Here is a 56,596-nt window from a genome sequence, read left to right on the forward strand (position 1 = left end):
GATCGAGGCGCTGTCGATGATGGGGCTGGAGATTTCCTCGGTCGGCAACCACGAATTCGACGAGGGCAAGGACGAGCTCTTGCGCATGCAGCATGGCGGCTGCCACCCGGTCGACAAATGCCAGGGGCCGCATCCGTTCACGGGCGCAAAATTTCGTTATCTCGCCGCCAGCACGTTCGAGAAGAGCAGCGGCAAGACCGTGTTTCCCCCTTACGAAATCCGCAGCTTCGACGGCATTCCGGTCGCCTTCATCGGCCTGACCTTGAAGGGCACCCCGGGCCTCGTCTCGCCGGTTGGCATTGCCGACCTCGAATTCCGCGACGAAGCCAGTACGGTCAATGCGCTGATCCCGGAACTGAAGGCGCGCGGCGTCGAGGCCATCGTCGTGCTGATCCATGAAGGTGGATTGCCGACGGGCGACTACAATGAGTGCCCCGGCGTTTCGGGACCGATCGTCGATATCGTCAAAAAATTCGATCACGCTGTCGACGTCGTGGTCTCCGGCCACACCCACCGCGCCTATGTCTGCGAGATCGACGGGCGGCTCGTCACCTCTGGCGACAAATACGGCACGCTCGTCACCGCGATCGATCTCAAGCTTGATCCGACGACGCGCGATGTCGTCAGCGCCAAAGCCGACAACACCATCGTGCGATCGGCGACGCTTTCGAAGAATCTCGACCAGACCGCGCTGATCGAAGCCTATGACAGGGTCGCAGCCCCCATCGCCAACCGTCCGGCGGGTAGGCTAACGGAAACGCTGTCGCGCACGCCAAAAAATACCGGCGAGAGCCCGCTCGGCGATATCATCGCTGACGCGCAGCTCGCCGCCACCCGTGCGGCCGCGAACGGCGGCGCGGTCATCGCCTTCACCAATCCCGGCGGCATCCGCACCGACATTACGCACAAGGAAACCGGCGCGGTGACCTATGGCGATCTGTTCGCCAGCCAGCCGTTCCGCAACCAGTTGGTGACGATCACGCTGACCGGGAAACAGATCAAGGACATGCTGGAACAGCAATGGCGCGATCCGAAGCGGCCGCGGATCCTGCAGGTCTCCAAGGGCTTTTCTTATGCGTGGGATCAATCGAAAGGCGACGGCGAGCGCATCATCGCAGAACGAATGGTGTTGAACGGGCAGACAATCGATCCCGCCGCGAGCTATCGCGTCACCGTCAATAACTTCCTTTTCGTCGGCGGCGACGGTTTCACCGTTCTGACGCAGGGAACAATGCCGCAAACCGGAATCTACGACATCGACGCATTGAATGCCTATTTCGGGGCGAACAGCCCGATCGGACCGACCGCTGCCGATCGCATCATCAGGATAAACTGAGCGGGAAGGCCGTGGGCCTTTCCGAGCGGCCCCTGACCGCCTAGATTACCCGATCCGTTGCCGGCGCGCGCCTTAACGCCAGGATTTTGCATGACGCTCCTTCTGACGCATTCCGCCTGTCTCGACCATGTCACGCCTCCAGGCCATCCGGAACGTCCCGACCGGCTGCGCGCGGTGGCGGAGGTGCTGGGTGAAGAGCGCTTCAAGCCGCTCACGCGCAGCGAGGCGCCGGAAGGCAATCTCGATTCCGTCACGCTGTGTCACGGCGAGCATTATGTCGGCGAGCTCCGGCATATCGCCCCGCAGAGCGGCATGATCTATATCGACGGCGACACCTCGATGTCGCCGGGCACCTGGGAAGCTGTCATGCGCGGCGTCGGCGGCGCGGTGGCGGCGACGGATGCGGTGATGTCCGGCGCCCACCCGAATGCCTTCGTCGCGGTGCGGCCGCCCGGCCATCATGCCGAGGTCTCGAAGCCGATGGGCTTCTGCTTCTTCGACAATGTCGCCATCGCCGCCCGCCACGCCCAGCGCAAATACGGCATCGGCCGCGCGGCAATCGTCGATTTCGACGTCCATCACGGCAACGGCACGCAGGATATCTTCTGGCACGATCCGACCGTGATGTATTGCTCGACGCATCAGATGCCGCTGTTTCCGGGCACCGGCGCCAGCGGCGAGCGCGGCGAGCACGACACCATCGTGAATGCGCCGCTGGCTTCCGAAGACGGCAGCGCCAAGTTCCGCGCCGCGTTCGAAAACCTGATCCTGCCGCAATTGCAGAAGTTCGCGCCGGAACTGATCATCATCTCCGCCGGCTTCGACGCGCATCACCGCGATCCGCTGGCCTCGATCAACCTGAAGGCCGATGATTTCGGCTGGGTCACGCGCAAGCTGATGGACCAGGCCGAAGCAAGCGCAGGTGGCCGCCTTGTCTCGGTGCTGGAGGGCGGCTACGACCTGCAGGGGCTGAAAGAGTCGGTTGCGGCCCATGTCACCGCATTGATGGGGGCGTAAATCCCCGCCACAATAGGCCCCTAAAAATGTGTTTGATTCTGCGCTCTTAGGGGGCGCATTCGGGAACTTGATATGGCCGAAAATACCCAAATGGACGTCAAAAAACTCTCCTTCGAGCGCGCGATCGAGGAGCTCGAATCGATCGTGAAGCGGCTGGAGGACGGCAAGGTGCCGCTCGAGGAATCGGTCGCGATCTATGAGCGTGGCGAGGCGCTGAAGCGCCGCTGCGAAGAATTGCTGCGGCAGGCCGAGGCCCGCGTGGACAAGATCACCACCGATGCCAACGGCCAGGTCACCGGGACCGAGCCGCTCGACGTGCAGTGATCCCGGACGGCCGCAATATCGACCTCATCAGTCTCCGCCTGGCAGCCGATTTAGTAGCCGATTTAGTAGCCGATTTAGTTCCTGGCGCCCTGCCCAGCCTGTTATAGTCGGCCACCACCCGGGGACAGTACGTGCGCGTCCAGCACCGCCATATCATCTATATTCAGGGCTACGATCCGCGCGGGCTGGCGCAATATTACCGCATGTTCCGGACCGAACTGCGCAAGTTCGGCCGGCTTTACCAGCTCCAGGCCACCATCAGCCGGCCCAAGGTCGCAGCCGACGACGAGATCGCGTCTTGGACCATCGATACCAAGGCAGAGGACTGGCAGACCCGCACGGCCTACGATTTCCTCCGGTTCGAGGATTTCATCCAGCAGGATCTGGCGTCGCCGATCTGGCGCACGGTGTTGAGCGCGGTGTGGATCTACTGGCGGCTGGTCTTCGCCGGCACCATCGCCCGCTTCGGCAAGGCGAACTGGCGTTTTGCGACCTTCATCACCTACCCGCATCTGCTGCTGCTGCTCGAAGCTGCGTGTGCCGCCGCCATCGCCTTCGTTTTCGAGAAGGGCCTGAACGCCATCGGCATTCCTGACGCGTTCAGTATCGCCATCGCAACCGCCATCTTCGTGGCGCTGCTCGGGACCGTGCTGAAATACACCGAGAACGCCACTTACGTGCTCTATCTGCTGTGCGACACGATCTGGACCTGGGAGTTCTCGCACCGCGAGCGCCCGGAATGGGACCAGCGCATCGACCGCTTCGCGCAGCATCTGGTCAAGACAGCCAAAAGCACTGACGCCGAAGAAATCGTCATCGTCGGCCATAGCTCCGGATCGTTCCTGTCGACGGAAATGCTGGCGCGCGCGCTGAAGCTCGACCCCGCGCTCGGCCGTCACGGTCCGCGGATCGTGCTGCTGACGCTCGGCGGCAACTTCCCGATCGTCGGCTATCACGCCGTGTCGAAAGAATTCCGCGACCATCTGCGGCAGCTCGCGATCGAGCCCTCGATCGACTGGATCGACTGTCAGGCCCGCAAGGACGTGATGAATTTCTACCAGTTCGATCCGATCACGAGCCACGGCATCGACGTCGGCGCCGCCAGGCGCAACCCGAAGATCGTGCCGGTCCGCTTCCGCGACATCATCCGGCCCGAACACTACGAAAAATTTCGCTGGCAGTTCTTCCGCGTGCATTTCCAGTTCGTGATGGCCAACGAACTGCCCAACGCCTACGACTTCTTCATGATCGTCTGCGGACCGGTTCCGCTCAGCGCGCGCGTGGCCGTCCCCGACGCCGCGCTTGATGTGGCCACCGGCGATTCTGGCGTGCGCAACCGGGCCTGGAAAAGCATCGAAGCGGCCACGACGACGGCCGCAAGTGCCGCCGATTTGAGCAAATTGGAACCATCTGCCCGCCGCAGCGGTTGAAAAACCGAGTTTTTCCGGCCCGCGCCAGGGAACCGAATCGGCGCTCCGGGTTGGCTTTGGCGGCAGCTTTGGTGTAAAGGTTGCGGTTCTATGGGCTGGGGAGAGCGCCTGCCGGGCGACTTTCGACGGCAGCAAGCGCTTGAAATAGCTAAAGAAACTGAACCGGGAAGGGTTTCGAAGCTACTAACGTGATGCATATCACATGGTTTAGGCCGGAGTGCATCTAGGCTTTCAAATCAGGTACCGGCCTGCCGAGATGGCACCGGGGTCTGGAATTTCACGGCGCGGTTAACGCGCTTCCCGTCTCGCGTCGGGCCGTTTCGCCCTGACATGCAAAATTGGAATATCGCTGTGACCACATTTAGTAAAACGCCGCTTCTCGATACCATCCGCACGCCCGACGATCTTCGCAAGCTCAAGATCGAGCAGGTGCGTCAGGTCGCGGACGAACTCCGCCAGGAAACCATCGACGCCGTTTCGGTGACCGGTGGCCACTTCGGCGCCGGCCTCGGCGTCGTGGAACTCACCACCGCGATCCATTACATTTTCGACACACCGCGCGACCGCCTGATCTGGGACGTCGGCCACCAGGCCTACCCGCACAAGATCCTGACCGGCCGCCGCGACCGCATCCGCACGCTGCGCACCGGCGGCGGCCTGTCCGGCTTCACCAAGCGCACCGAGAGCGATTACGATCCGTTCGGCGCCGCGCACTCCTCGACCTCGATCTCCGCCGGCCTCGGCATGGCGGTCGCCCGCGACCTCTCCGGCGGCAAGAACAACGTTATCGCCGTGATTGGCGACGGCTCGATGTCGGCGGGCATGGCCTATGAAGCCATGAACAATGCGGGCGCGATGAACTCGCGCCTGATCGTCATCCTCAACGACAATGACATGTCGATTGCGCCTCCGGTCGGCGCGATGAGCGCCTATCTGTCCCGCCTCTACTCCGGCAAGACCTATCGCTCGCTGCGCGAGGCGGCCAAACAGATCAACAAGCGTCTGCCCAAGATCCTCGCCAACCGCGCCAACCGCGTCGAGGAATATTCCCGCGGCTTCATGATGGACGGCGGCACGCTGTTCGAGGAACTCGGCTTCTATTACGTCGGCCCGATCGACGGCCACAATCTCGACCATCTGCTGCCCGTTCTGAAGAACGTCCGCGACATGGAAACCGGCCCGATCCTGGTCCATGTCGTCACGCAAAAGGGCAAGGGCTATGGTCCGGCGGAAGCTTCCGCCGACAAGTATCACGCCGTGGTCAAGTTCGACGTCGCCACCGGCGCCCAGGCCAAAGCAAAACCGAATGCGCCGGCCTACCAGAACGTGTTCGGCCAGAGCCTCGTCAAGGAAGCCGAGAAGGACGACAAGATCGTCGCCATCACCGCGGCGATGCCGTCCGGCACCGGCGTCGACATCTTCAACAAGGCCTTCCCCGACCGGACCTTCGACGTCGGCATTGCCGAGCAGCATGCGGTGACGTTTGCCGCCGGCCTCGCCACCGAAGGCTACAAGCCGTTCTGCGCGATCTACTCGACCTTCCTGCAGCGCGGCTACGACCAGGTGGTCCACGACGTCGCGATCCAGAGCCTGCCGGTTCGTTTTGCGATCGACCGCGCCGGTCTCGTCGGCGCCGACGGCGCGACGCATGCAGGCTCCTTCGACTGCGCCTATCTCGGCTGCCTGCCGAATTTCGTCATCATGGCCGCATCCGATGAGGCGGAACTGGTGCACATGGTCGCGACGCAGGTTGCGATCAACGACCGCCCGAGCGCGGTGCGCTATCCGCGCGGCGAAGGCCGCGGCGTCGAAATGCCCGAGGTCGGCATCCCCCTCGAAATCGGCAAGGGCCGCATCGTCCGCCAGGGTAACAAGATCGCCCTCCTCTCGTTCGGCACCCGCATGGCCGAATGCGAAAAGGCCGCCGACGAACTCGCCGCCCACGGCCTCTCCACCACTATCGCCGACGCGCGCTTCATGAAGCCGCTCGACGTCGATCTGGTGCTGAAGCTGGCGCGCGACCACGAGGTGCTGCTTACCATCGAGGAAGGCTCGATCGGCGGCTTCGGTTCGCACGTGATGCAGACGCTGTCCGACAACGGCATGCTCGATGGGGGTTTGCGGATGCGCGCGATGATCCTGCCCGACGAATTCATCGACCACGACTCGCCGAACGCGATGTATGCCCATGCCGGACTCGACGCCAAGGGCATCGTCGCCAAGGTGTTCGATGCGCTCGGCAAGGACTACAAGACCGAGACGGTCAAGCTCGCCTGAGGCGGTAGCCCCTTCGGTTCTGACCTGGTCAGAACCGAAGGCCTTGCAGTATCGAAGGCCTCGCAGAACCGAACATCTGGCTCTTTCGCCGGTAATCCCATGAAGATCTATCTGGCAGGCCCCGATGTGTTCCTGCCGGACGCGATCGAGATCGGGCGCCGCAAGGCCGCGATCTGCGCCCGCCATGGCGTGCGCGGGCTCTATCCGCTCGACAATGCAGTCGATCTTTCGGCCGCTGATGCTTCGCTGGCGATATTTGAGGGTAACGAGGCCATGATGGACGCGGCGGACGCGATCATTGCCAACCTTACGCCGTTTCGCGGCCCCGGTGCCGACGCCGGCACCGTCTATGAACTCGGCTACATGGCCGGCCGCGGCAAGCTCTGTTTCGCCTACAGCAACGATCCCGCCGTCTATGCCGAGCGGGTTGCGCGATCCTTTGCGGTCACGAAAGCCGGTGGCGGCCATCTGATCGACGATGACGGACTGACGGTGGAAGATTTTGGGCTGCCCGACAATCTCATGATGATCCACACGCTCGATCTGCATGGTGCTAGACTGGTGACACCGCGGCAGCGGCCTCTGGATATCTGGCACGATCTCACCTCGTTCGAGATCTGCGTCGCGCTCGCGGCGGATCGCGCCACCCGCAAATCGGACTGAGGCAAATCGGACTGACCTTGGCGAAGACGAGCAATAGTGAAACCTCCCCCCGCAAGCGCGTGGACGTGCTCCTGGTCGAGCGCGGCCTGTTCGAAAGCCGCGCGCGCGCCCGCGCCGCGATCGACGCCGGCGGCGTGACGGCCGACGGGCGGCCGGTGCTGAAAGCGTCGGAGATGATCGCCGCCAATGCCGAATTGTCCGCGCAGCCCGCGCACCCCTGGGTCTCGCGCGGCGGCGTCAAGCTCGCAGGCGCCCTGGAGCTGTATCCGATCGAGATCGAGGGCCATGTCTGCCTCGACGTCGGCGCCTCCACCGGCGGTTTCACCGAGGTGCTGCTGGCGAACGGCGCGAGCCTCGTCTTCGCCATCGATGTCGGGCGCGGCCAGTTGCATCCCTCGCTGCGCGATCACTCCAGGATCGTATCGATGGAAGAAACCGATATCCGCCAATTCGAGGGCAAGCGGCTGCCCGCGCGGCCCGATGTCGTCGTCATCGACGTCAGCTTCATTTCCCTGAAGGCGGTGCTGCCGGTGGCGCTGTCGCTCGCCGCCGCGCCGATGCATCTCCTGGCGCTGATCAAGCCGCAATTCGAGGCGGAGCGGAAACACTCCAAGCACGGCATCATCCGCAACGCGATGGTGCATCAGGAAATCTGCGACGACATCACGGAATTTGCCACTTTGCTCGGCTGCACCGATATCCAGGTGTTTCCCTCGCCGATCACCGGCGGCGACGGCAATATCGAATTCTTCATGGGCGCGCGCCGTGGCTGACAGCGAGCGCCTCGTGATCGACCATGTCGGCCATCACGGCGACGGCGTCGCGATCGCGGGCGGCGGCAACATCTATGTGCCGTACACGCTGGGCGGCGAAACGATCGAGGTCGGTGCGGTTCCCGGCCACCATCCCGACCGCCGGCGATTGCTCAATGTCGAGGCCGCAAGCGTGGAGCGGATCGCGGCGTTCTGTCCGCATTTCGGCGTCTGCGGCGGCTGCGCGATCCAGCATTGGGACGCCGAGCCCTATCGCGCCTGGAAGCGCGAACTCGTGGTGACGACGCTGGCGCAGGCGGGAATCGATTGCGACGTGGCACCTTTGGTCGATGCCCATGGCGCGGGCCGCCGGCGCATCACGTTGCACGGGCGGATGGGAACCCACGACGTGCTCAAGGTCGGCTATGCGGCGGCCGGTTCGCACGACGTCATCCCGATCGACCGCTGCCCGATCCTCGACCCGCATCTGAACGGCGCGATCGAAGCGGCCTGGGCCATCGCCGAGTCGCTGATCTCGATGGGGAAGCCGCTCGACATCCAGATCACCGCGACCAATAGCGGGTTGGATGTCGATGTGCGCGGCTCCGGCCCGGTATCGTCAGCCATGATCGCGCGGCTGTCGCGCATCGCGGAACAGCATCGGCTGGCGCGGCTGACGCGCCACGGCGAACTGGTGCTGATGCGAACGCCGCCCGTGATGTCGATCGGCGCCGCGCAGGTGGCGCTGCCGCCCGGTTCGTTCCTGCAGGCTACGGTGGCGGGCGAGGAAACGCTGGCGGCGCTCGCCTCCGAGCATTGCAAGCGCGCCAAACATGTTGCCGACCTGTTCTGCGGCGTGGGCCCCTTCGCGCTGCGGCTCGCGGCGAAGTCGCGTATCGCCGCTTTCGACAGCGACGCCGGCGCGGTCGCAGCCTTGCAGAAGGCCGCGACGTCTACCTCGGGGCTGAAGCCGGTCAAGGCCGAGGCGCGTGATCTATTCCGCCGCCCGCTGATGCCGCAGGAATTGCGCGACTATGATGCGGTCGTGTTCGACCCGCCGCGGCAGGGCGCGCAGGCGCAGGCGACACAGCTCGCGGCCAGCAAGATTCCGACGGTGGTCGCGGTATCCTGCAACGCAACGACGTTCGCACGCGACGCGAAGATTTTGATCGACGGCGGCTACAAGATCGACGGCGTTACCCCGGTCGACCAGTTCCGCCATACGCCGCATGTGGAATTGGTAGCAAGGTTCAGGCGATAACAGACGCTCGTTGTTACCCTCCCCTGGAGGGGGAGGGTCGACGCTCATGAAATGAGCGGCGGGGTGGGGTGACGGTCTCTCCACATCCAACAGTACCCGAGTGGAGAGATCACCCCACCCCGTCTCGCATTTCGCTACGCTCAACGCGAGCCGACCCTCCCCCTCCAGGGGAGGATAAGACGGCTACCTTCCCCACCTGTCCTGCCAGATCTTCTCGCCGATCATGCAGTTGACGCGCGGCTCCTTGCCGGCGGCCGGCACGACCGGGTGTTCGGGGGTGCGGCCCGCGATCTCGAGCAGCAGCTTGGTGCGGATCGCTTCCTTGAACTTGTCGCGGTCCTTGATCGTGACCACGAACGCGCCGGGGCCGCCGATGACGCAGTCCTCATAATAGAGATCGAGATTGTCGATATCCATCGTGGAATAAGACGGCTCCTTCACCATGATCGGCAGGCCGTTGATGACGATGCCCTTTTCCAGAGCGGCATCGCGGGCGATGGTGACGGGTGCGCCGTTGTTGTTCGGGCCATCGCCGGAAATATCGATCACCCGCCGCAGGCCGCGGTGCGGATTTTCGTCGAACAGCGGCATGGCGAAGTGGATCGCACCCGAGATCGAGGTGCGCGACGCCCGGCGGATCGGGGTCTTGATGATTTCATTGGCGACGGCGTCCGCCGTCTCGGGCCCGTCGATCAGGCGCCACGGGATGATGATCTTCTGGTCGGTGGATGCCGCCCATTCGAAATAGGTGACCGAGATCCTGCCGTTCGGGCCGCTCTTCAACGCCTGCAGGAACTCCTTGGAGACGATCGCCTGCGCGTAGCCCTCCCGCTGCAGCGCCAGTTCGTCCATGTCCATCGAATAGGACACGTCGACGGCAAGGACGAGTTCGACGTCGACGGTCGGATTGGCTTCCTTGTCGGCCAGTTGACGGCTGGCGGCGTTCGGCTGCTGGCCCGGCCGGTTCGTCTGATACGGCGCGGCAAAACCAGCCACATCGCCGCCGGCGAGCACGCCTGCGACAAGCACGACCCCGATCGAGACATACCAGCGCATTTGCGGCCCTCCCGTCGAACGACAGTGATGGTGACATGCAAAACGGCCGACGCAAAGCGCTGAAATCATTTGTCCTTCACATTCGCTTTAGGAGCAGGCTTCGTCCACAGCCCGCTTACTCGGCCGGTTCCGCGCAGCGATGCGCCTGTCCGGTATCCGGCTCCGAATGAACGATTAGCGCGTCCGGCGCGACAGATGCGATGCGGCCGGCCAAGAAGGGCCGCATTGGCACGATCATGGTTACGCCCACAAAACTTCCCACGAATGACAGCCCGTCGCCGTTGATGTGCACAGCCATTGTGTCGACCGGCCTGCTCGCCTTTGGCCTCGTGGTTGCGTTGTCGCTTCCAGCGCCTCGGTCCGGCACCACGCAGCCTGAAGCGGCCAGCCCTGATCGAGCTGAAACTCTCGGCCCCCCGTTTCAGGACCGGCCCGGAGCCTGTAAACTGATCGAGACGGCCGTCAGCCGCGGCGATCCGACCATGGCGCAGCGCCTGGCGAACTGCCGCGCCAACTGAGCGCGGCGGCCCGTTGGAATTTCGCTCGCTTGCCGGACTTGACTGGAAATGCCCGATACCACCGCCACGCCAAAAACCAAGGTCAAAACCAAGACCGAGCGGCCGCGCCTGCACAAGGTCATCCTGGTCAATGACGATTACACGCCGCGCGAATTCGTCGTCACGGTGCTGAAGGCCGAATTCCGCATGACCGAGGACCAGGCCCACAAGGTGATGATCACCGCGCACCGCCGCGGCGTCTGCGTGGTAGCCGTGTTCACCAAGGACGTCGCCGAAACCAAGGCGACCCGCGCCACCGATGCCGGCCGCGCCAAAGGCTACCCGCTGCTGTTCACGACCGAGCCGGAGGAATGATTCTTCCGTAGCCCGGATGGAGCGCAGCGCAATCCGGGCTACAGGCTCATGCGCTAGAGATAGGCGGCCAGCCCGGCACCGGAACCGAGACTGTTCTGTATCGATGTCGCCGTACGGTAGTTCGCAACGATCCTGTTGGCGTAGTCTTCGGTGAAGCCGAGAACGCTTCGCTCCTCGGAGCTCATTTTTTGATATTGCTGGAGCAGCGCCAGACTGTTGGCCTTTATGCCGTCGCCGCGGAATGCGTTCAGCACGCTGCTTCGTGAGCGCTGATTGAGCTCTGCCTTCGCAGCACCGGCTTCCTGCGCCGAGAATGACGCATCAGCGTTCAACGCCATGATGGCCAGGGTTCGATTGTCGAAGTCCGTGAAATCTACCTGCTGCCCGGTCTGCCTGCTGCCGGTGAATACCAGGTCCTTACCGTTGTCCCTGGCGCTGCCCGCTTGCGCGTCGAGCATCGCCCGCGCGTTGGTTACCAGCGTATCCGGGCTTGAATCCGTGGTGGTGGAGGTTTGTGTTGGCGCCTTGTCGAGCAACGCTCTCACCGGGTCCGCATCGTTGCCGGTGACCGGCGCCTTGCCGAAGCTTGCTCTGGCGGCGACGAAGCCCTCCAGCACGGCCTGCTTCTGATCTTTCCAGGCCGCCGTTGCCTTCTCGTCGCTGCCAGCCTGATCGAGATAATCCGACGCCGCGGCGTAAAGGCTTGCATAATCTCCGGTGTGCCGGGCAATCACGACATGGGGAGACACGGCGTCGTTGAATCGTGACTGCAATGTCCTGGTCGCCGCCGTCACCTCGTCCGTTGAGAACTGGCTCTGCGCATTGTCAGCGATCACCGACAGGGTTGTGCGCGTCTGGCCGGAAAAATCGACGGCGACCTGCCCATCGAGCATCGCCGATGACGTTCCGAGCGCAGCGTATTGCTGGTCGAACCAGGCGCGCGCCCTCGTGGTGAGGGTCGCGACCGAAGGCTGTTCGCTGTCCGCCGCGGTTTGCGCCAGATAGGCCTTGGCCTCGTCAGACAAAGTGACCGAGGTCGAGGATGACGATGAGGACGTGTCGGTTGCGGTCGAGGTGGGACTGGCCTTCGACGCCGTGTTGCCTGCTCCGTAAGCATTTCCGGCATAGTTGAGGTAGGACGCTGCGTTTGATCCAACCGAGATCGACACGAGAGCACTCTCCGCGCGCGAGAAATGGTTAGCAACACATGAATAAATATGGTTAACGCATCGTTAACCGCCCGCGCCTCGGGCAAACGTCCTGTTTGCTGCACCACATGCCCGCGTCATCAAGCCGTAGAACGCGTAGCCCGGATGGAGCCACCGGGTCGCGCGATGCGCGCCCGATGACAGGCTCCGCGTAATCCGGGGACAGCTCAGGCCGCGGCGCGAATCCCGGATTGCGCTGCGCTCCATCCGGGCTACGGGATTCCCTCAGGCCGCCGAGGTTTCGTCGGCCAATCCGTAAACGCGCGCGGCTTTTGCGAAGCCGGCGACCGGAAACTCGCCGAGATCGCTCCAGCCTCCGCGGCAGATGCCGGCAAACCCTTCCGACGCCACGATGGTGCGCCTGGTTTGGCTGGCGATCTTTTCCAGCCGCGCCGCCAGATTCACCGCAGGTCCAATGCAGGTGAAGTCGAGCCGGTTGCCGCCGCCGATATTGCCGTAGAGAATTCGTCCCACATGCAGCGCTAGTCCGAAGCGAAAACGTTCGACGGCGTCGCCGACCGGATAGTTCAGGTTGGCAACGCTGGCGCGGGATTCGTGGGCGGCCTCCAGCACATGCGAGCACACCTGCTGCTCGTCGCCGACGTATTCGTCGATCGGAAACACGGCGAGCAGCCCGTCCCCCATATATTTCAACACGTCGCCGCCATGCTTCTTGATCGCGGCGACCTGACAATCAAAATATTGGTTCAGAATGTCGACAACGGTCTCGGCCGGCAGCCGATCCGACAACGCCGTGAAGCCACGCAGGTCGGACAGCCAGATCGCGGCGTTCATCGTCTCAGTGTGGCCGCGCCTGATCTGGCCGCCCATGATCCGCTCGCCGGCGCTGTTGCCGACATAGGTGTCGAGCAAGCTCGCCGCCATGCGGTTCAAACTAAGGATCTCGACCACCCGTGCCAGCGGTTTCGCGAGGCTCCGCAGCGCCGCCAATTGTTCATCCGTGAACCCGCCCGGCTGTTTCGTGGTCCAGCTTGATGCGTTCACCGTGCCGCCGATGAAAGGCAGCGGCAGCGCGACATAATCGGTGACGCCTTCAGCGCGCAGGTCGTCGATGATCGGAAAGCGCTTGCTGGCGGGATCGTCGACACGGGCGCGAACTTCCAGTCCTTGCTGGAACACGATTTTGAGGGGGCTGTTGTGGAAATCCGGTGACTGCAGGATATTGTAGTCGACCGAGCCGAATTCGACCTCGGCGCCCGGCTTCCAGATGAAACTGCGCCCGTAGATTTCGGGATGCAGCGTGCGGACGAAGACGCCGACGCGCCACAGCGGCAGCCCTGCCGCGACCATCCGTTCGCAGCACTCGGCCATGAAGCTCTTGGGGCTGGCCGCGGATCGCCCCCCGTCGATCAGCCAGTCGGTCAGCTTCTGCAGTTCTGCGACATTCATGACGCCGGTATTTGCCGCGCAACTGCAGCGCGCGTCAAGCGCGCTCGCAACGACAGCCGGCGTGACCCGACGACGGAGCTGCGCTAGCTTTACGGTGTAAAAAAACAAGAGGAAACGTCAAAGTGTACGACATCATCATCGTCGGCGGCGGATCAGCGGGCTCGGTCATGGCCCACCGGCTCTCCGCCAGAAGCGCCAACAAAGTCCTGCTCTGCGAAGCAGGCCAGGACACGCCGCCCGGCAACGAGCCGCCCGAGATCCGCGACAGCTATTCGGGGCTGGCGTATTTCGATCCGCGCTTCCACTGGACCGAACTCAAGGTCACGACCCAAATCGTCAGCCACAACAATCCCGATGAGAGCCGCCCGCCGTTGCGCAAGTACGAGCAGGCGCGCGTGCTGGGTGGCGGCTCCTCCATCAACGGCCAGATGGCCAATCGCGGCGCGCCGACCGATTACGCGGAGTGGGAGGCCCGCGGCGCCACGGGCTGGAACTGGAAGGACGTGCTGCCATATTTCAAGAAAGTCGAGCGCGACCTCGATTTCGACGGGCCGTTCCACGGCAAGGACGGCCGCATCCCCGTCCGCCGCATTCCGCAGCAGCATTGGACACGGCATTCGCAAGCGATGGGCGAGGCCTGCAAGCTCGCCGGCTACGCATTCCTTCCTGATCAGAACGGCGAGTTCACAGACGGCTACTTCCCGGTGACGCACTCCAATCAGGACGAGCAGCGTGTCTCGGCCGCGATGGGCTATCTCGATCGCGAAACCCGCAAGCGCGCCAACCTGACGATCTCGACCAACACAGAGGTCAAGGAGCTGCTGTTCGAGGGCACGCAATGCGTCGGCGTGAAGGCGCTGGTCGATGGCCGCCAGCAAGAGTTCCGCGGCCGCGAGGTCATCCTCTCCTGCGGTGCGATCCATTCGCCGGCGCATCTGTTACGCGCCGGCATCGGGCCGGTCGGACACCTGAAGGAGATGGGTATTCCGGTCGTGATGGGCCTCGCGGGCGTCGGCCAGGGCCTGATGGATCATCCCTCGATCGCACTGTCGTCCTTTGTCCGCCGTGGCGCACGCATGAACGAGCACACCAGGCGCCACATCCAGATGGGGCTGCGCTACTCCTCGGGGCTTCCGGGCGTACCTGCCGGCGACATGTTCGTCGCCGTCCTCACCAAGTCGGCCTGGCATTCGGTCGGCGAGCAGATCGCCTCGCTGCTCACCTTCGTCAACAAGACCTACTCGGAGACCGGCCAGGTAAAGCTCGCCTCGCGCGACCCGCGCGCAGAACCTATTGTCGAGTTCAACCTGCTGTCCGACAGGCGCGATCTCGATCGCCTGATGAGCGGCTTTCGCAAGATGGCGGCGCTGCAGATGAGTGCGCCGCTCAAGGCCGTCACCGACAAGCCATTCCCGGCCTCGTATTCCGACCGCGTGCGCAAGATCGGCGTGGTCAACACCAAGAACAAGATCCTCACCGCCATTGCCGCAACATTGATGGACGGGCCGGCGGCGCTGCGCCACTACATGATCGACAATTTCATCGTCGAAGGCTTTACGTTCGAGCAGGTCATGCGCGACGACGAGGCACTCGAAGCCTTCGTGCGCAAGGCGGCGATCGGCGTGTGGCACGCCTCCTGCTCATGCCGGATGGGCCGGCCGGACGATCCGATGGCGGTCGTCGACACCCAAGGCCGGGTCAAGGGCGTGCAGGGATTGCGGGTGGTCGACGCCTCGATATTCCCGGTGGTGCCGTGCGCCAACACCAATTTCCCGGTCCTGATGGCGGCGGAAAAGATCGCAGACGCCATGCAGTGAGAGAGGCCGGGATTCTACCCGCCGACCTGGCCGCGATGGCGCAGAAAATGATCGGCCAGCACGCAGGCCATCATGGCCTCGCCCACCGGCACAGCGCGGATGCCGACGCAGGGATCGTGGCGGCCCTTGGTCATGATGTCGGTGTCGGCGCCCGCGCGATCCACCGTCTTGCGCGGCGAGAGGATCGACGAGGTCGGCTTCACCGCAAAGCGCACCACCACCGGCTGGCCGGTCGAGATGCCGCCGAGCACGCCGCCGGCATTGTTGGACAGGAACCGCGTGCCGTTGTTGCCGGTGCGCATCTCGTCGGCGTTTTCCTCGCCTGACAATTCGGCAGCACCAAAACCTGCGCCGATCTCGACGCCCTTCACCGCGTTGATGCTCATCATCGCGGCTGCCAGCTCGCCGTCGAGCTTGGCGTAGATCGGCGCGCCCCAGCCTGCCGGCACGCCTTCGGCCACCACTTCGATGACGGCGCCGATCGAGGAACCGCTCTTGCGGATGCCGTCGAGATATGTCTCGAAGAACGCCGCGCTGTTCTTGTCGGGACAGAAGAACGGGTTGCGCGCGATCTCGTCCCAGTCCCACTTGTCGCGATCGATCTTGTGCGGGCCCATCTGCACCAACGCGCCGCGCACCTTCACGTCGGGAAGAATTTTGCGCGCGATAGCGCCGGCCGCGACGCGCGTCGCCGTCTCGCGCGCCGACGATCGTCCACCGCCACGATAATCGCGCAGGCCGTATTTGGCCTCATAGGTGAAGTCGGCGTGGCCGGGACGAAACTTGTCCTTGATCTCGGAATAGTCCTTGGAGCGCTGATCGGTATTCTCGATCAGAAGCGCGATCGGCGTCCCCGTCGTCACCTGCGCGCCGGTTTCGGGATGGGCCATCACGCCGGACAGGATTTTGACCGCGTCCGGCTCCTGGCGCTGGGTGGTGAAGCGCGATTGTCCCGGGCGGCGGCGGTCGAGATCGTGCTGGATATCTGCATTGGTCAGCGGGATCAGCGGCGGGCAGCCGTCGACCACGCAGCCGATCGCGATCCCGTGGCTCTCGCCGAAGGTCGTGACCCGGAACATGTGGCCGAAGGTGTTGTGGGACATGCTGTGTCGTAACGCGGGGCCGCACGGCGGTCAAACCCGCAGACGGTCATTCCGGGATGGTCCGAAGGACCAGACCCGGAATCTCGAGATTCCGGGTTCGATGCTTCGCATCGTCCCGGAATAACGGCGCGTATAAGGCACCGCCCTTAACTATACTTCCGCAAGCCGCCGTCACGGAACACGTAGACGGCGCCCTGCTCGATCAGGAGGTCCGCGGCGCTCTGCGGCGTTTCGATGCCGAGCGCCACCATCAGCGCCCGCGCCGTGCCGCCATGGGCCACGGCGACGGTGTCGCCCTCCACGGCATCGTACCAATCGCGCATCCGGTCCTGCACTTCGGCGTAGGTCTCGCCGCCTTCCGGGGCCATCGTCCATTTCGCCGTCAGCCGCTTTGCGTAGAGCACGGGATCGGCGGCCTGCATCTCGGCCAGCGTCGAGCCCTCCCAGACACCGTAGCCGATCTCGCGCAGGCGGTCGTCGAGCGCATATTTTTCCGGCGGCAGCTTCAAGGCGCCGCGCACCAATTCCATCGTGGCTCGCGCCCGGCCAAGCGGACTTGCGACGAAGGGCAGCGTGGCCTTGTCGCGGCCATCGCGCGCCAACAACTCGGCGAGGACATTGCCGGCATGGGCCGCCTGCCTGCGGCCGAGATCGTTGAGCGGAATGTCCTGCGCACCCTGCAGCCTGCCTTCCGCATTCCACGACGTCTCGCCATGGCGGATGTAGTAGATCACGGGCGCGGGCATCGGGCTATCAGGCTATTCCTTGCTCAGCGGAGCGAGATGTCGGGCGTGTCTGGGCGATTCATGCCGACGACGTGCTTCGAGGTACATCAGCACTCCGGCGCGGTCGAGCCCAAATCCGCCTGGGGTTAACGCTGTTTCCGGTGCGGCTCAATGGCTGGAATAGACACGTCAATTGGGTGTTATGCTGGGTAAGGCGTTCGCGCCTCATAACTCTTGCAATCTGGTACCGATGAGCGCGTTTCGTCAAAGTGTCGAAGCCATGATTCCGGCGCTCCGTCGCTATGCACGTGCGCTCGCGCGCGATGCCGACATCGCCGATGATCTGGTGCAGGACACGCTGGTGCGTGCGTTGCGTTCGGAACGGTTGTTTCTCGGCGGCGACGTCAGGAGCTGGCTCTATACGATCCTGACCAATTTGAACAAGAACCGGCGGCGGTCGCTGGCGCGGCGGCCGCAATTCATGCCGCTGCTCGACAACAACCCCGACGCCAGCGGCACCGAGGCGGAGGGCCGCGATATCGCCCGCGCGCTGGCAACGCTGGTGGAAGAACAGCGCTCGGTGCTGCTCCTGGTGATGCTGGAAGGGCTGAGCTACCGCGAGGTCGCCGAGATCCAGGGCGTGCCGATCGGCACCGTAATGTCCCGGCTTGCACGCGCACGCGCGCATGTCAAAGCTTCGCTCGAGGGCGAGCGTGCGGCGCTGCGGCGGGTGAAATGATGAAAACGTAACGTACAGGCGGATCAGAGAATAGACGCAGGATCAGGAAGAGACAGAGACGACGACAATGACCGATCGCAACATTCCCGTCACCGAAGACGAGCTGCATGCTTACGTCGACAACGAGCTGCCGGCGGAACGGAGCAGTGACGTCGAGGCGTGGCTCGCCTCGCATCCCGACGATGCCGCGCGGGTGCAGTCGTGGCGCGCGATGGCGGACGCGCTGCACGCCAGGTACGATTCGGTTGTCGACGAAGCCGTGCCGAAGCGGCTCGAGATCGAGCGGCTGGTGCAACAGCCGCGCAAATGGGTCTACGGCGCGATCGCGGCCACGCTGGCGGCGTTCATCGTCGGCGGCAGCGTCGGCTGGCTCGCGCGCGGCGCGACGGCGGCGCCCTCCGCTTTCCAAAATCTGACGGTGCACGCGATCGAAGCGCACCGGCTTTACGTGGTGGAGGTGCGGCATCCCGTCGAGGTGCCGGGCAGCGAACGCAGTCATCTGCAGCAATGGCTGACCAAGCGCTGCGGCTGGGTCGTCCGCGCGCCAGAACTGACGAATGCCGGATTGAAGCTGGTCGGCGGGCGGCTGCTGCCGGGCTCCGGGGGTCCGGCATCCTTCATGATGTATGAAAGCGCTTCGGGCGAACGTTTTACGATCTACACCGCGAAATCGAACGCCGAGGCGACGCAGATGCGATACGCGGCGGAAGGCAAGGAAAGCACGCTGTTCTGGGCCGATGACGGCGTCGTCTATGCCGTGGTGTCCACCGGCGTCGACCGGGGGCGGCTGACCCAGGTCGCCCAGGCCATCTACGACCAGATGGAGAAGAAGGGCTAACCCGCGTAGCGCGGGTGAAGCGGAAGCTAAACCCGGGATCAGTGCGAGCGGATGGCGTGTTCCCGGATTGCGCGGAGCCTGTCATCACTGTGCGAGCGCAATTGCGCTCGTCGCCGGGCGCGCATTCGCGCGACCCGTTGGCTCCATCTGGGCTACCGGCAAGAAAAGCGGCGGATAAGCAACACCGCACCGCTTGTCCAAATTCTGACATCGAAAATCTGGAATCAAACCACCAGCGCGTCTCATTAATGCACCGGGTGATCACGCGAAAATGAGCAGCGTTCGATCCGCCGATCGGCGCAAGCGGCCTCGATCGGGGTTTGGTACCGCGCTGGTCCCCCTTTCGAGGCCGCCCCTTTTTCCAAGAAACCATTTGTTTTCAAGGAAATAGGCTGATTCGTCGGGAAAAATTCCTGCCAGGCCCCGTACTGTTCCTGCCAGGCCCCGTACTGTTCGACACGTATTTTTATGCCGCGAATCGCGGCCGAATCACTCGACTCAGCCGAAATCGCTGCGCGGATTATAAGGGTGGCCGTCCCGCCACTTTTCCATCAATGCCTCAAGCTCGGCATCGTTCCCGTCGGACAGAATAATTCGGGTGGTGACGAACAGGTCCCCGGTTCCCCCCGCCTTGGGCAAACCCTTGCCCTTGAGGCGGAAAATGCGACCGCTGGAGGTGTTTTTCGGAATCGACAGTTCCACCGCGCTGCCGAGCGTCGGCACCCGGACCTTGCCGCCCAGCACCGCCTCATAGAGCGTAATGGGCAGAGCCAGCCGCAAATCGCTGCCCTCGACCTTGAAAAAGGGATGCGGTGCGATGCTGACCGTAATCAGCAGATCGCCCGGCGGGTGGCCCGGCGCGGTTTCGCCCTGCCCCTTCAGCCGGATCTGCTGGCCGGCGATGACGCCTGCCGGAATCCTGACGTTGAGCTCCTTGCCGGTCGGCAGGCGAACGCGCTTTTCCCCGCCCTTGACCGACTCTTCCAGCGACACCGTCATGGCGACGTTCAGATCGAGGTCGAGGCCGATCCCGCCGGTGTCGAATTCAAAGGTCCGGCCGCCGCCCGGACGTCCACCCCTGGCCGCGCCGCCGAACATGCTGTTGAGGATATCCTCAAAGCCCGCCCCGCCCGCGCCGCCGGGACCGCCACCGGTGCGGAAGCTGTAGGACTCGAAGCCACCAGCTCCACCGGCGCGGCCGCGCGGGTCGCCGCCGGGAAAACCGCTGCCAGAAAAGCCTTGGAAACGTGGCTTGCCCTCGGCGTCGATCTCACCGCGGTCGAACTGCTTGCGCTTGTCCTCGTCGCCGATGATCTCGTTGGCGGAATTGATCTCGGAAAAGCGCGCAGCCGCCTTCGGATCGTTCTTGTTGTTATCCGGGTGATGCTTCTTGGCGAGCTTGCGATAGGCACTCTTGATCGCCGCAGCGCTGGCGCCCCGCGGCACCCCCAAGACCTCATAGGGGTCGCGCATCCGTCAGGTCTCCTTCACGGGAATTCGGTTTGTTGAAGCTTAGGACAATTCGCCCGCTTTGGCTTCATCTGGGGATCCAGTTGCATTTTTGCAACTAGCGTGACGGCTTTGCTTGAAAAAGGCTTGGCTTCAGGCCTTATCCCCTCGTCCAGGGCTTGATGGTGTGGATCTCCCATCGGCCACGGCCGGCTTTGCAGGCAGCGCCCTGCAGCCAGCTTTCCGCACGGCCGTTGACGTAGCTCGCCAGGAAATCCCGGCAGGTGCGCCCGTCTTCGGCGGAATAGGCCTGCGAGAGCGGCGTCACCGAGCCGCGCGCGCCGGTTTCCGGATTTTCCCAAGGCTGGCTGGAATCCTTGTCGCCCTTGGTCAGCACGTCGGAGGCGGCGGTGCGTGCAAAGGCAAGGTCGCTCTCGGTCGGCGCCGGCGCCGTGCCCGGTTGCTTGCTCAGCGAACCCGTGACGTCGGCGGCGTTCATCCTGGCATAGGCGTCCGGGCGCGACAGGCTGCAGCCGCCCGAGCCGAGACCGATCAAAATCAAGGTCATCACTGCGCCGCTCGGCCCGATCGCCGATAGGCCAACGCGTCCCCATGCCCTATATAGAGCGAGCCCGTATCGGGGCTGCAACGCGCTCTGGGACGCGAATGGACGCAACTGGGACTCCTGCCATGACGGACACGACCTCCATCAAACACCCGGCACCGTTAACATCGGGTGATTTTACCGCGGCCGAGGAACCGTTTGCGCTGTTCGCCGAATGGTTTGCGGAAGCCGTGAAGTCCGAACCGAACGATCCCAACGCGATGGCGCTGGCGACCGTCGACAGCGACGGGCTGCCGGACGTCCGGATGGTGCTGATGAAGGGCTATGATGCGGATGGTTTCGTGTTCTACAGCCACATCGCCAGCCAGAAGGGCCGCGAACTCGCCGCAAATCCTAAGGCGGCTTTACTATTTCACTGGAAGTCGCTGCGCCGTCAGGTCCGCATCCGCGGCAACGTGTCGCCGGTGACATCAGAGGAAGCCGACGCCTATTTCGCCACGCGCCCGAAGCAGGCGCAGATCGGCGCCTGGGCCAGCAAGCAGTCGCAGCCGCTGGAGAGCCGCTTTGCCTTCGAGCAGGCGATCGCCAAGGTCGCCGCCAAATACGTCATCAGCGAAGTCCCGCGCCCGCAGGGGTGGAGCGGCTGGCGTATTCACCCCACACGTATCGAATTCTGGCATGACCGCCCGTTCCGCCTGCACGACCGCATCGAATTCCGCCGCGATGCGCCGGCACAAGCCTGGAGCAAGGTGCGGCTCTATCCCTGATGCCACGAGCCTAGACGCTGTTCAAAGCTGAAAGACCTACATGCCCTCTTCATCCAACGCGCCGCGGCGCACGCTACTCTTGACCGGTGCCAGCCGCGGCATCGGCCATGCCACCGCGATCCGGTTCTCCTCGGCCGGCTGGCGCGTCATCACCTGCTCGCGGCACGCCTTTCCGGAAATCTGCCCGTGGGGCGCAGGCCCGGAGGACCACATCGAGGTCGACCTCGCCGATCACGACGACACCACGCGCGCGATCTCCGAGATCCGCCGGCGGCTGGAGAACGACGAACTGCATGCGCTGGTCAACAACGCCGCGATCTCGCCGAAGGGCCCGGGCGGCGGCCGGCTCGGCACCATGGACACCGACATCGACACCTGGAGTCATGTTTTTCGCGTCAACTTCTTCGCGCCGATCATGATGGCGCGCGGCCTGATCGAGGAGTTGAAGCACGCCAAGGGCGCGGTGGTGAACGTCACCTCGATCGCGGGCTCGCGCGTGCACCCGTTCGCCGGCGTCGCCTATGCGACCTCGAAGGCGGCACTCGCTTCACTGACACGGGAAATGGCGTCCGATTTCGGCCGCGTCGGCGTCCGCGTCAACTCGATCGCGCCGGGCGAGATCGACACCTCGATCCTGTCGCCGGGCACCGAGAAGATCGTCGAGCAGCAGATTCCGATGCACCGGCTCGGCACGCCGGACGAAGTCGCGAAGATCATCTATGTGCTGTGCACGGAAACCAGTTCGTATGTGAACGGCGCCGAGATCCACATCAACGGCGGCCAGCACGTCTAGCGCAGGATGTGATCGCAGGTCGCGTAGGGTGGGCAAAGCGAAGCGTGCCCACCATTTCTTTCAGCGCAGGATGCTGGTGGGCACGGCGCAAGTGCGCCTTGCCCACGCTACGCGACTTCGAGACGCGCAACGGCGCGTGCCTCGGGATGAGGTCAGTGATTGCGGAAGCAACATCACTCCGCGTAAAACTTTCGTTGCGCCGTGCGCAGTGTGGTCGCAGCAACGTTAAGCGTGCTCGAACACTCGTCCTCGTTCTCGCCGTCCGCCAGCACAGCACCGCAGTGCCGGCAAAGCCGCGTCGAGAACGCCTGCGCCTTGCCAACGACGCGGGCCTGCTGATAGCGCGCAAGATCGATGACGTTGCGTGGCGACATTATGAGTTTCTCAACCATGGGATCCTCGCGGCCTGAGAAATACGTTATCGCAGACAAGTTTCGATCATTCGTTCAGCGCACTGCTCAAATTTTAGCGGTGGAATTGAGTCGATCTTCGCAGATGTGGAACGGCAGGGAACCGCTGATCTACAGCCACTTCTTCCACTTGAAGAGAAAATACGGCAGCACCGCTGCCATGAGCATCATGACGAGCGCCATTGGATAGCCGTGTGCCCATTCGAGTTCCGGCATCGCCTTGAAGTTCATGCCGTAGATCGAGGCGATCAGCGTCGGCGGCATCAGGACGACGGCCATCACCGAGAACAGCTTGATGATGTTGTTCTGCTCGAGATTGACGACGCCGAGCATGGCATCGAGCGTGAAGGTGATCTTGTTGGAGAGATAGGACGAATGGTCGGTCAACGACGCGACGTCGCGCTGCATGGTCTTGAGCTGCTCGCGCATGTCCTTGGACCATTTGACGCCTTCCACCACCGCCGACAGGAAGGTGACGACGCGGCCGATCGAGACCAGGCTCTCCCGGATCTTCGAGACCAGATCCCCCTTCCGCCCGATCGCGATCAGGATCTGGGAATATCGCTTGGCCTGGCCGTGGCGCGCGCTTTCAGGCTCGAAGATGTCGTGGGAAACCTGATCGACCTCGGCGCCGGCGCGCTCCAGAATGTCGGCGCAGCGGTCGATCACCGCGTCCAGCAGTTCCATCAGCACCATTTCGCCCGAGATCCCCGGCATGCATGAGCGCGCCAGCTTGTGCTCGACGAGGGCAAACGGCTTCGGCTCGTCGTAGCGCACCGTGACCAGGCGGTGACCGGCCAGGATGAAGGTGACGGCCGTCGTTTTCGGCATATCGGTGTCGGATTGGCACATCAGCGTTGCGGTCATGTAACGGGCGCCGTTCTCGATATAGAGCCGGCTGGAAATCTCGATCTCCTGCATGTCTTCCCGGGTCGGCACCGCGATTCCGGCCAGCCGCTCGACCGCGCGGTCCTCCTCCATCGTGGGGTTCAACAGGTCGATCCAGACCGCATTGTCCGGCAACAGTGCCGGCTCGACGGCCAGCAGCTTCTTCAGGGCGGATTCGGAGGGAACAAACACCGAAAACATGGGCAACTCCGGAAACAGGGCGGCAAATCTCTCGTCTCGACGCGAACCGGTACCCATTTCGCTTGAAAACGCCAGAGCACCCAGCGGCACTAAACCCGATTCTGGCAAGCGCTTGATGACCGGCGCATTAACCGCCGATCCACATTTGTGGCGGTGAGGCGGCGCCCACGCGGCCGAGATTCGGCCCCGGCGTACCCCCTGTCCGGAACTCAACCGCAGGTCGCAAAATTTGCGGCATAAAAGCCACAGCCGCGCTTCTGCAGCGCGAAACGGGCGTGCAAACGCTGGCATAAATGCCAGCTTTTGCGGATAATGGGATTAATGGAATCGTCGCGTTTTTGGCGCAACATCTGTTGCCGCGAACGCCAGACTTTCGATTGGAAGTGTACCATGTCGTCGCTGAAAGTAATCTTGGGGCTGCTCGCCGCCGGCCTTGCGTTGTCCGGCTGCATGCCGGCAACCACCTATCAGGCCGCCCCTGAAGCCACCCTCAAGCCGAACGACAAGGCCCAGCTCGCCAAGGCGCGCTACGCCGCGGTTCCGCCGGCAGAGCCGTTCCGCCGCGCCATCGTCGACTATCACCGCAAGGAACTGCCCGGCACCATCGTCGTCGATTCCGATAACCACTATCTCTATCTGGTTCAGGACGGCGGCAAGGCGATCCGTTACGGCGTTACCGTCGGCGAGGAAGCCCTCGCCTTCTCCGGCATCGCCCGCGTCGGTAACATGGCCGAATGGCCGAAGTGGACACCCACCGCGGACATTCACAAGCGCATCGAAGGCCTCCCGGCCTCGGTACCCGGCGGCGTCGACAATCCGCTCGGCGCCCGCGCGCTCTATCTCTATCAGGGCAACAAGGACACCCTGTTCCGCATCCACGGCACCAACCAGCCGGAATATATCGGCGCCTCGATTTCGTCGGGCTGCATCCGCATGACCAACGAGGACGTCATCGACCTCTACAGCCGGGTGAAGCAGGGTACGGTCGTCGTCGTGCTCGAACCCAAGCAGGGCGACTCGCCGTTCAATTCCAAGATGGCACTGCAGGGCGGTGGCCACAACGGCCCGACGCCGCAGTAGCCGACTCCGGTTCGACCGCAGCCGAAGATCAAGAGCGCCGGTTTTGCCGGCGCTTTTTCTTTGCAGGCTTCTCCTCGCGCGGCGGTTCGGCCTCTTCAGTTTTTTCGGCATTCGATTTTTCAGCGTCCGGCTCGGCATCGGACTTCGCGTCAGACTTCGCACCAGACTTCGCATCAGACTTGGCGTCGTCCGGTTTGGCGACGACCTCGCGCGGCGGCGCTTCGTCGGGCCGCTCGGCCGGCAATAGCGGCGCTTTCTGCGGCAGCGGGTCCCACACGTCCCACTGGCAGATCCGGTAATTGCCACGCCGCTCCATCAGGTCGAGATGGATATGGTCCTCATGGTACCAGTCCGAGCCTGGACCCAGCACCGTCGAGAACCGCTTGCAGGCGGAATGCAGCACGCTCTCGCGCAATCCCCGCGGCACGGTGCGGTCGGTCAGCGAGATCAAGCTGCCGTCGGCGAACTTGAAGGCGCGAACGTCAAGCGCGTTGGCGCGGCCGTGCTCGGAGAGCCTGGCGCCGACGATGCGGTTGCGGCCGCGGCACTCGAACGAGTCGAAATTGTCGAGATCGGAGATGGAGCTGCCGAGGCGCTCCGCCAGCGGCGCGATATCGCTGCGGATCCATTCGGCCAGCGCGGACGCCATGGTACAGCGCAGGATCGCCGCCGGCTTCACCGAAACCCGCCGCTTGTCTGGCAGCACGATCGCCTCCAGCCGCACCAGATCCTCGCCGCCGCAGCCGTCGGCGCCCTTGATGTCGGGGATGCTGGGCGCAATGGCGACTTGGTCCGTCAGCGCCAGCCGGCAGGCCGACGGCTGTGGCGTAGGCGGCGGCGCCGGCACGGCCTGCTGGTCGGGCTTGCCGTTCGGGGGAGAGGCCAGCTGCTCCTTGTCCGGCTTGTCGCGCTCGGCCGAAGGGGCCTCGGACGGGCGAGGCTTCGGCAGCGGCACCGGCAGCACCGGCGCCGCCGCACGCCGCGCCGTCGGTCGCGGCCCTCCCCGTTCCCTTGGCGGTGGTAAATGCCTGAACAGGTCGTCCCACGGCGCAGCGCGCGACCGTTTCGCCGCCCAGGCCGGCTCGACTGGCATGCCAATCAGGATTGCCGCGACGGCAACGGTAACCATTGCCGCTCCAATGCGGTGAAAGGTGCCATTAGCCCATTTTCGGCTTGCCTTCTGCGCGATAGAGTTCATGTCAATTCCATGAACCAAACCCGCGATCCGCCCGTAGAGTCGGCGGATCGTGCGGCAACGAACAAAACCATCGGAGGAAAGTGCGTATGCTCGGATTGATGCAAGACTGGCCTTTGCTGTGCCATCGGATTATTGAACACGCGGCGAAGTACCACGGCACGCAAGAGGTCGTCACGCGGTCGGTCGAAGGCCCCATTCATCGCACCAATTACGCCGAAATTCATGCACGCGCACTGAAAGTATCGCAACGGCTGGACCGCGACGGCATCAAGCTCGGTGACCGCGTCGCCACCATCGCCTGGAATACCTGGCGCCATCTCGAAGCCTGGTACGGCATCATGGGGATCGGCGCGATCTGCCACACCGTCAATCCGCGGCTGTTCCCCGACCAGATCGCCTGGATCATCAACCACGCGCAGGACCGCGTGGTGATGGTCGACATCACCTTCGTGCCGATCCTGGAAAAGATCGCAGCCCAGCTGCCGAGCGTCGAACGCTACATCGTGCTGACCGACAAGGCCCACATGCCGCAGACCACGCTGAAGAACGCGGTCGCCTATGAGGACTGGATCGCGGAAGCCGACGGCAAGTTCAACTGGAAAGGCTTTGACGAAAACACCGCGGCCGCGATGTGCTACACCTCGGGCACCACGGGCGATCCGAAAGGCGTGTTGTATTCGCACCGCTCCAACGTGCTGCACGGATTGATGGCCAACAATGTCGACGCGCTCGGCACCAGCGCCGCCGAGACAATGCTGCCGGTGGTGCCGTTGTTCCATGCCAACAGCTGGGGCATCGCATTCTCCGCGCCTTCGATGGGCACCAAGCTCGTGATGCCGGGCGCCAAGCTCGACGGTGCTTCGGTCTATGAACTGCTCGACACCGAGAAGGTCACGCACACTGCCGGCGTGCCGACGGTGTGGCTGATGCTGCTCAACCACATGTCGGCCGGCAATCTGAAGCTGCCCCACCTGAAGAGCGTGGTGTGCGGCGGCTCGGCGATGCCGCGCACGATGATCAAGTCGTTCGTCGACATGGGCGTTCGCGTGCGCCACGCCTGGGGCATGACCGAAATGAGCCCGATCGGCACTGTCGCCGCGCTGAAGCCGCCGTTTGCCGAACTCACCGGCGAGGAACGGCTCGACATCCTGCAGACCCAGGGCTATCCGCCGTTCGGCGTCGAGATGAAGATCACCGACGATGCCGGCAAGGAACTGCCGTGGGACGGCAAGACTTTTGGCCGCCTCAAGGTGAGCGGCCCTGCGGTCGCCAAAGCCTATTTCAAGATCGATACAGATATTCTCGATGACGAGGGCTTCTTCGACACCGGCGACGTCGCGACCATCGACCAGCATGGCTATATGCGGATCACCGACCGCTCCAAGGACGTCATCAAGTCCGGCGGCGAATGGATTTCGTCGATCGATCTGGAAAATCTCGCGGTCGCCCACCCCGCGGTCGCAGAAGCGGCCGTGATCGGCGTCTATCATCCCAAATGGGACGAGCGTCCGCTTCTGATCGTCCAGCTCAAGCAAGGCCAGCAAGCGACGCGCGAGGACATCCTGAAATTCATGGACGGCAAGATCGCCAAATGGTGGATGCCCGACGACGTCGCCTTCGTCGACGGCATTCCCCACACCGCAACCGGCAAGATCCTGAAAACGGCGTTGCGCGAACAGTTCAAGAGCTATCGCTTCCCGAACGCGGCGGCGTGAGGCGAAGGCTGCCTGGAAACAGGAAGGCTGCCTTCCCGCAAAAAGCTAATCTCCGCATACTATGCGGAGATTAGGATCTATTCCCCGCAAACGAGGAAATCGGAACGGCGCGGTGCGTCGGGCACGAGGCGGCACGCCCTTTTGACGTGCATCGCCCTATCGGCAGCAACCAGCGCTACCGCCTGGCTCCCGGCTGGCTTTCCTTCCACTTCAGGAATTGCTGGTAGAGCGCCGTGTCGTCCTCCGCCGTTCGCGTGGCCTGCCCGCCGGTGTCACGGGCCTGCGCGGCCATGAACGCATCGAACTTCTGGCGCGTGTCGGAAGCAACGGTGGAATTCTTGTCGAGCCATTCCTGGGCCGCCGGAAAGCGCGTCCATCCCTTCAAGGGCGCACTCAACACCACTTCCTTCCACTTCGGATGGAACGGCGGCTGCTGCAGCGATTTCAGGCGGTCGAAGAATATTTTCACGAAATGCTCGACCTTGCCGTATCGCTCGGTCTTCGGCGACCAGTTGTAGGCGGCCAGGATCGCCGGCACCGCGACGGTGTCGACGCGGCCGCCGGGCGGGATCAGCGACGGATAGTCCTCGGCCTTCAGCACGGATGGCAGATAATCGCTCTGCAGCGGCCCGCTATAGGGGATCGGGACGAAATGCAGGTTGTCACCCTTGACCTGGCTGACGGCCCTGGACGGGCTTCCCTGCACGGCTACGACGGCATCGAGTTCGCCGTTCTTCAGCTTTTCGTAGGCGACGCGCTGCTCGATGAAGGCGTAGAGCGGCTTGATGCCCAGCCGTTCGAAGATGGTGATCGCGGTGACGAACGTGCCTCCGTTCGGCAGGTCGACGGCGACGCGCCGGCCGTTCAGATCGGCGAGGCTGCGGATCGACGTCCCGGCGACGACGTGCATCTCTTCATTGTAGAGCTTGGTGATATGCCTGAGGAATAGCTGAATATTGTCTTCAGTCCGTCGCTCACTGCGGCCGGATCGATCTCGCCCTTGTTGCCTTGAGGGTTACCTTGGGCGAAGGCCGATGTCGCGCATACCAGCGCGACCGCGCAGCGAGACGCCACGCTGGTAGCGTATCGCATCGTCATGGAAAAACTCCGGTACTTAAAAAACTCCGGTACTCAAAAAAACTTTGACGGGCGCGTGCGAACGCGCCGCGTCGAAATCAGCGCGAGAGCGCCAGCGCTTCCAGCTTTCGCTGCGCGTCGGGTTCGCCCCATTCCTTGGCCCGCTGATACCACGTGCGGGCCTGCGCGGCGTCCGCCAGCGGACCGTCGGCGCCGATCTGCCTGAGCAGCGCCGGATCATAGGTGGTGCCGACGAGCAAGGCCGCCCGCGCATTCCGCGCCTCGGCGCCGCGCATCAGCAACAGCCGCGCCGACTGGACGTCGCCGCTGGCGAGCAGATCCTGTCCGCGTTTGATCAGAGCAGCGACTTCCCTCGGATCGAGGCTGCGCACGACCTCCGCCTGCGGCGGGGCCGGCATCGCCGATGGCGCGGCCGCGGCCACGGCGACCGGCGGCGGCAGAACGACCGGCGGCGGCACGGCAACCGGCGGCGCCGCGGCGGCCCTTGTTGGTGCTACCGCTGCAAGGCTTGGTACTGGAAGGCTTGGTGCTGCAACGCTTGGCGCTGCCGCCCAGCTCAGCCGCGTGGAGGTGGCGGTGAGCGCCACGCCGTCACCGTCCCGCAGTTCGGCCGTGACCAGCATCTGGCCGGTGAATCCGTCAGGCGGAATGACTGAAACGCCGGAAATCTCGGTCGCCGACACGCGCCACTCGGAACCAACACGCTTTCCGGACGTCAGCCGCGCGCCGGCCGTCAGTCCGTTGATGGATACGAACGCGCCGGGCGGCGGAGCGCCTACATGAATGCCGAGCGGCACAGGATCGTTGGCGAAGCCGCTGCCGTCCTGCACCGCCAGGGTCGCCGTACGCTTCTGTGGCGCCGGCGGCTGCGGCGCCGGGGTCACCGATGATTTTACCGACTGCCAGGCGGCCGAAAGCGACGCGTTGTCCTGGCCGGCGGGGCGTTGCGAAGACGGAATGGCCATCACGAGAAGCGTCGCGATGCTCGCCGCAATCGCCACCGCGATCGAGAAGCGGATGACCTGCTGGAACAGCGCGCGCCGCCCCGACAGATCGCGGAGCACGGACGGCGCTTCGACCGGCGCCACATCCCTCGCCTCCTGCATGGCCTGGGCGACGGCTTTGGTGAACATTTCGGAATCCTGGCGGCGTGGAGGCTTGCCAAATGGTTGCAAGGACGGTCCTTCCGTCGGCATTCGCGGACGCCACCCATCGTTGTTCTGCATGAGCGTCGGGCTCGGCTGCTCGCTGGTCGCCCGCTCCCTCAGCTCGCGCGGCGCATAATATTCCGGATCGTTCGGGCCGACATATCCTTCGTGCTTTGCATCACTCATACTGAACACCCGCCCTGATAGGGCCTTCCACCGGCCCTGCGGACGTACACCGATTGCGCCCTAAGCGATCCCTAGAAACTCCGGATGGGCGCAACCGCATCCCTGCGGCTCCGCCCGGCAACAAGGACCGGGAGTTGAGATCATCCTGCAGCGCCTCCGGCGAACATTCCGCCGTTTCCCCATTCTGGTTGGCAGTTCCGCCGGTGTCCAGTGCAGGACAGTCCCATGTGGCGGCAAATACGACAACCCGGCGGCGATAGGTAGACGAAAGTTGGACCGACTTCAATCTACAACTAATAATCAATTTACAGGGATAGTTAACCGGCAAGGTTGCTACAACCCGATTAGTATCGCGCAAACCTTGAAATTCGCGGCCCGCCGTGGTCTCAAGCTGCGAGTTTGCCCGGCCCGCCCGCCGGCCAAGACTCCAACACGGCAGATTCAACCGATGGCCCGAAGGTTTTCCGCTCCCTACCAGTCGGAGCCCGTGTCCAGCCTCGCCACCTGGTCGCGCAACCTCGCCATTTTCGCCGTGGTCGCGGTGGTGGTCTCGATCCTCATCGTCCGCTTCGGCTTCCTGGAGATGAAGCCGGCGCTGGCGACCTTCTTCGGCGCGCTCGGTTGCGCCGTGCTGTCGATCCTGGTCGGCCTCGCCGCCTTTGCCGCGATCTGGCAGAACGGGTCGCGCGGCATGGGCCGGATCCTGCTGGCATTCCTGATCAGTACCGTCCTGCTCGCCTACCCGGCCTACCTCGCTTTGCAATACCGCAAGCTGCCGCCGATCCACGACATCACCACCGATCCGATCGATCCCCCGCGCTTCGAGGCGCTGGCGCGCTTACGCAGCGGCGAAGGCGCCAACTCCGCTGTTTATGCCGGGCTCTATTCGGCCGAACAGCAGCGGACCGCCTATCCCGATATCGAGACCGTGGAGCTCGAAGTGCCGCCGCAGCGGGCCTATGAGGTGACATTGGCGCTGGTCACCAAGCGCAAATGGCTCGTAATCGACGAACGGCCGCCGCAGCCGCCGCGCCGTATCGGCCGCATCGAGGCGGTAGCACGGACGCCGATCATGGGTTTCCGCGAGGACATCTCGATCCGCATCACACCCGACGGCGAGGAATCGCGCGTCGATATCCGCTCCTCCTCGCGCTATTTCGAAAGCGACCTCGGCAGCAATGCCGCCCGCGTGACAAAGCTGATCGAGGACATCAATTCCGCCGTCGACAATGCCAAACCGGCGCAGAAGAAGCCGCAGGCGCCGGCCAAAGCGCAGGCGAAGACGGTGAAGAAGTAAAGGGCGAATGGCGGGTGGCGAGTGGCGAATAGCGAATGGAAAGCACGCCAGCGCTCGCCGATCCTTCCCTATTCGCTACTCCCTATTCGCCATTCGCCAAGCGGTAGCTTCCACCGATCACCGGATCACCGTCCGTCGCCACGATGCCGCGCGCGACCAGGTCTTCCAGATGCGCCAGCACGGAATATCCGGCGGCGTTGGTCAGCCGCGGGTCGATGCCGATGTAGATCGCGCGCACCATGGTCGGGATGTCGGCCTCGCCCTTGGCGAGGCGATGCAGGATCGAGGCTTCGCGGGCCTGGCGGTGCCGGGTCAGGAAGCGGACGTAGCGCGGCCCTTCCGGAATTTCCGGGCCGTGGCCTGAGAAATACAGATCCTCCTCGCGGGCTTCCAGCCGCGCCAGCGAGGCCATGTAGTCGATCATCGATCCGTCGGGTGGAGCGACGATCGAGGTCGACCAGCCCATCACGTGATCGCCGACGAAATTGATCTTCCGCTCAGGCCACGCGAACGCCAGATGGTTGGCGGTGTGCCCGGGCGTTGCGACCGCCTCCAGCGCCCAGCCCTGCCCCTCGATGACGTCGCCGTCCTTGACCGCGATGTCAGGCCTGAAATCGCGGTCGGCGCCGGACTCCGGATTGTGTTTCTCGCTCTCGAAGCGCGGCCGCGAGGCGCGATGCGGGCCCTCGGCATAGACAGGCGCGCCGGTGGCGGCCTTGATCCGGGCGGTATTCGGCGAGTGGTCGCGATGGGTATGGGTGACGAGAATATGCGTCACGGTTTCGCCGCGCACGGCATCCAGCAGCGCCTTGGCATGCGCTTCGTCATCAGGGCCGGGATCGATGATCGCGACCTTGCCCTGGCCGACGATGTAGCTGACCGTGCCGGTGAAGGTGAACGGGCTCGGATTGTTGCAGAGAACGCGCCGCACGCCGGGGCGGACTTCATCGACGACACCCGGCTTGAGCGGGAAGTCGCGGTTGAACGGGATGTCGTCGTTGTCGGCCATGGGTTTTTTCTTGGCGTCATTCCGGGGCATCGCGCAGCGATGAACCCGGAATCCCGAGGTGGGAAAAAAGAATACGGCGCGAGAGATTCCGGGTTCGCGCCTTCGGCGCGCCCCGGAATGACGAGCTAGCGGCTTACGAAAACGCCTGAATACCCGTGATCGCCCGGCCCAGGATCAGGGCGTGGACGTCGTGCGTGCCTTCATAGGTGTTCACGGTTTCCAAATTCGCGGTATGGCGCATCACGTGGTACTCGATCTGGATGCCATTGCCGCCGTGCATGTCGCGGGACACGCGGGCGATGTCGAGCGCCTTGCCACAATTGTTGCGCTTGACGATCGAGATCATTTCCGGGGCCATTTTGCCCTCGTCCATCAAGCGGCCGACGCGCAATGAGGCCTGCAGGCCCAGCGCGATTTCGGTCTCCATGTCGGCGAGTTTCTTCTGCACCAGCTGGGTTGCCGCCAGCGGCCGGCCGAACTGCTTGCGGTCGAGCGTGTATTGGCGGGCGCGGTGCATGCAGTCCTCGGCGGCGCCCAGCGCGCCCCAGGAAATGCCGTAGCGGGCGCGGTTGAGGCAGCCGAACGGCCCCTTCAGGCCCGATACGTTGGGCAGCAGCGCGCTCTCCGGCACCACCACGCCGTCCATCACGATCTCGCCGGTGATCGAGGCGCGCAAGGAAAGCTTGCCGCCGATCTTCGGCGCCGACAGGCCCTTCATGCCCTTTTCGAGAATGAAGCCGCGGATCTGGTTGTCATGTGCAGCAGACTTGGCCCACACCACAAATACGTCGGCGATCGGCGCGTTGGAAATCCACATCTTGCTTCCCGTCAGCCGGTAGCCGTCGGACACCTTTTCGGCGCGGGTCTTCATGCCGTTGGGATCGGAACCGGCATCCGGCTCGGTCAGGCCGAAGCAGCCGACCCACTCGCCGGTGGCGAGCTTGGGCAAGTATTTCTTGCGCTGGTTCTCGTCGCCATAGGCATAGATCGGGTACATCACCAGCGACGACTGCACCGAGTTCATCGAGCGATAGCCGCTATCGACGCGCTCGATCTCGCGCGCCACCAGGCCATAGGCGACGTAGCTCGCGTTCGCGCAGCCATATTCCTCCGGCAGCGTGATACCGATCAAACCGAGTTCACCCATCTCGTTGAAGATCTCGCGGTCGGTCTTCTCTTCGAGATAGGCCTTGACGATGCGCGGCAACAGCTTGTCCTGCGCATAGGCGCGCGCGGTGTCGCGGATCATGCGCTCGTCTTCGGTGAGCTGGTCATCGAGCAGGAACGGGTCGTCCCACTGGAAAGAAGCCGCCGCCGGCTTGTCCTTGGCTTGAGGGCGCACGCTCATGAAAATCCCTTTCGCATCACTGTCCTCATGGAAATTGTCGACAAAATAATGCGCTATCGGCCGAAGCGCAAATCTTTCCCGGTGTCATTCCGGGGCGTGCGAAGCACGAACCCGGAATCTCGAGATTCCCCGGTGCGCAATTGCGCACCTGAGGTTCGCATCTTCGATGCCCCCGGAAAGACGGCGCGTGTCTATCCCTCCAACTTTTCGTTGGCGACGATCTCGATGCCGAAACCGGATAGTCCCTTGTAGTCGTGCACGGAGGACGTGAGGTTGACGATCGAAGTGATGCCGAGATCGCGCAGGATCTGGGCGCCGACGCCGACTTCACGCCATTGCCGGTTGCGATCGGCCTCCGCCGATTTCTGTTCGCCGACCGGCTCGACGGGAACTCCGGCCGCGCCGTCGCGCAGATAGACCAGCACGCCGCGGCCGGCCTTCTGGAAATGGTTCAGCACGACCTGCATGCGCGCCTGGCCGGTGAAGAGATCCTTCACTATGTTCGGCTTGTGCAGCCGCGTCAGCACGTTCTTGCCGTCGCCGACGCCGTTATAGACGAAGGCGGCATGCGCAATCTCGTCGAACGGCGAGCGATAGGCATAGCCCTGCAGCGGCCCGATCGGGCTGTCGGTGGTGAAGGTCGCGACCCGTTCGATCAGCTTCTCGCGCGCCTGGCGGTAGGCGATCATGTCAGCGATCGTGACGTGCTTGAGCTTGTGGGTGGCGGCGAAGCGCGCGACCTGCTCGCCCTTCATTACGGTGCCGTCGTCGTTCATCAATTCAGAGATGACGCCGACCGGCGGCAGGCCGGAAAGCTTGCAGAGATCGACGGCCGCCTCGGTATGGCCCGAGCGCAGCAGCACGCCGCCGTCGCGGGCGATCAGCGGGAAGATGTGGCCGGGCCGGGCAAAGTCGTTGGCGCCGGCATTGGGATTGGCGAGCGCGCGGCAGCAGGAGGCGCGCTCATCCGCCGAAATGCCGGTGCCGCCATCGGGCTTGTAGTCGATCGAGACCGTGAAGGCGGTGGTGTGGTTGGACTCGTTGTGCGCCACCATCGGATCGAGCCGCAGCCTGCGGGCGTCGTCGGTGGTGATCGGCGCGCAGACGATGCCGGAGGTGTGGCGGATGATGAACGCCATCTTCTCCGCGGTGCAGAGCGAGGCGGCGACGATCAGATCGCCCTCGCCCTCCCGATCGTCATCGTCGGTGACGACGACGAGTTCACCCTTGGCAAAGGCTTGCAGAACTTCCTGGATGGTATCGGCCATTTTCTCAAAATCTCGCTATCTTCAGCCAGTGCATTAGCCGGACTTAATGGTCTGCGCCAGCATCAATACGCAGGGCAACGTCGCCCGCAGGCATACCAGGATGCCGGCCCGTAGCCCGGATGGAGCGAAGCGCAATCCGGGGAAGTCGAGCCGTTTGCCAGAGTCCCGGATTGCGCGGAGCCTGTCATCGGGCGCGCGTTCGCGCGACCCGTTGGCTCCATCCGGGCTTCTGTAACGGGCCTTGGTTAGTCAATCCCTTTTTGCGTTATCCACTTGCCGGGCACTTGCTTCTGTACGGGATCGGCGCGGTGGCCGTCGCCTAATGGGGTGCATGAGAGGAGCCGGCCGGCCAATCTACGGAAGCGTGGTTGTGAGCCGACTTCCCGGATGGCGGCCTGACCGGATCCATCGTCCCGGCGAGGGACTTCGCTCGGGGAAGGCCTGGTGTCGTGGCCCGCCCGGATTCGGTTGATGCTCCTTAGCTTAGGTTGCGGCGGCTTTGGCCATCGGGTTGAAGGGTTTTGCATCGGCCAGCATGCGGTGCAGGATGACGGCGAGCTTGCGCGCCAACGCCACCTTGGCCTTGCGCATGCCTGCGCGATTTTTGATCCGCATCGCCCAGCTCTTCAGCGCCGAGCAATTCTTCACGGGCTTGGTCAGCATGACGTGAGCGGCCTGGTAGAGCGCCTCCCGCACGGAAGCATCGCCGATCTTGCTGATGCGGCCGGTATAATCGGTTTGCCCCGACTGGTACTTCTTCGGAGTGAGGCCAAAATGCGCCCCTGTCGCCTTCGATGACCGGAACCGCGCCGGATCGTCGATTGCCGAGGCATAGGTCAGCGCCACGATCGGACCGACGGCCGGTGTCGTCATCAGAAGCTTGGCCTGTGGATGCAATCTGGCCAGCTTCTGCGTCCGCTTGTCCAGGCCGCCGAACTCGCGCTGCAGCACCGCATGCGCTTCGAGCAGGGCCTGTGCAACGATCTCAAGCCCGGGATGGCCGGCGACCAGCTCCTTGATCCGTCCCGCAAAGGTACGCTCGGTGGTCTCGCCGACCTTCAGCCCAAAGCCCCGCAGCACGCCACGCAGGCTGTTCTCGATATCGCGCAGCTTCGACTGCAGCAGCTTGCGCGCCGTCAACACCGCCCGCGTCTCCTGCGCTTCGATCGACTTGCAGTGCACCGGCCGGAACCAGCCAAGCCGCATCAGTTGGGCAATCCCGCGGGCATCATTGCGATCCGACTTCACCGGCATCGACTTGAAGGCGTCGCGGACGTGCCGCGTCTCCAAAAGCTCGACCGCAAACTTCGCCTCGCGCAGCGCCGCGTAGAGCCATTGCGACAACGGACCGGCCTCCAGCCCGATCCGATCAAGGGCCAGCCCCAACGAACGGAACCAGGCGATCAGGGCCTCCGGCTCGCTTGCAACCTTCGCCTCCCGCAAAATCTTGCCCGCGCCATCGACAACGCAAATCGTCGAGCTTTCCAAAGACACGTCAATTCCTGCATAATGGTTCACGGTCGTCTCCTCTATGATGCTTGGAGCGGGCCTGCCCGACTCCGGTTTTTGACACCATCAGTGTGAGGGACGACCGCCTTCAGCGGAAGCCGCTCGCGAGCGCGCTTTCAAATCGCGCCGTAGCGAGCGAGCGGCTGCTTCGGCCGGCCCGTTACCCCATCTACGCGCGCTACACAGCTCCCATTGCTAGGGCAGCACTTCGCGGCGCTCGCTGAGCAGCACGTCGGTCTCGGCGCGCTTGTCTTCCAGCAGCCCGGCCTGGGCCGCCTCGATGACTTTATAGAGCTCGTCAGCGTCGCTGAGCCTGGTCACGGTCACGTAATCGGCGCCCGCTTCGTAGAGATCGTTGACGTTGGCCAGGATCTCCGCGGTCGCGACGATCTTGGCGGTCGGGTTCAGCGAGCGGACATGCCGGACCAGCTTTTCATTGTCGGCGCCCTTCAACAGCGAGTCCGGGATGCTGAGGATGATCAGCTCCGACTTGCCGACGCCCGCATGCACCAGCGTATCCACATTGCTGATGTCGCCATAGACCACGTGCATGCCGCGGTCCGTCAGGGTCCGGAACACCAGCGGATTGAAATCGATCACGGTGATCTGCTCGAGCACCGCCGGACTGCGGCGCTCGATCTCGCTCAACAGCGCGCTGGCGGCGCGAAAGAAGCCAAGGATGACGATCCGGCGCGCCTCCTCGTGCCCGCCCTCATGGCCGGCGTCGGCCTCATGCTTGTGATCGAGATCGCGCAAACCGATCCGCTTCAGGGGGCCAATGAGGCCGCGCGTGACCTGGTCGCTGCGGCCCATGACGAAGGTGCTCAACACGGCCAGCACCACGAAGGCGAACGACGCTGCGCTCGACGTCTCGGTGCTGATATGGTGCGCCGCAACGCCGGTCTGGATCACGACCAGCGAGAATTCAGAGATTTGCGCCAGGTTGATCGCCGGCAACAGGCTCGCCCGCAGCCCCTGTTTCATCAGATAGAGCGGCGCGAACGTTGTCACCACGCGGCTGACGACCGTGAAAGCGGCAATCATCAGCGCCAGCCCGATCACCGATGCTCCGGGGATCGGGATCGTCATGCCGAGCGAGACGAAGAACAGCGTGATGAAGAAGTCGCGCAGCGTGGTCACCTTGGCGGTGACGTCGAGCGCATAGGGGAACGTCGACAGCGAGACGCCCGCCACCAGCGAGCCCATCTCGCGCGACAGATGCAGTTTTTCGGCGATCTCGCCGATCAGAAAGCACCAGGCCAGCGCGCCGAGCAGGACCAGTTCCGGCCGGCGCGCGATCTGGTGAAACAGCCGCGGCAGCACGTAGCGGCTGAGCACCAAAGCGGTCGCTACCAGCACGCCGACGCGGGCGATCGACAACAGGATCACGCTGACCTGCAGATTGCCGAGGCTCGGCTGCACGGCGAGAAACAGGATCGCAAAAATGTCCTGCAGCACCAGCACGCCGAGCGTGATCCGCCCCGGCAGCGTGTCGAGTTCGCGCTTCTCGTACAGCACCTTGACGATGATGACCGTGCTCGACAGCGCGCAGGCGATGCAGAGATAGAGCGCGTCGAAATGGCCATTGCCCATCGACAGCCCGATCCCGACAAAGAACAATATCCCGAGCAGGACGCCGCCGATCAGTTGCCCGCCGGCGGCGAACAGAATGACCTTGCCGGCGCGCACAATCTTCTTCAGGTCGATTTCCAGCCCGATCATGAACAGCATGAAGATCAGGCCGAGCTCGGAGATGACGGTGATCGATTCCTGGGACTTGACCCAGCCCATGCCGAATGGACCAATGAGGAACCCGGCGATAAGGTAGGCCAGGATCAGCGGCTGCCGGGAAAAATGCGCCAACAGGCCGAGCACCCAGGCGAACAGGATACATAAGGTGATATCGCGAATAAGTTCGTGCATAGGTCCGATCTTGCCCCTACCCCAACCTAGAGGTCCCGGCGCGGGGGTCAAACAAGCAATGTGTCACAGCCATGGAATGGGGGCTTTTCTCGCGATTCTGGCCGCGCTGTCGATACTCTATTCCCCCGTCGCGGGCGCGCAGACCGGCGCGATCGAACAGAACTTCGCCGCCTCGCTCACCGCGGTGCCTGCGGAAGGCCTCGCCGTCACAGGCGCATTCTACGTGCCGGTCTATTCCAGCGTCTCGATGAGCCAGGGCAAGGTGCGGGCGGATTTTTCGGTCACGCTCAGCGTCCACAACGCTTCCGAAACCCGCCCGCTGGTGCTGAAGCGGATCGCCTATTTCGACACATCAGGCAAGATCGTGGAGAGCTACCTCAAGTCGCCGGTTGCGCTAAAACCGTTCGCAACTGTCGAAGTCTTCATCGCCGCGAATGACGTGCGCGGCGGAACGGGAGCCAATTTCGTGGTCGACTGGGCGGCCACGGGAGAAATCGCCGAGCCCACGGTCGAGGCGCTGATGGTCGGCGGCGTCGGCGCCGGGCATTATGCCTTCATCAGCCAGGGGCGGCCGATCAAGGTGATCAAGAATTAGCCCTGTCAAGAAACAAGCCTGCAAGAACTAGCCTGCAAGAAGGCTCCACAGCCTTCTCAACGAAAAACAAAACGGGAGTGAACATCCATGTCTGCCGCAACCCCCTTCGATTTCGCGCCATTGCTGCCCGCCGGATTGCCGGCCCCGGCCGCGCGGTGGACAGGCCTTGCCAAATACAGTTTCGTCGGCGGCAACAACGATCCCGACCAGGTTCCGGTCGACGGCCTGATCGAGGCGGTCAGTACCGTGCTGAGGCGCGAGGGCAAGACGCTCGCGACCTACGGCCTCGCCAGCGGCCCGCAGGGATATCGTCCCCTGCGCGAATTCCTCACGACGAAACTCAAGCGCGACGCCGGCATCGCCTGCGCCGCCGACGACATCATGATCGTCTCGGGTTCGCTGCAGGCGCTCGATCTCGTCAACCAGACCCTGCTGGCGCGCGGCGACACTGTGCTGGTCGAGCAGGAGACCTATCAGGGCGCACTGACCCGGCTGACGCGGCTCGGCGTCAAGGCGGTCGGCATTCCCCTCGATGACCAGGGCATGCGGGTGGACGCGCTGGCGGCCGCGCTCGCCGACCACAAGAGCCGCGGCATCACGCCGAAATACATCTACACCATCCCGACCGTGCAGAATCCGACCGGATCGATCATGCCGGAATCCCGGCGCGTGGAGATGCTAAAGCTGTCGCAAGAATACGGCGTGCCGATCTTCGAGGACGATTGCTATGCCGACCTGATCTGGAACGGCGAGCGACCGCCCGCGATCTACGCCATGAGCGGGCACGGCGGCGTCATCCACATCGGCTCGTTCTCGAAATCGATTGCGCCGGCCCTGCGGGTCGGCTTCATCGTCGCGCCCTGGGAAATGATGTCGCGGATGCTGGCATTGAAGACCGACGCCGGAAGCGGCGCGCTGGAACAGATGGTGCTGGCGGAATATTGCGCGCCGCATTTTTCCACCCATGTGCCAAAACTGACGCGCGGCCTGCGCGCCAAGCTCGACACGCTGATGGAAGCGCTCAACGAGCAGTTCGGCACCGCGGCCGAATTCGAAGCGCCCGAGGGCGGCATCTTCCTGTGGGTGAAGCTGCCCGACAATGTCGACACGCTAAAACTCTATCAGGCCGCGCTCGCCGCCGGCGTCGCGATCAATCCCGGGCCGGAATGGTCGACCGACAAGGCCTATGCCGGCAGCCGGCTGCGGCTGTGCTTCGCCAGCCCCTCGCAGGAACAGATCCGCGAGGGCGTCGCCCTGCTCGCCGAAGTCTGCCGCAAGGAATTTGGCGTGCCTGCCAGAATCGCGAATGTGGAGAAGCGGGCGCGGAGCTGAGCGGCGCCTTATTCGCTCTTGATCCCGGTCTCGGCGATTAGTTTCCCCCATTTCGCGCTTTCGCTCTGAATGAATTGGGCGAAGGCGTCGGGTGACGAGGGTGCGGGTTCGGCGCCGAGAACTCGGATTTTCTCGATGGCCGCAGGATCGCTCAATGCCTTCACGAAAGCCGCGTTCAATTTACCGATGATGTCGGGCGGCGTGCCGGCGGGCGCGACGATCCCAAACCAGCCGACGGATTCGAATCCGCTCAGGCCCTGCTCGGCCAAGGTCGGCACATCGGGCAGGAAGGCGACGCGCTTGGCGGCGGAGACCCCGAGCGCCTTCAGCTTGCCGTCGCCGATCAATTGTTTGGATGCGGGAATGTCCAGCACCGCGAGCGGGACATGGCCGGCGAGAACGTCCGTCGTCGCCGGCGCGGTGCCGCGATAGGCGATCAACTGGATTCCGACGCCGGCCTTCTGGTTGAACAAGGCCGAAGTCAGGTGCATCGCCGTGCCGTTGCCGCCATGACCGATCGACAGGCCCTGCGGTTGAACCTTGGCCTTGGCGATGAGGTCTGCGACCGAGGCAATGGCCGACTGCTGCGAGGACACCAGCACGAACGGGATTTCCGCCAGCATCGTCACCGGCGCCAGATCCTTGACCGGATCGAACGGCATCGCCGCACGATTGAGATGGGGATTGACGGTGAGCACGCCGGCCGCCGCGACGCCGAGCGTGTATCCGTCAGGCGCGGCCTGCGCCACGACCCCGATCCCGATATTGCCGCCCGCGCCCGCCCGGTTCTCGACGACGATCGGCTGGTTCAGGGCTTCCGCGAGCGCCGGCTGCAGGGCGCGGATCACGATGTCGGCACTGCCGCCGGGTGGAAACGTCACGATGATCTTGATCGGTTGATCAGGATATGCGTTTGCTGCTTCAATCGCTGACAGCGACAAAACAACAACAAGGGCATGGATCATGCCTCGCCGGATCGACGGAAACATTCAGGGTCCCCCGATGATCTCTGTGGCATTTAGTTTATGCATGATCGTCCAGGGGCAGCAAGCGACATGGTGAAAACTCGCGTTCTGGTGGTGGGGGCCGGTCCGGTCGGCCTCACTCTGGCAATGGACCTCGCAACGCGGGGAATATCCGTAACTATCGTGGAAACCCGCGCCGCCGGGGAACCGCCAAGCGTGAAATGCAACCATGTCTCGTCGCGTTCGATGGAAATCTTCCGCAGGCTCGGGTTGGCGCAGAAGCTGCGCGACACCGGATTGCCGGCCGACTACCCCAACGATTGCTCCTACCGCACCACGGCAACGGGCATCGAGCTCTCGCGCATCCTGATTCCCTGCCGGCGCGATCGTTATACCGCCACCAATGGGCCGGATACCGATTGGCCGACGGCCGAGCCGCCGCACCGCATCAACCAGATCTACATGGAACCCGTGCTGTTCGCGCACGCGGCTTCCATCGACGGGCTTCAGATTCTGAACCGCACCGCGTTCGAGGATTTTAGAGAAGGCAATGACGGCGTCGTTGCGACCGTCCGCAATCTCGATACTGGAACCGCCCTCCAAATTCATGCCGATTTCATCGTGGGCTGCGATGGGGCGCGTTCGCTCGTTCGCAAGGCCATCGACGCCAATCTGCAGGGAACGCCGATCATCCAGCGCGTGCAATCGACCTACATACACGCGCCCGGACTGCTCGTCCTGATGGACCACCCCGCCTGGATGACGCTGTCGCTCAATCCGCGGCGCTGCGGCACGGTGGTTGCGATCGACGGCCGCGAAAAATGGCTGATCCATAACCATCTCAATCGCGAAGACGAGACCTTCGAATCCGTTGATCGCGACGCCTCGATCCGCGCCATCCTCGGCGTCGGCCCCGATTTCGAATACGAGGTGCTGAGCAAGGAGGACTGGGTCGGCCGCCGCCTGGTCGCCGACCGGTTTCGCAAGGGCCGCGCGTTCATCTGCGGCGACGCCGCACATTTGTGGATGCCCTATGCCGGCTACGGCATGAATGCCGGGATCGCGGACGCAACGAACCTCGCGTGGCTGCTCGCCGCCTATCTGGAAGGATGGGCCGACATCGCCATCCTCGATGCCTATGAGGCCGAGCGCCTTCCCATCACCGAGCAGGTGTCGCGCTTTGCCATGGATATGGCGGGCAAGGTGCTAAGCCAGCGTCGCACCGTTCCCGAGGAAATCGAGCAGCCGGGGCCATCGGGCGACGCCGTCCGCAAGCAGGTCGGGCAGGCCGCCTATGATCTGAACGTGCAGCAATATTGCTGCGCAGGCCTCAACTTCGGTTATTTCTACGATCGCTCCCCGATCATCGCCTATGACGGCGCCGAGCAACCGGGTTTTACGATGGCGGATTTCACGCCGTCCTCGACGCCGGGCTGCCGGCTTCCGTTCGCGAGGTTATCCGATGGCCGGCCGATCTATGATGCGCTTGGGCCGGGCTACACACTGTTGCGATACGATCCGGATGTAGCGGTTGCGCCGCTGGCCGAGGCGATGCGTGTCAACGGCGTGCCGTTTACAATCGTCGACGTCCCCGCTCCTGATCCTGATCACAAACTCATTCTTGCGCGTACCGATCAGCACGTCGCCTGGCGCGGCGACGCGATCCCTGACAATCCAGCGCACCTCGTCGACAAGCTGCTCGGCCGAAGCTCCAACCCCAGTCCGGGTTGATCGCCTCATGGCGGAGGCACGCTCCCAGCATCGCTTGGGCATTGCCCTTGTTGTCGCCGCCGCCATCGCCTGGAGCACGGCGCCGTTGTTCACGCGGCTGCTTCCCTATGACTCCTGGACCATCCTGTTCTGGCGCGGATTGTTCGGCGGCGGCATGATCATGGTCTTGATGGTGCTGTTGCAGGGGCGTGCCGGCCTGCGGGATCTGACCAGGATCGACAAAAACGGCTGGCTTGTTGCGTTGTTTTCGACATTGGCGATGATCGCCTTCATCCCTTCGCTGCAGCTCACGGATGTATCCAATGTCGCCATCATCATCGCGACGGGTCCCTTCCTCGCGGCGGCGCTCGCCTGGGTATGGCTGCGGGAAATCCCTCACCTGCGAACCATGCTGCGGATAGCCCTCGCCTGCTTCATGGCGCTGGCGATCGCCGCGATGACGGTGATGGTACGGCGGCACAAGAATACATCGATGGTCGCCGCTGCCGCGATGTCGACATCCTGGGCAGCGTCATCAGCATTCCCTTCGCCCACGGAATGGCAGGGATAACCGGGTTCGACCTGCTCATTCTCGCGATGTTCGGATGCCTTCAGGTCGCCATCGGCCTCACGCTGTTCTTCCTCGGTTCGCGCCTGCTGCCGTCAGGCCAGGCGGCCCTGATCTCGACGCTGGAGACGCCGCTGATGCCGTTCTGGATCTGGGTGGGATTTGCCGAGGTCCCCACGCTGCGGGTCCTCGCCGGCGGCGCCCTGGTGATGGGCGCGGTGGTCGCCGACATCGTCGGGGATATCAGGATGCAGCGGCCGTCAAGGTGAACGGACGCGTACTCAAATCCGGATTCAATGTCCTCCTCAGTCCGAAAGCGACGGAAGTGCTGCATCGCCGCGAACTGACGCGACGGGCCAAACCCGGAAGTGAAGCGCAGCCTATTCCGGCAGTAGCCCCTTGATCGAACTCGGCGCGGGAGCGCGGCAGGCGGATCGCCGGGGTTCGTAGGCGATGATGAAGTCGAACCGGCGACATCCTGCGTGTAAGCAGCCGTTATACTGCTGAGCTAATCGCGCAGATGGCCCGCTTTCAAGGCGCGTTGGCGCCATCCCTCCCGAGCGTCGCTGTTCAGAAAAGGGACGGTGGCGGATTGCTCATCGGCAGAGCGCTGGTGGTGCGTCCACTGAGGCTTCGCGTCGGAGTCCGGACGCAAGATGAGATAGCGAAATTGCTCAATGTAGGACCTCCATTCACCCGTCCAGGAGTGCCCGAACGCGATATGGCAGCGCTTCAGCGCAATAGTGTTCTCGGAGTTGCTCCCCTTCGTTTTAATCACGCCCTCCAAACGAACCGGTGTACGTATAGCGTTATAGAAGTTGGCCGCCCAACCTCGTTTCGGCTTGCTGTCCAGCCAGTAATCGGGCCAATTCGTCATGCCTATCGCAAAGGTTTGGAGCTTGTCGGGGATCGGATGCGCAAGAGGCTTGCCAGCGGGCTTGCAATGGCCAGCTCGAAGCAAATCCAATCGCAAGCAATCCTTGGCTACGTCGTAGGGGAAGCCGGGCGGGTTGCTAGGCGCGCGACGGCGGGGACTTACCGATACGTATTTCAACTCAATAGCGACCATGCCTTTTTCATGATGGCGGCCGACGATATCAACCTCTATCCTTTTCTTGTTTACTAAGGTCGTCGTCTCGAACTGCTCTTCGTTTTCGTCGCCGTAGCGCCAGCTCCAACCATCTGATCCGGTCATTTGTGTGCATGTTCACTAATTCGCTGATTGGATCGCTCCTCTGGAGGACGATCCAATGCGCGATAACAGCTATGACCGGACGATTGAACGCAATTACCTGCAGAAGTGGCGGTTCCTGATCCCGGAGTACGAGGCGGTAAAGGCGGGCCGGTCGAAGCTGTTCAAGCGGGTTGGGGATTTCTACCGCCACCACGGAACCTGCTCGCAGACGTTCCGCAAGTATTACAACCGCTATCTGCAGAGCGGCGATGAGGCAGATTTGTTGCCGCGCCGCCGTGGACCCAAATGGCGGGAACGGCGCGAGCCAGAGGGCATCGAGGCGGAGATCGTTGCATGCCGGCAGAAGGGTATGAACCGCTACGAGATCCATGCCGTCTTGCGCGAGCGGCGCGACACGATACCCTCGCCCTCGACCATCTATCGGGTGCTGACACGCTATGGGCTGAACCGCCGCACGCCGGCGATGCGCGAGGAGAAACGCCGCATTATCAAGGACAAGCTCGGAGAGCTCGGCCACGTCGATCTGCATCAATTGCCGCGCGATATGTTTCTCGCGCCACCCCCGGCCACGGCCTACATCGTCAGCCTGATCGACAGTTGCTCGCGGCTGGCCTGGGCCGAGGTCCTGACCTCCAAGAAGGCGCTGCCGGTCATGTTCAAGACCCTGAAAATGATCAACACCCTCAACGTCACCTACGGGCTCGTCTTTACCGAAATCCTGTCCGACAACGGCGCCGAGTTCGCCGCCCGCACCAAGCCGGACGAGCATCCGTTCGAGGCCATGCTGCTCGAGCTCGGCATCAAACACCGCTACACCAGGCCCTATCGGCCGCAGACCAACGGCAAGGTCGAACGCTTCTGGCGCACGCTCGATGAGGACGTCATCGAGGGCGCCACCTTCGACAATCTCGACCACTTCGCCAACGAACTGTTCGAGTACCTGATCTACTACAACAACCACAGGCCCCATCAGGCCTTGGCAGGGCAAACTCCCAAGGCCTTCGCCGCTACCAAGGCCACCGCGATCCAATCAGCGAATTAGTGAACATCGACAATTTGTTCAAGCTTGTCGCCAAGGGCTAACTGAAATTCCCTCTCACCATCCTTAGAGCTTTCCAGCCCAAAGATCGACCGGGACTCAGCCAACGCCTGCATCGCATCCACGATCGTTTGGTACATATATCCCCCTCATGGACGTTTCGAGATAGAGATGATCGCAGGCCGAGGGACCGGTTGCAAATGTCTCAGTTGGGTCCATAAGCGGACGCCTGCTGTTTTAACGGAACGCTTGCGAGCGCACCTCGACACACGCTAAAGTCGATTGAGCAATAGATCGCCCCGACAGATGAACTCGATCAGGACCATGACATGCGGAAGGCCCAAATCGTCGTTCTGATCATCCTGTTCGCAGCATTCGCCTATCTCGCCGTCGTGGCAGAGGGACGGAACAGGCTCGTAGCTGTCGCTACAATCGCCATTTTCGCAGCACTCGCTTACGGCAGCGTTTTGCAAGAGCGAGCGTGCAGCAAGGCATCTGGGCCGGGCACATCAGTATTTTCCATTGGTGCCATGTTTCGGGCGCTCTTCACGAAAGAGACGTTCTATTTTGTCCTACTCACGCTGGCGATTGCTGCGTTTGCAGGAACAATGATTGCGTTGGATGAGGCGGGCTACCTACCTCGCTGAAGCCCGCGCGAGATCCGATTTCCGCTTCGGGTCATTTTCGACCGATTCAACCCGTTTTGGTTGCCGGTTCATGCCTGCGTCGCCACGAAAGCAGACCTAATGCCGAGGTGACAAACCAACTACCTGGCCTTCATCCAGTTCGCATCAATGCGGCTGTGGCTTCGCGTTAACGAGTCTACCCCCCCTCACCGCACCGCGAACGGCGCCTGGTAGGGCCGGCCGAACGGCACGCCGTTGATCACGGTCTGCACGGGTTTAAGCAACAGCTTGCCCTCGCGCTTGTTGTTGCGGGTGTCGACGAACGAGGTCTGCGCCTCCACCAGCTCCATGATCGCGACGTCGCCGGGCGCCCCGATCTGCAGCGTGCCGATCTTCGGCGCACGGTTGATGATTTTTGCGGGCGTCACGGTCGCCGCCGCCACCACCTGCTCCAGTGTAAGGCCGAGCGGGATGAACTTGCTCATGACGTTCGGCAGATAGGGCATGCCCGGCGTATTGCCGGAGAAAACGTGGATGTCGGAGGAGATCGTGTCGGGCGTGCAGCCGCCCGGGATCGCCACGTCCGCCACGGTAAAGTCAAAACTGCCGCCGCCATGGCCGACATCGAACATCACGCCGCGCTGCTTGGCGGCGAGCGCCGCCGGGAGCAGTTTGCCATCCTGCACGATGTTGGTGAAGGCGCCGGCGATGTTCGGCGCGCCGGAATAGCAATGGGTCAGCACGTCGCCCGGCCGCAGCAGGTCGAGAATATCCGACATCAATTCCTTGGTCTCGACGCCGCCGATATGCACCATCATCTTGGCCGGCCAGCCGCACATCTCGCAGGCCTTGATGGCGCGCTTCAACGGCTCCACGCCGTGCCTGGCGATGACGTTCTCCGACATCCGCACCTTCACGCCGAGCAGGAAATCCGGATTTTCGGCCAGCGCCATCGCGCAGGCCTCCACTTGCGCATAATCGATGTTGTAAAGCTCGGCGACTGGAAAGCCGGACAGGCCGTTATTGGCGATGTGGACGAAGGCGTAAATCCGCGCCCGCGATTGCGCCACGATGTAGCGCCGCAGCGCGGCGAGATTGTTGACGCCGGCATCGCCCGCCGACACCACCGTGGTGGTGGCCTGCGCCTGCACCAGTTCGTCGGCGGGAATGCCGATCGCAGAGCCGTAGGGGTAAACGTGGGAATGCAGATCGATCAGGCCAGGCGTTACAAGCTTGCCCGAGGCGTCGATGGTCTTGGCGGCACGGGCGGCCGGAATCTCGTTCTCGACCGCCTCGATCACGCCCCAGCGAATGCCGATGTCGCGCTTGCCCCGCAGCGACTGGCTGGGATCGAGCACGTCGCCGCCCTTGATCACGAGATCGAACTTGTCGTTCGGCCCCATTGCGGCGTTGGCAGGGCCCGATATGGCTGCGACCGCGGCCGAGCCGCTCAGACTCAGAAAATGACGGCGTGAAACCCCGCTCATGGCAACGCTCCCCCCTGTGATTTTTTATGCTGCGATGATGCGCCGGGCACCGGCATTCCGCAAGCCGCGCGTGCATCGTCCCACGCAAAACCAATCGTGGAGCCGATCATCCCGGAGTGGGCAGACCAGCGCGTTTGCCTGCCGGAGCTCGCACCGACTGTCCACCGGCATATCCACCCATCCTACGAAACTAACGGCATACGCGCGCGACACACGCGTCTGAACAAGCGTTCAGAATTCTCTCGAAGTTCCTCGGGAACGTTCCCTGCAATCTAATGTTTTATCCTCGCTCAATTGAGGAGAATTGGAATGAAGAAGCTTGGATACGTTATCGCCGCACTTGGCGCACTTATCATCGCGGCGCCGTCGATTGCGAGCGCCGAGACCGTCGTGATCAAGCGTGGCGGCTACCATGGTCATCATCATCACGGCTATGGCGCGCGTGCGGAATTCCGAGGCCACCGCGACCGCGGCTACCATCGCGGATGGCGGCATGGTCATCGCGACAAGGTCGTGATCATCAAGAGGCATCGCTACTGAGGCCGACACCTCAAACTGAAAATGGCTCCTTGCGGAGCCATTTTCTTTGTTCGTGTCAGTGACGCGAGCTTGTCAGCTCAACTATAGATCTCGAACAGGCCTGCGCCGCCCTGGCCGCCGCCGATGCACATCGTGACGACGCCCCACTTGGCCTTGCGCCGGCGGCCTTCCTGCAGGATGTGGCCGGTAAGACGCGCACCGGTCATGCCAAAGGGATGGCCGATCGCAATCGAACCGCCGTTGACATTGTACTTCTCGGGATCGATGCCGAGCTTGTCGCGCGAATAGAGGCACTGGCTGGCGAAGGCTTCATTGAGCTCCCAGAGATCGATGTCGTCGATCTTCAGGCCGTGGCGCTTCAACAGCTTCGGCACGGCGTAGATCGGCCCGATGCCCATCTCGTCCGGCTCGCAGCCCGCCGCCGCCCAGGCGACGAAACGGCCCAGCGGATTGAGGCCGCGCTTCTCGGCGTCCTTGGCTTCCATCAGAACGACGGCGGCCGCGCCGTCCGAGAGCTGGCTGGCATTGCCCGCGGTGACGTACTTGCCGGGACCCTTGACGGGTTCGAGCTTGGCGAGGCCTTCCATGGTGGTCTCAGGGCGATTGCACTCGTCGCGATCGACGGTGTAGTCGACGATGCTTTCCGCTTTCGTCGCCTTGTCGACCACCTTCATCTTGGTCTTCATCGGGACGATTTCGTCCTTGAACTTGTTGGCCTGCTGGGCGGCCGCCATGCGGCGCTGCGATTCCAGCGAGTATTCGTCCTGGTATTCGCGGCTGAGCTTGTAACGCTCGGCGACGATATCGGCGGTGTCGATCATCGCCATGAAGATGTCGGGCGCGGCCTTGAGCAAATCAGGGTCGATCGATTCCTTGGGCGAGCCGCCGCCGGGGATCGAGATGCTCTCGACGCCGCCGGCCACGATGCAGTCGGCGCCATCGGAGCGGATCGAGTTGGCGGCCATTGCGATGGTCTGCAGTCCGGACGAACAGAAGCGGTTGACGGAAACGCCCGCGGTCGACTTCGGCATGCCGGCGAGCAACGCGGCCTGGCGGCCGATATTCGGGGCGCCATGCGCGCAATTGCCGAGATAGCAGTCCTCGACATATTCCTTCTCGACGCCGGCGCGCTCGACGGCGTGCTTGATGGCGTGGGCCGCCATCGACATCGGCGGAGTGATGTTGAACCCGCCGCGGCCGGACTTCGCCAGCCCGGTACGTGCATAGGAAACGATGACAGCTTCACGCATTTTGAAGACCTCCCTTTGATGCGATCCAGTATGGACTGGAGCCGCGCCCGTGTGTAGCAAAAACCCGAATTCCGGCGGACGGAAAAGGAAAGAATCTTCATCAATCCCACGCCGGCGCGTAGCCGGGATTTACACACCGTTTGTCCTTCGGCAAGGCCGCGATCACCTGCCTGTCGGCGTCATCCAAACTCAGCTTGAGCGCGTCGAGATTAGCTTGCTGGCTTTCCGCGCGCGACGCCTTCGGGATTGCGGCAACGCCATCCTGATCGAGCAGCCATTTCAGCGCGACTTGCGCGGCGCTGGCGTTGTGCTTGCGCCCGATCGCGGCGAGCGCTGCGTCGGAAGCCGCAAGGCCCTTGGCCAGAGGCGAATAGGCGATCAGCGGGATCGATTTCGCAGTGAGAAATTGACGCAGCCGAGTCTGATCTAGCATCACATGGTATTCGACCTGGTTGCAGGCGATCGGCGCCCTGATCTCCTCGACCACCGCCTTCACGAGCGCAACGTTGAAATTCGCGACGCCGATGGCGCGGGTGCGGCCTTCCTCCTTCAGCCGCATCAGCGTTTCGAAGATCTTGGGCAGGTTCATATTCGGCGCCGGCCAGTGCACCAGATAGAGGTCGACATGGTCGAGCCGGAGTTTTTTCAAGGAAGTATCGAACGCCAGGCGGAGCGCATCCGGCGCCAGATTTTCGTTCCAGACTTTTGTGGTGACATGCAGGTCTTTGCGGGGAACGCGCGAGGCTGCAATCGCGGCACCCACCGCCTCCTCATTGTCATACATTTCGGCGGTGTCGAGATGCCGGTAGCCCAACGCCAGCCCGCCCTCCACGGCCGCGCGGCAGGCATCGCCCTGCATGCGAAAGGTGCCGAGACCAAGCTTCGGCAGGCTGATACCTTGGGTTTGCAGATGTTCCATGATGGCTCTCCCGGAAAGGAAAAAGCGCCGCGTGCGTAGCGAAAGCCGCCCCAACAGTATTTCATTGAGGGGAATAGGCCGCTATTGAATAGCTTGCGCGCAGGGCGCGGGGCAAATCAAGATCAGGGGGTGCGATGGTAAGGGCGTTGCGACAATGGCTGGACAACCATCAACTGCCCGCGATCATCGCCGCCGTACTCGGCGTGGTCATGACGATTTCCGTACTGATGGTAGTGGTCGGTTATCTGGTGGCGAGGCCCTGAGCGGTCCTCGCCGACCCACCGCCTCGGCACGCCTCATTTCCCCGTTCCGGCCGCCGCAAGAATGGGTGACCAGCGTGCGATCTCGGACCGGACAAAACGATCGAATGCAACCGGGTTGCGTTCGTCCTTTGCCGGTATCGAGCCGCCGAGCTGGGCAATCCGCTCGCGCACGACAGCCTCATCAAGCGCCTGGTCGAGCGCTTCGGAAAGCCTGGCGATGATTTCGGGCGAAACGCCCTTTGGCGCAAACAGTCCTGCCCAGACGCTCATCTCGTAGTTGATACCGCCCTCCTTCGCGGTCGGAACGTCAGGCAGCGTTTCAAGGCGTTTCGCGGCAGAGACCGCGAAGGCCTTGACTGAGCCGGCCAAAACCGACTCAGCCACGCTGACCGACTGCTCGCACATGAAATCGACGTGCCCCCCGACCAGATCGTTCAATGCCGGGCCTGAACCACGATAGGCGACAAGCGCCGGCTTCGCGCCGACTTCCGCCGTGAAGAGAAGACACGCCATATGCGAGGACGCGCCGATGCCGCCATGGGCCAGCTTCACCGCGTCGCCCCGTTGCCGCAGCGCCGCGACGAATTCCTTGAGATCCTGTGCCGGGAAATCCTTCCGCGCGATGATCACTGCCGGGGAATGGGCGGTGAAGCCGATCGGCACGAAGTCGGCAACGGGATCGTATTTGAGGTTCGGCGTCAGCACCGGTGCTGCGACATGCGAGCCCATCGCCGCGGCAAGCAGGGTATAGCCGTCGGGCGCAGCCGCCGCCACGCGTGCGCTGCCGACGGTGCCGCCGGCGCCGCTGACGTTCTCGATGACGATGGATTGCCCGAGGATCTTCGACATCTGGTTGGTGACGATACGCGCAACGACGTCGCTGGCGCCGCCGGGCGGGAACGGAACGACCACCGTGATCGCCCTGGAGGGGTAGTCCTGCGCGCGCACCGGCCCGACCATGCCGGCCAATACCATCGCCGCTGCGCAAGCTCCAACACAAGCTTTCCAGACACTAATGCCAGGTTTCATAACGCGCGCTCCGATCCTTAGCTCTGCGCCGTCACATTTTCGCATCGCCGTTCAATAGTTGGGCAATCTCGACCGAACGTCCCTCACGCGCCGAGAGTATGCCGGCGCGTACCACGGCGAGCGATCGCGTCGCGTACTCGCCCCCGACTTCGTGCCGGCCCTGCCCGCGAACTGCGGCTGCAAACTCCTCCAGTTCCTCGACCAGGGTGTCATTCTCAGCGCATGGCACCACCACCGGCGTGGTCTCGCCGCGCTTGAGCAGGCGAAGCCCGTTGTGCAAATCGTAGTAGGCGGTGGCGTCTTTGCCATAGACGTTCATCAGATAGTATTCGGACGCCGAGGCGTAGCTCGCGTTCAGTGTGGAGAGCGCGCCGTTCTCGTGCTGCAGAATCAGGCTCGCGACATCAGGATTGTCGCCGGGCAGCACCAGTTGCGCCGATTGTCCGCGCACCGCACGGATCGGCCCGATCAAATATTCCAGGACGTCGATATAGTGGATTCCGATCTGCAGCATCACGCCGCCCGGCATTCCCGCGGCCTGGTAGCGCCACGAGGTGAGATCGATCTTGCCGAGACGGTCGCGGCTGATGTTGGCCTCGGCGTTGACGAGCTTGCCGAACAAGCCGTCATCGATCTGCTGCCTGATCCAGCGGAAATGGCTCTCGCGCCGCCGCTGATAGCCGAGCGCCAGGACCACGCCGGCCTTGCGACAGGCCTCGGTGATGGCGCGGCCGTCGGAAATGCTGTTGGCGATCGGCTTGTCCAGAAAGACGTGCTTGCCGGCGGCGGCGGCCGCGCAGGTCGTCGTCAGATGCACGTCGTTCGGCGTGGTATTGATGATCGCCTCGATCTCGGCATCGGCCAGCAGCGCCTCATAGCTCGCGGCCGGCCGGCAGCGGTATTTTGCCGCGAAATTCTTTCGCTTTTCCTCGGACCGGGTGTAGCAGCCGCGGATCTCGAGCTTGCCCGAGCGCTGGATGGCATCCGCCAGAACGTCGGACCACCATCCCATCCCGATACAGGCCACACGGAGCGGATCGGCGCTCATCACTTTGCTCTCCCCCAGGACGATGTCATTCCCAATTCGCGCCGATCGACTCGACGGCCATTTTGGCGATCCGCAAATCGGTCTCCCAATCACCGCCGCTCACGCCGACGCCGCCGATACATTCGCAGCCAACCAGCACCGGTACGCCGCCTTCCATGGCCGTCCACCGTTCCGGTCCGGCGGCGAGCGCAAGTCCGATCGCATGGCTGACGTCGAGGTCCTGGCCGGCCGCGCCTTTGGCCGTGGTCGGGCGCCGGTTTGACGCGGCGCAAACCGCCTTGGTGGTGCAGGAGTGCACGGTATGGAAGCGGCCGCCGTCCATTCGTTCGATCAGGATCACATGCCCGCCGGAATCCACGATCGCACAGGAGATCGCGATTTTGGCTTGGCCGGCCAATTCCACCGCCGTCGCCATGATCATCTTCGCGCCCTGATGCGTCAGGCGCTTGCTCTCGGCGACAAACATGGCAGCGCTCCGGTCGGGAAGGACAGGCGAAGTGTGCGCCACCGCTGCGCCTCCTTCAAGAATTAATACGCAACTTCCGGATGCGATCTTGTACCGCACGCGTCGGCAAGCGGCGAAGCCTAGCCAAACTATGCGGCGCGAACATGGAGGGGTTGATCCAACGGTCTCGCGATCGAAGCGTCAGATATGCTGCGCCATGATCCGGCCGGGCCGCGCGTCCGGGCGGGGCTCGATATCGACCGACCAGAGGTCGCGGTTGTCGACGTCCTTCAACGTCACGGTCATCACTTCAGTCTTGCCGTCGATGTCGACGCGGCCGAAGAACTGCAGGCCGAAACAGGGTGCGAGATTCTCGCCCTGCTCCGCGCTGCAGCCCTTCTGGAACGCAGCTTTCGGCCCGAACGTATTGTCGAGCGGGGCCGGCGCCCAGGTGCCCGCATGTAAGGGGCCGGAGATGAACTCCCAGAACGGCTCGAAATCCTGAAACGCCGCGCGGTTCGGATCGTAATGATGCGCGGCCGTGTAATGCATGTCGGCGGTCAGCCACACCGTGTTGCGGATGCCGGCGCGCTTCATGAACGACAGCAGATCGGCAATCTCGTGCTCGCGCCGCTCCGGCGGGCCATCGCCGAGGGCAATAGCATCCTCGCTGATCAGGCCGATCGGCATGTCGGCGGCGATCACCTTCCAGGTCGCATCGGAGGCCACCAGTTCGCGCTTCAGCCAGGCCAGTTGCGCCGCGCCGAGGATGCGGGTCTCGCTTTGGTCGTCGCGCTTGTTAAAGGTGGAATCGCGGTAGCTGCGCATGTCGATCATAAAGACGTCGAGCAGCGGACCGTAGGCGATCTTGCGATAGATGCGGCCGTCCTGCGCCGGCGTCGCGCGCATCGGCATGAATTCATGGAACGCGCGGCGCGCCCGCGCCACCAGAAGCGAAGAGCCGTCCTCGGCATAGCCGGTCTCGTCGGCGGTGCCGATCGGCGCCCAGTCGTTGGTCACCTCATGATCGTCCCATTGCGCGAACATCGGCACTTCGGCGTTGAAGGCGCGCAGATTGTCGTCGACCAGATTATATTTGTAGTTGGCGCGGAACTGTTCGAGGCTGTGCGCCACCACGGACTTCTGTTCGGTGACGATGTTGCGCCAGATCTCGCCATTGGGCAGCTTCAGCTCGCGTTCCACCGGACAGTCTGCATAGATGTGATCGCCGGAATGGATGAAGAAGTCCGGACGGTTGTCGAGCATGGTACGGTAGGTGCGCATACCGCCGCGCGAGGGATCGATGCCCCAACCTTGGCCGGCGGTATCGCCGGACCACGCGAACGAAATATGGCTTCGCGCGGTGGGCGCGGTGCGGAAATGCCCGACCTGCACCTCGCCTTCGATGCCGCTCTCGCTGATATCATCGAAGCGCACGCGATAGAAGATGTCCTGCCCCGCCGGCAGGCCATCGAGCAGAACTTTTGAGACGAAGTCGCTGTCCGGCAAGGCATCGGCGGTAACGATGCGAAGGATGGTCTTGAAGCTCTCGACAACAGAACATTCAACCTGCATCCGCGCCGGCCGATCGGCGCGCGCCCAGATCACCGCGGAATCAGCCGAGACGTCGCCCGACTGAATCCCGCTGGCGATGAGCGGACGATCCGCGGCGCGGCTGAGATGTGGTCTGGCGAGGCTGCCGAGACCGGCAACGGCAAATGTCGCGGCGGAGCGGACCAGCAACTGACGCCGGTTCAGGCTTTGCCCGGCGCGTATCGCAATCGGCATCGAAGCACCCTCGTCGAATCACGACGAAGGTGTGCCCGAGAAATTTGACTCCTGGCCGAAGGTTTTACGACAGATGGATGACGTGGAATCGTAGGATGGGTAGAGCGAAGCGAAACCCATCCAAGCGAATCGTAGGGTGGGCAAAGCGAAGCGTGCCCACCATTCACGCCAACGAACTCGGAGAGATGGTGGGCACGCTTCGCTTTGCCCACCCTACAAACTACGAACAAATACTACCGCTGCCAGCCGCAGATGCCGCCGGACTTGCACGGCCAGGTCTGGATCCGCGTGTCGCGCGCCTGCGCGTCGAGCGGATTGGTATGACGCCGCGCCAGCTTGGTGCGGGCGGCGCCACGCGGTTTCTCCACACGCGGTTTCTCGGCGCGCTCATGTGCTACGTGAGCAGCTACCTGAGGCGCTACTTGAGGCTTGGGCGCGGCTTCCTTGGGCACAACCACGCGCTCCGTCTTCACCGGCCGGGCATCGTTTCTGGCCTCGATCCGGACCGGGGCGAATCGCGTCTCCGGGCCGAGCCGCTTCGGCGAGAGCACGGCCTGCGAAAGATCGAGGCCAATGAGCTCGCCGGCCTTGTAGTCGTCTGCCAGCGCGGTGCTGCCCGACATCAGGAGCCCCGTGCAAAGTGCTACCGCAAAAGCGCTTTTCAGGACCATCGAAGGCCTCCTGAAATCAACCAAAAATCTGAAGAACGGCCATCATGTAGGCAGCCGGCCGCACAATGCCAGCCGATCCCGCCCGCAAGATTACTGGTGAATGATCCCGGCTGTGGAAAAGTTCACAGCCAAGAACAGCCAAGATAAGCGAAACTTATTCAGCTGCCTGCGCCACCGGCTGGCCGATCGCGGCCTCCACGCGCGTGCACTCGCTGCGGAACTTCGCGACATTGGCTTCCTTGACGTGGCCGTAGCCGCGAACGAGTTCCGCGGACTTTGCCAGCGCTACCAGACGCGGCCAATCCTGCGGCTTCGCCGTGTCGAGATTGCGGAAGATGATCGCGGAATATTCGCTCGGTAGCGCCCGCTCCATCCGGCGCTCGGCCGTGTAGCCGAATGGATCGAATGCAGTTCCGCGCAGGAACTTGAACCGCGTCAGGAGTTCG

At 63.4% G+C, this 56,596-nt stretch carries 55 protein-coding genes (2 of these 55 running past the window's edge); 26 read left to right on the forward strand and 29 right to left on the reverse strand.

Translation table 11 applies throughout. The features are described from left to right. From V1294_RS31345 to V1294_RS31380, 8 genes are all read left to right on the forward strand, one after another. On the forward strand, positions 1–1,336 hold the 3' portion of the coding sequence (locus tag V1294_RS31345; protein WP_442895397.1) for a bifunctional metallophosphatase/5'-nucleotidase. 332 nt of this gene lie to the left of the window's left edge; 1,336 of the gene's 1,668 nt are visible here — the last part of the coding sequence; the start codon falls outside the window, past its left edge; its stop codon occupies positions 1,334–1,336. A 90-nt stretch (positions 1,337–1,426) separates the two neighbouring features. Further along, the gene (locus tag V1294_RS31350; RefSeq protein ID WP_334502643.1) at positions 1,427–2,353 is read left to right on the forward strand and encodes a histone deacetylase family protein; all 927 of its coding nucleotides are present in this window, start codon (positions 1,427–1,429) and stop codon (positions 2,351–2,353) included. A 72-nt stretch (positions 2,354–2,425) separates the two neighbouring features. After that, on the forward strand, positions 2,426–2,677 hold the full coding sequence (locus V1294_RS31355; RefSeq protein ID WP_108518728.1) for an exodeoxyribonuclease VII small subunit: 252 nt from the start codon (positions 2,426–2,428) through the stop codon (positions 2,675–2,677). A gap of 131 nt (positions 2,678–2,808) precedes the next feature. After that, positions 2,809–4,107, forward strand: a complete 1,299-nt coding sequence (locus V1294_RS31360; RefSeq protein ID WP_334502645.1) for a hypothetical protein — start codon at positions 2,809–2,811, stop codon at positions 4,105–4,107. A 330-nt stretch (positions 4,108–4,437) separates the two neighbouring features. Then, positions 4,438–6,384: a 1-deoxy-D-xylulose-5-phosphate synthase gene (gene dxs / locus V1294_RS31365; RefSeq protein ID WP_334484059.1), complete on the forward strand. Its 1,947-nt coding sequence runs from the start codon at positions 4,438–4,440 to the stop codon at positions 6,382–6,384. Between the two features lie 99 nt (positions 6,385–6,483). Continuing rightward, the gene (locus tag V1294_RS31370; protein WP_334502646.1) at positions 6,484–7,047 is read left to right on the forward strand and encodes a nucleoside 2-deoxyribosyltransferase; all 564 of its coding nucleotides are present in this window, start codon (positions 6,484–6,486) and stop codon (positions 7,045–7,047) included. Positions 7,048–7,064: 17 nt separating this feature from the next. Further along, on the forward strand, positions 7,065–7,820 hold the full coding sequence (locus tag V1294_RS31375) for a TlyA family RNA methyltransferase (RefSeq protein ID WP_334484064.1): 756 nt from the start codon (positions 7,065–7,067) through the stop codon (positions 7,818–7,820). Then, a complete protein-coding gene (locus tag V1294_RS31380; RefSeq protein ID WP_334502649.1) occupies positions 7,813–9,060 on the forward strand; it encodes a class I SAM-dependent RNA methyltransferase in 1,248 nt (415 codons plus the stop codon). Before V1294_RS31375 ends, V1294_RS31380 begins: the two co-directional genes overlap by 8 nt. A gap of 183 nt (positions 9,061–9,243) precedes the next feature. Here V1294_RS31380 and V1294_RS31385 read toward each other — a convergent pair whose 3' ends face one another. Then, entirely contained in the window at positions 9,244–10,116 is an 873-nt protein-coding gene (locus V1294_RS31385; protein ID WP_334484069.1) for a DUF1194 domain-containing protein, read from the reverse strand. A gap of 200 nt (positions 10,117–10,316) precedes the next feature. On the opposite strand from V1294_RS31385, the gene V1294_RS31390 reads away from it, so the two are divergent. Together V1294_RS31390 and clpS are read left to right on the forward strand one after the other, a co-directional pair. Continuing rightward, positions 10,317–10,634: a hypothetical protein gene (locus V1294_RS31390; protein ID WP_334502651.1), complete on the forward strand. Its 318-nt coding sequence runs from the start codon at positions 10,317–10,319 to the stop codon at positions 10,632–10,634. 48 nt (positions 10,635–10,682) lie between these two features. Continuing rightward, positions 10,683–10,988, forward strand: coding sequence for an ATP-dependent Clp protease adapter ClpS (gene clpS, locus V1294_RS31395; protein ID WP_108518712.1), 306 nt, complete (start codon positions 10,683–10,685; stop codon positions 10,986–10,988). 53 nt (positions 10,989–11,041) lie between these two features. On the opposite strand, the gene V1294_RS31400 is transcribed toward clpS, so the two are convergent. Then, the gene (locus V1294_RS31400) at positions 11,042–12,157 is read right to left on the reverse strand and encodes a hypothetical protein (protein WP_334502653.1); all 1,116 of its coding nucleotides are present in this window, start codon (positions 12,155–12,157) and stop codon (positions 11,042–11,044) included. A gap of 264 nt (positions 12,158–12,421) precedes the next feature. Further along, positions 12,422–13,606 carry an adenylate/guanylate cyclase domain-containing protein gene (locus V1294_RS31405; protein ID WP_334502655.1) on the reverse strand — a complete coding sequence of 395 codons (1,185 nt, stop codon included), beginning with the start codon at positions 13,604–13,606 and terminating at the stop codon, positions 12,422–12,424. A 122-nt stretch (positions 13,607–13,728) separates the two neighbouring features. Between V1294_RS31405 and V1294_RS31410 the strand changes: the two genes are divergently transcribed. Then, the gene (locus tag V1294_RS31410) at positions 13,729–15,423 is read left to right on the forward strand and encodes a GMC family oxidoreductase (protein ID WP_334502657.1); all 1,695 of its coding nucleotides are present in this window, start codon (positions 13,729–13,731) and stop codon (positions 15,421–15,423) included. 14 nt (positions 15,424–15,437) lie between these two features. Here V1294_RS31410 and aroC read toward each other — a convergent pair whose 3' ends face one another. Together aroC and V1294_RS31420 are read right to left on the reverse strand one after the other, a co-directional pair. Further along, on the reverse strand, positions 15,438–16,526 hold the full coding sequence (gene aroC / locus V1294_RS31415) for a chorismate synthase (RefSeq protein ID WP_334502659.1): 1,089 nt from the start codon (positions 16,524–16,526) through the stop codon (positions 15,438–15,440). Positions 16,527–16,672: 146 nt separating this feature from the next. Beyond that, complete coding sequence (locus V1294_RS31420) at positions 16,673–17,272, reverse strand: histidine phosphatase family protein (RefSeq protein ID WP_334502661.1); 600 nt, start codon at positions 17,270–17,272, stop codon at positions 16,673–16,675. A gap of 229 nt (positions 17,273–17,501) precedes the next feature. On the opposite strand from V1294_RS31420, the gene V1294_RS31425 reads away from it, so the two are divergent. Further along, positions 17,502–17,990: an RNA polymerase sigma factor gene (locus V1294_RS31425; RefSeq protein WP_057855117.1), complete on the forward strand. Its 489-nt coding sequence runs from the start codon at positions 17,502–17,504 to the stop codon at positions 17,988–17,990. 67 nt (positions 17,991–18,057) lie between these two features. Further along, the gene (locus V1294_RS31430; RefSeq protein WP_334502663.1) at positions 18,058–18,828 is read left to right on the forward strand and encodes an anti-sigma factor family protein; all 771 of its coding nucleotides are present in this window, start codon (positions 18,058–18,060) and stop codon (positions 18,826–18,828) included. A gap of 498 nt (positions 18,829–19,326) precedes the next feature. Here the strand turns inward: V1294_RS31430 and V1294_RS31435 are convergent, their stop codons facing one another. Next, positions 19,327–20,301 (reverse strand): DnaJ C-terminal domain-containing protein, encoded by a 975-nt coding sequence (locus V1294_RS31435; protein ID WP_334502666.1) that lies wholly within the window; start codon positions 20,299–20,301, stop codon positions 19,327–19,329. 136 nt (positions 20,302–20,437) lie between these two features. Next, the gene (locus V1294_RS31440) at positions 20,438–20,845 is read right to left on the reverse strand and encodes an RT0821/Lpp0805 family surface protein (RefSeq protein WP_334484088.1); all 408 of its coding nucleotides are present in this window, start codon (positions 20,843–20,845) and stop codon (positions 20,438–20,440) included. A gap of 122 nt (positions 20,846–20,967) precedes the next feature. Here V1294_RS31440 and pdxH point away from each other — a divergent pair, with 122 nt between their 5' ends. Then, positions 20,968–21,609 carry a pyridoxamine 5'-phosphate oxidase gene (gene pdxH / locus V1294_RS31445; protein ID WP_334484091.1) on the forward strand — a complete coding sequence of 214 codons (642 nt, stop codon included), beginning with the start codon at positions 20,968–20,970 and terminating at the stop codon, positions 21,607–21,609. A gap of 40 nt (positions 21,610–21,649) precedes the next feature. Beyond that, positions 21,650–22,402, forward strand: coding sequence for an SDR family NAD(P)-dependent oxidoreductase (locus V1294_RS31450; protein ID WP_334502668.1), 753 nt, complete (start codon positions 21,650–21,652; stop codon positions 22,400–22,402). A 173-nt stretch (positions 22,403–22,575) separates the two neighbouring features. On the opposite strand, the gene V1294_RS31455 is transcribed toward V1294_RS31450, so the two are convergent. Together V1294_RS31455 and V1294_RS31460 are read right to left on the reverse strand one after the other, a co-directional pair. Then, entirely contained in the window at positions 22,576–22,794 is a 219-nt protein-coding gene (locus V1294_RS31455) for a hypothetical protein (RefSeq protein ID WP_108518681.1), read from the reverse strand. A 129-nt stretch (positions 22,795–22,923) separates the two neighbouring features. Next, entirely contained in the window at positions 22,924–23,901 is a 978-nt protein-coding gene (locus tag V1294_RS31460) for a magnesium transporter CorA family protein (RefSeq protein WP_334502670.1), read from the reverse strand. Between the two features lie 390 nt (positions 23,902–24,291). Here V1294_RS31460 and V1294_RS31465 point away from each other — a divergent pair, with 390 nt between their 5' ends. Then, positions 24,292–24,981, forward strand: a complete 690-nt coding sequence (locus V1294_RS31465; RefSeq protein WP_334484096.1) for a L,D-transpeptidase — start codon at positions 24,292–24,294, stop codon at positions 24,979–24,981. Positions 24,982–25,009: 28 nt separating this feature from the next. Here V1294_RS31465 and V1294_RS31470 read toward each other — a convergent pair whose 3' ends face one another. Then, the gene (locus V1294_RS31470; protein WP_334502672.1) at positions 25,010–26,110 is read right to left on the reverse strand and encodes an extensin family protein; all 1,101 of its coding nucleotides are present in this window, start codon (positions 26,108–26,110) and stop codon (positions 25,010–25,012) included. Positions 26,111–26,265: 155 nt separating this feature from the next. On the opposite strand from V1294_RS31470, the gene V1294_RS31475 reads away from it, so the two are divergent. After that, positions 26,266–27,894 (forward strand): fatty-acid--CoA ligase, encoded by a 1,629-nt coding sequence (locus V1294_RS31475; protein WP_334502675.1) that lies wholly within the window; start codon positions 26,266–26,268, stop codon positions 27,892–27,894. Positions 27,895–28,069: 175 nt separating this feature from the next. Here V1294_RS31475 and V1294_RS31480 read toward each other — a convergent pair whose 3' ends face one another. Both V1294_RS31480 and V1294_RS31485 read right to left on the reverse strand, forming a co-directional pair. Then, positions 28,070–28,849 (reverse strand): TAXI family TRAP transporter solute-binding subunit, encoded by a 780-nt coding sequence (locus V1294_RS31480; RefSeq protein WP_334504893.1) that lies wholly within the window; start codon positions 28,847–28,849, stop codon positions 28,070–28,072. A 220-nt stretch (positions 28,850–29,069) separates the two neighbouring features. Beyond that, entirely contained in the window at positions 29,070–30,326 is a 1,257-nt protein-coding gene (locus V1294_RS31485) for a hypothetical protein (RefSeq protein ID WP_334502678.1), read from the reverse strand. Between the two features lie 448 nt (positions 30,327–30,774). Here V1294_RS31485 and V1294_RS31490 point away from each other — a divergent pair, with 448 nt between their 5' ends. Then, positions 30,775–31,623 (forward strand): DUF1499 domain-containing protein, encoded by an 849-nt coding sequence (locus V1294_RS31490; RefSeq protein ID WP_334484112.1) that lies wholly within the window; start codon positions 30,775–30,777, stop codon positions 31,621–31,623. Positions 31,624–31,705: 82 nt separating this feature from the next. On the opposite strand, the gene V1294_RS31495 is transcribed toward V1294_RS31490, so the two are convergent. From V1294_RS31495 to V1294_RS31515, 5 genes are all read right to left on the reverse strand, one after another. Further along, positions 31,706–32,632, reverse strand: coding sequence for an MBL fold metallo-hydrolase (locus V1294_RS31495; protein WP_334502680.1), 927 nt, complete (start codon positions 32,630–32,632; stop codon positions 31,706–31,708). Between the two features lie 133 nt (positions 32,633–32,765). Continuing rightward, positions 32,766–33,980, reverse strand: a complete 1,215-nt coding sequence (locus V1294_RS31500; RefSeq protein ID WP_334502682.1) for an acyl-CoA dehydrogenase — start codon at positions 33,978–33,980, stop codon at positions 32,766–32,768. A gap of 191 nt (positions 33,981–34,171) precedes the next feature. Then, positions 34,172–35,248 carry a 3,4-dihydroxy-2-butanone-4-phosphate synthase gene (ribB, locus tag V1294_RS31505; protein WP_334502684.1) on the reverse strand — a complete coding sequence of 359 codons (1,077 nt, stop codon included), beginning with the start codon at positions 35,246–35,248 and terminating at the stop codon, positions 34,172–34,174. A 483-nt stretch (positions 35,249–35,731) separates the two neighbouring features. Continuing rightward, positions 35,732–36,766, reverse strand: a complete 1,035-nt coding sequence (locus tag V1294_RS31510; protein WP_334501612.1) for an IS110 family transposase — start codon at positions 36,764–36,766, stop codon at positions 35,732–35,734. A 186-nt stretch (positions 36,767–36,952) separates the two neighbouring features. Next, positions 36,953–38,680: a cation:proton antiporter gene (locus tag V1294_RS31515; RefSeq protein WP_334502686.1), complete on the reverse strand. Its 1,728-nt coding sequence runs from the start codon at positions 38,678–38,680 to the stop codon at positions 36,953–36,955. Between the two features lie 76 nt (positions 38,681–38,756). Here V1294_RS31515 and V1294_RS31520 point away from each other — a divergent pair, with 76 nt between their 5' ends. Both V1294_RS31520 and V1294_RS31525 read left to right on the forward strand, forming a co-directional pair. Further along, entirely contained in the window at positions 38,757–39,275 is a 519-nt protein-coding gene (locus V1294_RS31520; RefSeq protein ID WP_334502688.1) for a DUF3124 domain-containing protein, read from the forward strand. A gap of 87 nt (positions 39,276–39,362) precedes the next feature. Then, entirely contained in the window at positions 39,363–40,607 is a 1,245-nt protein-coding gene (locus V1294_RS31525; RefSeq protein ID WP_334502690.1) for an aminotransferase-like domain-containing protein, read from the forward strand. An 8-nt stretch (positions 40,608–40,615) separates the two neighbouring features. Here the strand turns inward: V1294_RS31525 and V1294_RS31530 are convergent, their stop codons facing one another. Next, positions 40,616–41,488: a Bug family tripartite tricarboxylate transporter substrate binding protein gene (locus tag V1294_RS31530; protein WP_334502693.1), complete on the reverse strand. Its 873-nt coding sequence runs from the start codon at positions 41,486–41,488 to the stop codon at positions 40,616–40,618. Positions 41,489–41,662: 174 nt separating this feature from the next. Here V1294_RS31530 and V1294_RS31535 point away from each other — a divergent pair, with 174 nt between their 5' ends. Genes V1294_RS31535 through V1294_RS31545 form a run of 3 tightly spaced genes read left to right on the forward strand, consistent with a single transcriptional unit; the run spans position 41,663 to position 44,119 of the window. Next, a complete protein-coding gene (locus V1294_RS31535) occupies positions 41,663–43,303 on the forward strand; it encodes an FAD-dependent oxidoreductase (protein ID WP_334502695.1) in 1,641 nt (546 codons plus the stop codon). A 7-nt stretch (positions 43,304–43,310) separates the two neighbouring features. Further along, the gene (locus V1294_RS31540) at positions 43,311–43,853 is read left to right on the forward strand and encodes a DMT family transporter (RefSeq protein WP_334502697.1); all 543 of its coding nucleotides are present in this window, start codon (positions 43,311–43,313) and stop codon (positions 43,851–43,853) included. Further along, entirely contained in the window at positions 43,841–44,119 is a 279-nt protein-coding gene (locus V1294_RS31545; RefSeq protein ID WP_334502699.1) for a hypothetical protein, read from the forward strand. Before V1294_RS31540 ends, V1294_RS31545 begins: the two co-directional genes overlap by 13 nt. Positions 44,120–44,358: 239 nt before the next feature. Here V1294_RS31545 and V1294_RS31550 read toward each other — a convergent pair whose 3' ends face one another. Continuing rightward, positions 44,359–45,045: a hypothetical protein gene (locus V1294_RS31550; protein WP_334502701.1), complete on the reverse strand. Its 687-nt coding sequence runs from the start codon at positions 45,043–45,045 to the stop codon at positions 44,359–44,361. Between the two features lie 55 nt (positions 45,046–45,100). On the opposite strand from V1294_RS31550, the gene V1294_RS31555 reads away from it, so the two are divergent. Next, positions 45,101–46,087: an IS481 family transposase gene (locus tag V1294_RS31555; RefSeq protein ID WP_334494773.1), complete on the forward strand. Its 987-nt coding sequence runs from the start codon at positions 45,101–45,103 to the stop codon at positions 46,085–46,087. Here V1294_RS31555 and V1294_RS31560 read toward each other — a convergent pair. Beyond that, on the reverse strand, positions 46,084–46,224 hold the full coding sequence (locus V1294_RS31560) for a hypothetical protein (protein WP_334502703.1): 141 nt from the start codon (positions 46,222–46,224) through the stop codon (positions 46,084–46,086). The two genes, V1294_RS31555 and V1294_RS31560, sit on opposite strands and share 4 nt — an antisense overlap. A gap of 189 nt (positions 46,225–46,413) precedes the next feature. Between V1294_RS31560 and V1294_RS31565 the strand changes: the two genes are divergently transcribed. Then, positions 46,414–46,731 carry a hypothetical protein gene (locus tag V1294_RS31565; RefSeq protein WP_334502705.1) on the forward strand — a complete coding sequence of 106 codons (318 nt, stop codon included), beginning with the start codon at positions 46,414–46,416 and terminating at the stop codon, positions 46,729–46,731. 185 nt (positions 46,732–46,916) lie between these two features. Here the strand turns inward: V1294_RS31565 and V1294_RS31570 are convergent, their stop codons facing one another. Beyond that, a complete protein-coding gene (locus tag V1294_RS31570) occupies positions 46,917–48,197 on the reverse strand; it encodes an amidohydrolase/deacetylase family metallohydrolase (protein WP_334502706.1) in 1,281 nt (426 codons plus the stop codon). A gap of 309 nt (positions 48,198–48,506) precedes the next feature. Here V1294_RS31570 and V1294_RS31575 point away from each other — a divergent pair, with 309 nt between their 5' ends. Further along, a complete protein-coding gene (locus tag V1294_RS31575) occupies positions 48,507–48,737 on the forward strand; it encodes a hypothetical protein (RefSeq protein ID WP_334502708.1) in 231 nt (76 codons plus the stop codon). A 77-nt stretch (positions 48,738–48,814) separates the two neighbouring features. On the opposite strand, the gene V1294_RS31580 is transcribed toward V1294_RS31575, so the two are convergent. From V1294_RS31580 to V1294_RS31615, 8 genes are all read right to left on the reverse strand, one after another. Continuing rightward, the gene (locus V1294_RS31580) at positions 48,815–49,987 is read right to left on the reverse strand and encodes an acetyl-CoA C-acyltransferase (protein ID WP_334484142.1); all 1,173 of its coding nucleotides are present in this window, start codon (positions 49,985–49,987) and stop codon (positions 48,815–48,817) included. A gap of 100 nt (positions 49,988–50,087) precedes the next feature. Next, a complete protein-coding gene (locus tag V1294_RS31585; RefSeq protein WP_334484144.1) occupies positions 50,088–50,906 on the reverse strand; it encodes an aldo/keto reductase in 819 nt (272 codons plus the stop codon). A 296-nt stretch (positions 50,907–51,202) separates the two neighbouring features. Further along, the gene (locus V1294_RS31590; RefSeq protein WP_334502711.1) at positions 51,203–52,198 is read right to left on the reverse strand and encodes a Bug family tripartite tricarboxylate transporter substrate binding protein; all 996 of its coding nucleotides are present in this window, start codon (positions 52,196–52,198) and stop codon (positions 51,203–51,205) included. A 31-nt stretch (positions 52,199–52,229) separates the two neighbouring features. Then, a complete protein-coding gene (locus tag V1294_RS31595; RefSeq protein ID WP_334502713.1) occupies positions 52,230–53,246 on the reverse strand; it encodes a Gfo/Idh/MocA family protein in 1,017 nt (338 codons plus the stop codon). A 25-nt stretch (positions 53,247–53,271) separates the two neighbouring features. Next, positions 53,272–53,712 carry a GlcG/HbpS family heme-binding protein gene (locus V1294_RS31600; RefSeq protein ID WP_334484154.1) on the reverse strand — a complete coding sequence of 147 codons (441 nt, stop codon included), beginning with the start codon at positions 53,710–53,712 and terminating at the stop codon, positions 53,272–53,274. A gap of 180 nt (positions 53,713–53,892) precedes the next feature. Continuing rightward, positions 53,893–55,479, reverse strand: a complete 1,587-nt coding sequence (locus V1294_RS31605) for an alkaline phosphatase D family protein (RefSeq protein WP_334502715.1) — start codon at positions 55,477–55,479, stop codon at positions 53,893–53,895. Between the two features lie 233 nt (positions 55,480–55,712). Further along, entirely contained in the window at positions 55,713–56,150 is a 438-nt protein-coding gene (locus V1294_RS31610; RefSeq protein ID WP_334502717.1) for a hypothetical protein, read from the reverse strand. Positions 56,151–56,304: 154 nt separating this feature from the next. Then, a protein-coding gene (locus tag V1294_RS31615; protein ID WP_334502720.1) for an indolepyruvate ferredoxin oxidoreductase family protein crosses the window boundary here: on the reverse strand, positions 56,305–56,596 show its 3' end. 3,182 nt of this gene lie beyond the right edge of the window; only the last 292 of its 3,474 coding nucleotides appear in the window; the start codon falls outside the window, past its right edge; it ends in the stop codon at positions 56,305–56,307.

Source organism: Bradyrhizobium sp. AZCC 1678 (assembly GCF_036924765.1).
GTDB classification, from domain to species: Bacteria; Pseudomonadota; Alphaproteobacteria; order Rhizobiales; family Xanthobacteraceae; genus Bradyrhizobium; species Bradyrhizobium algeriense.

Excerpts from the sequence above, each read along its gene's own strand:
- V1294_RS31350 (WP_334502643.1), top strand. The coding sequence starts at position 1,427 with ATGACGCTCCTTCTGACGCATTCCGCCTGTCTCGACCATGTCACGCCT.
- V1294_RS31355 (WP_108518728.1), top strand. The coding sequence starts at position 2,426 with ATGGCCGAAAATACCCAAATGGACGTCAAAAAACTCTCCTTCGAGCGC.
- dxs (WP_334484059.1), top strand. The coding sequence starts at position 4,438 with ATGCAAAATTGGAATATCGCTGTGACCACATTTAGTAAAACGCCGCTT.
- V1294_RS31370 (WP_334502646.1), top strand. The coding sequence starts at position 6,484 with ATGAAGATCTATCTGGCAGGCCCCGATGTGTTCCTGCCGGACGCGATC.
- V1294_RS31385 (WP_334484069.1), bottom strand. The coding sequence starts at position 10,116 with ATGCGCTGGTATGTCTCGATCGGGGTCGTGCTTGTCGCAGGCGTGCTC.
- V1294_RS31390 (WP_334502651.1), top strand. The coding sequence starts at position 10,317 with ATGCGGCCGGCCAAGAAGGGCCGCATTGGCACGATCATGGTTACGCCC.
- clpS (WP_108518712.1), top strand. The coding sequence starts at position 10,683 with ATGCCCGATACCACCGCCACGCCAAAAACCAAGGTCAAAACCAAGACC.
- V1294_RS31405 (WP_334502655.1), bottom strand. The coding sequence starts at position 13,606 with ATGAATGTCGCAGAACTGCAGAAGCTGACCGACTGGCTGATCGACGGG.
- aroC (WP_334502659.1), bottom strand. The coding sequence starts at position 16,526 with ATGTCCCACAACACCTTCGGCCACATGTTCCGGGTCACGACCTTCGGC.
- V1294_RS31420 (WP_334502661.1), bottom strand. The coding sequence starts at position 17,272 with ATGCCCGCGCCCGTGATCTACTACATCCGCCATGGCGAGACGTCGTGG.
- V1294_RS31425 (WP_057855117.1), top strand. The coding sequence starts at position 17,502 with ATGAGCGCGTTTCGTCAAAGTGTCGAAGCCATGATTCCGGCGCTCCGT.
- V1294_RS31430 (WP_334502663.1), top strand. The coding sequence starts at position 18,058 with ATGACCGATCGCAACATTCCCGTCACCGAAGACGAGCTGCATGCTTAC.
- V1294_RS31435 (WP_334502666.1), bottom strand. The coding sequence starts at position 20,301 with ATGCGCGACCCCTATGAGGTCTTGGGGGTGCCGCGGGGCGCCAGCGCT.
- V1294_RS31440 (WP_334484088.1), bottom strand. The coding sequence starts at position 20,845 with ATGACCTTGATTTTGATCGGTCTCGGCTCGGGCGGCTGCAGCCTGTCG.
- pdxH (WP_334484091.1), top strand. The coding sequence starts at position 20,968 with ATGACGGACACGACCTCCATCAAACACCCGGCACCGTTAACATCGGGT.
- V1294_RS31450 (WP_334502668.1), top strand. The coding sequence starts at position 21,650 with ATGCCCTCTTCATCCAACGCGCCGCGGCGCACGCTACTCTTGACCGGT.
- V1294_RS31455 (WP_108518681.1), bottom strand. The coding sequence starts at position 22,794 with ATGGTTGAGAAACTCATAATGTCGCCACGCAACGTCATCGATCTTGCG.
- V1294_RS31460 (WP_334502670.1), bottom strand. The coding sequence starts at position 23,901 with ATGTTTTCGGTGTTTGTTCCCTCCGAATCCGCCCTGAAGAAGCTGCTG.
- V1294_RS31465 (WP_334484096.1), top strand. The coding sequence starts at position 24,292 with ATGTCGTCGCTGAAAGTAATCTTGGGGCTGCTCGCCGCCGGCCTTGCG.
- V1294_RS31470 (WP_334502672.1), bottom strand. The coding sequence starts at position 26,110 with ATGGTTACCGTTGCCGTCGCGGCAATCCTGATTGGCATGCCAGTCGAG.
- V1294_RS31475 (WP_334502675.1), top strand. The coding sequence starts at position 26,266 with ATGCTCGGATTGATGCAAGACTGGCCTTTGCTGTGCCATCGGATTATT.
- V1294_RS31485 (WP_334502678.1), bottom strand. The coding sequence starts at position 30,326 with ATGAGTGATGCAAAGCACGAAGGATATGTCGGCCCGAACGATCCGGAA.
- V1294_RS31490 (WP_334484112.1), top strand. The coding sequence starts at position 30,775 with ATGGCCCGAAGGTTTTCCGCTCCCTACCAGTCGGAGCCCGTGTCCAGC.
- V1294_RS31495 (WP_334502680.1), bottom strand. The coding sequence starts at position 32,632 with ATGGCCGACAACGACGACATCCCGTTCAACCGCGACTTCCCGCTCAAG.
- V1294_RS31500 (WP_334502682.1), bottom strand. The coding sequence starts at position 33,980 with ATGAGCGTGCGCCCTCAAGCCAAGGACAAGCCGGCGGCGGCTTCTTTC.
- ribB (WP_334502684.1), bottom strand. The coding sequence starts at position 35,248 with ATGGCCGATACCATCCAGGAAGTTCTGCAAGCCTTTGCCAAGGGTGAA.
- V1294_RS31515 (WP_334502686.1), bottom strand. The coding sequence starts at position 38,680 with ATGCACGAACTTATTCGCGATATCACCTTATGTATCCTGTTCGCCTGG.
- V1294_RS31520 (WP_334502688.1), top strand. The coding sequence starts at position 38,757 with ATGGGGGCTTTTCTCGCGATTCTGGCCGCGCTGTCGATACTCTATTCC.
- V1294_RS31525 (WP_334502690.1), top strand. The coding sequence starts at position 39,363 with ATGTCTGCCGCAACCCCCTTCGATTTCGCGCCATTGCTGCCCGCCGGA.
- V1294_RS31535 (WP_334502695.1), top strand. The coding sequence starts at position 41,663 with ATGGTGAAAACTCGCGTTCTGGTGGTGGGGGCCGGTCCGGTCGGCCTC.
- V1294_RS31540 (WP_334502697.1), top strand. The coding sequence starts at position 43,311 with ATGGCGGAGGCACGCTCCCAGCATCGCTTGGGCATTGCCCTTGTTGTC.
- V1294_RS31545 (WP_334502699.1), top strand. The coding sequence starts at position 43,841 with ATGGCAGGGATAACCGGGTTCGACCTGCTCATTCTCGCGATGTTCGGA.
- V1294_RS31550 (WP_334502701.1), bottom strand. The coding sequence starts at position 45,045 with ATGACCGGATCAGATGGTTGGAGCTGGCGCTACGGCGACGAAAACGAA.
- V1294_RS31555 (WP_334494773.1), top strand. The coding sequence starts at position 45,101 with ATGCGCGATAACAGCTATGACCGGACGATTGAACGCAATTACCTGCAG.
- V1294_RS31560 (WP_334502703.1), bottom strand. The coding sequence starts at position 46,224 with ATGTACCAAACGATCGTGGATGCGATGCAGGCGTTGGCTGAGTCCCGG.
- V1294_RS31565 (WP_334502705.1), top strand. The coding sequence starts at position 46,414 with ATGCGGAAGGCCCAAATCGTCGTTCTGATCATCCTGTTCGCAGCATTC.
- V1294_RS31570 (WP_334502706.1), bottom strand. The coding sequence starts at position 48,197 with ATGAGCGGGGTTTCACGCCGTCATTTTCTGAGTCTGAGCGGCTCGGCC.
- V1294_RS31575 (WP_334502708.1), top strand. The coding sequence starts at position 48,507 with ATGAAGAAGCTTGGATACGTTATCGCCGCACTTGGCGCACTTATCATC.
- V1294_RS31580 (WP_334484142.1), bottom strand. The coding sequence starts at position 49,987 with ATGCGTGAAGCTGTCATCGTTTCCTATGCACGTACCGGGCTGGCGAAG.
- V1294_RS31585 (WP_334484144.1), bottom strand. The coding sequence starts at position 50,906 with ATGGAACATCTGCAAACCCAAGGTATCAGCCTGCCGAAGCTTGGTCTC.
- V1294_RS31590 (WP_334502711.1), bottom strand. The coding sequence starts at position 52,198 with ATGAAACCTGGCATTAGTGTCTGGAAAGCTTGTGTTGGAGCTTGCGCA.
- V1294_RS31595 (WP_334502713.1), bottom strand. The coding sequence starts at position 53,246 with ATGAGCGCCGATCCGCTCCGTGTGGCCTGTATCGGGATGGGATGGTGG.
- V1294_RS31600 (WP_334484154.1), bottom strand. The coding sequence starts at position 53,712 with ATGTTTGTCGCCGAGAGCAAGCGCCTGACGCATCAGGGCGCGAAGATG.
- V1294_RS31605 (WP_334502715.1), bottom strand. The coding sequence starts at position 55,479 with ATGCCGATTGCGATACGCGCCGGGCAAAGCCTGAACCGGCGTCAGTTG.
- V1294_RS31610 (WP_334502717.1), bottom strand. The coding sequence starts at position 56,150 with ATGGTCCTGAAAAGCGCTTTTGCGGTAGCACTTTGCACGGGGCTCCTG.